Annotated in this window: 62 protein-coding genes (1 of these 62 running past the window's edge); 49 read left to right on the forward strand and 13 right to left on the reverse strand. The window is 37.0% G+C overall.

Annotation, left to right across the window (positions count from 1 at the left end):
* Both V6E76_RS07275 and V6E76_RS07280 read left to right on the forward strand, forming a co-directional pair.
* Positions 1 to 481: M23 family metallopeptidase (locus V6E76_RS07275; RefSeq protein WP_499797743.1), on the forward strand; the 481-nt coding region annotated here is incomplete at its 5' end.
* A 1-nt stretch (position 482) separates the two neighbouring features.
* Entirely contained in the window at positions 483 to 1,601 is a 1,119-nt protein-coding gene (locus V6E76_RS07280; RefSeq protein WP_247351712.1) for a CapA family protein, read from the forward strand.
* Here V6E76_RS07280 and V6E76_RS07285 read toward each other — a convergent pair.
* Positions 1,598 to 1,777, reverse strand: a complete 180-nt coding sequence (locus tag V6E76_RS07285; protein ID WP_026867158.1) for a hypothetical protein — start codon at positions 1,775 to 1,777, stop codon at positions 1,598 to 1,600. The genes V6E76_RS07280 and V6E76_RS07285 overlap by 4 nt on opposite strands.
* Positions 1,778 to 1,857: 80 nt before the next feature.
* Here V6E76_RS07285 and V6E76_RS07290 point away from each other — a divergent pair, with 80 nt between their 5' ends.
* From V6E76_RS07290 to V6E76_RS07310, 5 genes are all read left to right on the forward strand, one after another.
* The gene (locus tag V6E76_RS07290) at positions 1,858 to 2,163 is read left to right on the forward strand and encodes a thiamine-binding protein (RefSeq protein WP_026867157.1); all 306 of its coding nucleotides are present in this window, start codon (positions 1,858 to 1,860) and stop codon (positions 2,161 to 2,163) included.
* Between the two features lie 64 nt (positions 2,164 to 2,227).
* The gene (locus V6E76_RS07295) at positions 2,228 to 2,542 is read left to right on the forward strand and encodes a TIGR04104 family putative zinc finger protein (protein ID WP_084145796.1); all 315 of its coding nucleotides are present in this window, start codon (positions 2,228 to 2,230) and stop codon (positions 2,540 to 2,542) included.
* A 17-nt stretch (positions 2,543 to 2,559) separates the two neighbouring features.
* Entirely contained in the window at positions 2,560 to 3,666 is a 1,107-nt protein-coding gene (locus tag V6E76_RS07300) for an iron-containing alcohol dehydrogenase (protein ID WP_247351714.1), read from the forward strand.
* A gap of 10 nt (positions 3,667 to 3,676) precedes the next feature.
* Positions 3,677 to 4,093 carry a (deoxy)nucleoside triphosphate pyrophosphohydrolase gene (locus V6E76_RS07305; protein WP_247351716.1) on the forward strand — a complete coding sequence of 139 codons (417 nt, stop codon included), beginning with the start codon at positions 3,677 to 3,679 and terminating at the stop codon, positions 4,091 to 4,093.
* Positions 4,094 to 4,113: 20 nt separating this feature from the next.
* Positions 4,114 to 4,284 carry a hypothetical protein gene (locus V6E76_RS07310; RefSeq protein WP_166627065.1) on the forward strand — a complete coding sequence of 57 codons (171 nt, stop codon included), beginning with the start codon at positions 4,114 to 4,116 and terminating at the stop codon, positions 4,282 to 4,284.
* 30 nt (positions 4,285 to 4,314) lie between these two features.
* Here V6E76_RS07310 and V6E76_RS07315 read toward each other — a convergent pair whose 3' ends face one another.
* Positions 4,315 to 5,250 (reverse strand): metal ABC transporter solute-binding protein, Zn/Mn family, encoded by a 936-nt coding sequence (locus tag V6E76_RS07315; RefSeq protein WP_247351718.1) that lies wholly within the window; start codon positions 5,248 to 5,250, stop codon positions 4,315 to 4,317.
* A gap of 239 nt (positions 5,251 to 5,489) precedes the next feature.
* Here V6E76_RS07315 and rpmG point away from each other — a divergent pair, with 239 nt between their 5' ends.
* Positions 5,490 to 5,639 carry a 50S ribosomal protein L33 gene (rpmG, locus tag V6E76_RS07320; RefSeq protein ID WP_035811226.1) on the forward strand — a complete coding sequence of 50 codons (150 nt, stop codon included), beginning with the start codon at positions 5,490 to 5,492 and terminating at the stop codon, positions 5,637 to 5,639.
* Positions 5,640 to 5,751: 112 nt separating this feature from the next.
* Positions 5,752 to 6,633, forward strand: coding sequence for a bifunctional 5,10-methylenetetrahydrofolate dehydrogenase/5,10-methenyltetrahydrofolate cyclohydrolase (locus V6E76_RS07325; RefSeq protein WP_026867153.1), 882 nt, complete (start codon positions 5,752 to 5,754; stop codon positions 6,631 to 6,633).
* On the opposite strand, the gene V6E76_RS07330 is transcribed toward V6E76_RS07325, so the two are convergent.
* On the reverse strand, positions 6,630 to 7,016 hold the full coding sequence (locus V6E76_RS07330) for a YolD-like family protein (RefSeq protein WP_499797746.1): 387 nt from the start codon (positions 7,014 to 7,016) through the stop codon (positions 6,630 to 6,632). The two genes, V6E76_RS07325 and V6E76_RS07330, sit on opposite strands and share 4 nt — an antisense overlap.
* Before the next feature lie 115 nt (positions 7,017 to 7,131).
* On the opposite strand from V6E76_RS07330, the gene V6E76_RS07335 reads away from it, so the two are divergent.
* The gene (locus tag V6E76_RS07335; RefSeq protein ID WP_247351721.1) at positions 7,132 to 7,416 is read left to right on the forward strand and encodes an alpha-amylase; all 285 of its coding nucleotides are present in this window, start codon (positions 7,132 to 7,134) and stop codon (positions 7,414 to 7,416) included.
* A gap of 213 nt (positions 7,417 to 7,629) precedes the next feature.
* Here V6E76_RS07335 and V6E76_RS07340 read toward each other — a convergent pair whose 3' ends face one another.
* The gene (locus V6E76_RS07340) at positions 7,630 to 8,553 is read right to left on the reverse strand and encodes a manganese-dependent inorganic pyrophosphatase (RefSeq protein WP_247351723.1); all 924 of its coding nucleotides are present in this window, start codon (positions 8,551 to 8,553) and stop codon (positions 7,630 to 7,632) included.
* A gap of 174 nt (positions 8,554 to 8,727) precedes the next feature.
* Here V6E76_RS07340 and V6E76_RS07345 point away from each other — a divergent pair, with 174 nt between their 5' ends.
* The 13 genes from V6E76_RS07345 to gatB all read left to right on the forward strand — a co-directional run bounded on the left by V6E76_RS07345 (position 8,728) and on the right by gatB (position 23,268).
* A complete protein-coding gene (locus V6E76_RS07345) occupies positions 8,728 to 10,179 on the forward strand; it encodes a nicotinate phosphoribosyltransferase (protein ID WP_247351725.1) in 1,452 nt (483 codons plus the stop codon).
* A gap of 5 nt (positions 10,180 to 10,184) precedes the next feature.
* Positions 10,185 to 11,003: an NAD(+) synthase gene (nadE, locus tag V6E76_RS07350; RefSeq protein ID WP_247351727.1), complete on the forward strand. Its 819-nt coding sequence runs from the start codon at positions 10,185 to 10,187 to the stop codon at positions 11,001 to 11,003.
* 27 nt (positions 11,004 to 11,030) lie between these two features.
* Positions 11,031 to 11,684 carry a DUF2179 domain-containing protein gene (locus tag V6E76_RS07355; protein ID WP_247351729.1) on the forward strand — a complete coding sequence of 218 codons (654 nt, stop codon included), beginning with the start codon at positions 11,031 to 11,033 and terminating at the stop codon, positions 11,682 to 11,684.
* Positions 11,650 to 11,844 carry an NETI motif-containing protein gene (locus V6E76_RS07360; protein ID WP_247351730.1) on the forward strand — a complete coding sequence of 65 codons (195 nt, stop codon included), beginning with the start codon at positions 11,650 to 11,652 and terminating at the stop codon, positions 11,842 to 11,844. Before V6E76_RS07355 ends, V6E76_RS07360 begins: the two co-directional genes overlap by 35 nt.
* 16 nt (positions 11,845 to 11,860) lie before the next feature.
* Positions 11,861 to 13,156: an adenylosuccinate lyase gene (purB, locus tag V6E76_RS07365; protein WP_247351732.1), complete on the forward strand. Its 1,296-nt coding sequence runs from the start codon at positions 11,861 to 11,863 to the stop codon at positions 13,154 to 13,156.
* A complete protein-coding gene (locus V6E76_RS07370; RefSeq protein WP_247351733.1) occupies positions 13,157 to 13,834 on the forward strand; it encodes a M15 family metallopeptidase in 678 nt (225 codons plus the stop codon).
* Positions 13,835 to 13,932: 98 nt separating this feature from the next.
* Entirely contained in the window at positions 13,933 to 14,604 is a 672-nt protein-coding gene (locus V6E76_RS07375) for a geranylgeranylglyceryl/heptaprenylglyceryl phosphate synthase (protein WP_247351735.1), read from the forward strand.
* 18 nt (positions 14,605 to 14,622) lie between these two features.
* Positions 14,623 to 16,794, forward strand: a complete 2,172-nt coding sequence (pcrA, locus tag V6E76_RS07380; RefSeq protein ID WP_247351853.1) for a DNA helicase PcrA — start codon at positions 14,623 to 14,625, stop codon at positions 16,792 to 16,794.
* Between the two features lie 6 nt (positions 16,795 to 16,800).
* The gene (gene ligA / locus V6E76_RS07385; protein ID WP_247351736.1) at positions 16,801 to 18,771 is read left to right on the forward strand and encodes an NAD-dependent DNA ligase LigA; all 1,971 of its coding nucleotides are present in this window, start codon (positions 16,801 to 16,803) and stop codon (positions 18,769 to 18,771) included.
* Between the two features lie 2 nt (positions 18,772 to 18,773).
* Complete coding sequence (locus V6E76_RS07390) at positions 18,774 to 19,979, forward strand: CamS family sex pheromone protein (RefSeq protein WP_247351738.1); 1,206 nt, start codon at positions 18,774 to 18,776, stop codon at positions 19,977 to 19,979.
* 71 nt (positions 19,980 to 20,050) lie between these two features.
* Positions 20,051 to 20,341, forward strand: a complete 291-nt coding sequence (gene gatC / locus V6E76_RS07395; protein ID WP_247351740.1) for an Asp-tRNA(Asn)/Glu-tRNA(Gln) amidotransferase subunit GatC — start codon at positions 20,051 to 20,053, stop codon at positions 20,339 to 20,341.
* A 16-nt stretch (positions 20,342 to 20,357) separates the two neighbouring features.
* Positions 20,358 to 21,836: an Asp-tRNA(Asn)/Glu-tRNA(Gln) amidotransferase subunit GatA gene (gene gatA, locus V6E76_RS07400; protein ID WP_247351743.1), complete on the forward strand. Its 1,479-nt coding sequence runs from the start codon at positions 20,358 to 20,360 to the stop codon at positions 21,834 to 21,836.
* A gap of 1 nt (position 21,837) precedes the next feature.
* The gene (gene gatB / locus V6E76_RS07405) at positions 21,838 to 23,268 is read left to right on the forward strand and encodes an Asp-tRNA(Asn)/Glu-tRNA(Gln) amidotransferase subunit GatB (protein WP_247351745.1); all 1,431 of its coding nucleotides are present in this window, start codon (positions 21,838 to 21,840) and stop codon (positions 23,266 to 23,268) included.
* Positions 23,269 to 23,316: 48 nt separating this feature from the next.
* On the opposite strand, the gene V6E76_RS07410 is transcribed toward gatB, so the two are convergent.
* Positions 23,317 to 24,075: a hypothetical protein gene (locus V6E76_RS07410; RefSeq protein ID WP_247351747.1), complete on the reverse strand. Its 759-nt coding sequence runs from the start codon at positions 24,073 to 24,075 to the stop codon at positions 23,317 to 23,319.
* Positions 24,076 to 24,194: 119 nt separating this feature from the next.
* Between V6E76_RS07410 and V6E76_RS07415 the strand changes: the two genes are divergently transcribed.
* The 8 genes from V6E76_RS07415 (at position 24,195) to V6E76_RS07450 (ending at position 32,824) form a co-directional block, all read left to right on the forward strand.
* Positions 24,195 to 24,698 carry a GrpB family protein gene (locus V6E76_RS07415; RefSeq protein WP_247351749.1) on the forward strand — a complete coding sequence of 168 codons (504 nt, stop codon included), beginning with the start codon at positions 24,195 to 24,197 and terminating at the stop codon, positions 24,696 to 24,698.
* A gap of 24 nt (positions 24,699 to 24,722) precedes the next feature.
* Positions 24,723 to 25,673: a diacylglycerol kinase gene (locus V6E76_RS07420; RefSeq protein ID WP_247351750.1), complete on the forward strand. Its 951-nt coding sequence runs from the start codon at positions 24,723 to 24,725 to the stop codon at positions 25,671 to 25,673.
* A gap of 25 nt (positions 25,674 to 25,698) precedes the next feature.
* On the forward strand, positions 25,699 to 27,462 hold the full coding sequence (locus V6E76_RS07425) for a 5'-nucleotidase C-terminal domain-containing protein (RefSeq protein ID WP_247351752.1): 1,764 nt from the start codon (positions 25,699 to 25,701) through the stop codon (positions 27,460 to 27,462).
* Positions 27,463 to 27,486: 24 nt separating this feature from the next.
* A complete protein-coding gene (rlmD, locus tag V6E76_RS07430; protein WP_247351754.1) occupies positions 27,487 to 28,839 on the forward strand; it encodes a 23S rRNA (uracil(1939)-C(5))-methyltransferase RlmD in 1,353 nt (450 codons plus the stop codon).
* Positions 28,840 to 28,990: 151 nt separating this feature from the next.
* On the forward strand, positions 28,991 to 29,446 hold the full coding sequence (locus V6E76_RS07435) for a hypothetical protein (RefSeq protein ID WP_247351756.1): 456 nt from the start codon (positions 28,991 to 28,993) through the stop codon (positions 29,444 to 29,446).
* Between the two features lie 115 nt (positions 29,447 to 29,561).
* Positions 29,562 to 30,641, forward strand: a complete 1,080-nt coding sequence (locus V6E76_RS07440; protein ID WP_247351759.1) for a nitronate monooxygenase — start codon at positions 29,562 to 29,564, stop codon at positions 30,639 to 30,641.
* 83 nt (positions 30,642 to 30,724) lie between these two features.
* The gene (locus V6E76_RS07445) at positions 30,725 to 31,552 is read left to right on the forward strand and encodes an exodeoxyribonuclease III (RefSeq protein WP_247351761.1); all 828 of its coding nucleotides are present in this window, start codon (positions 30,725 to 30,727) and stop codon (positions 31,550 to 31,552) included.
* 54 nt (positions 31,553 to 31,606) lie between these two features.
* A complete protein-coding gene (locus V6E76_RS07450; protein WP_247351763.1) occupies positions 31,607 to 32,824 on the forward strand; it encodes a DUF819 family protein in 1,218 nt (405 codons plus the stop codon).
* Positions 32,825 to 32,872: 48 nt separating this feature from the next.
* On the opposite strand, the gene V6E76_RS07455 is transcribed toward V6E76_RS07450, so the two are convergent.
* Positions 32,873 to 33,835 (reverse strand): threonine ammonia-lyase, encoded by a 963-nt coding sequence (locus V6E76_RS07455; RefSeq protein WP_499797749.1) that lies wholly within the window; start codon positions 33,833 to 33,835, stop codon positions 32,873 to 32,875.
* 129 nt (positions 33,836 to 33,964) lie between these two features.
* On the opposite strand from V6E76_RS07455, the gene V6E76_RS07460 reads away from it, so the two are divergent.
* Both V6E76_RS07460 and V6E76_RS07465 read left to right on the forward strand, forming a co-directional pair.
* Positions 33,965 to 34,666, forward strand: coding sequence for a GTP pyrophosphokinase (locus V6E76_RS07460; protein ID WP_247351767.1), 702 nt, complete (start codon positions 33,965 to 33,967; stop codon positions 34,664 to 34,666).
* A gap of 24 nt (positions 34,667 to 34,690) precedes the next feature.
* The gene (locus tag V6E76_RS07465; protein WP_247351769.1) at positions 34,691 to 35,716 is read left to right on the forward strand and encodes a DUF4097 family beta strand repeat-containing protein; all 1,026 of its coding nucleotides are present in this window, start codon (positions 34,691 to 34,693) and stop codon (positions 35,714 to 35,716) included.
* 292 nt (positions 35,717 to 36,008) lie between these two features.
* Here V6E76_RS07465 and V6E76_RS07470 read toward each other — a convergent pair whose 3' ends face one another.
* Genes V6E76_RS07470 through V6E76_RS07485 form a run of 4 tightly spaced genes read right to left on the reverse strand, consistent with a single transcriptional unit; the run spans position 36,009 to position 38,519 of the window.
* The gene (locus V6E76_RS07470) at positions 36,009 to 36,731 is read right to left on the reverse strand and encodes an ABC transporter permease subunit (RefSeq protein ID WP_247351772.1); all 723 of its coding nucleotides are present in this window, start codon (positions 36,729 to 36,731) and stop codon (positions 36,009 to 36,011) included.
* 2 nt (positions 36,732 to 36,733) lie between these two features.
* On the reverse strand, positions 36,734 to 37,597 hold the full coding sequence (locus V6E76_RS07475; RefSeq protein ID WP_247351774.1) for an ABC transporter ATP-binding protein: 864 nt from the start codon (positions 37,595 to 37,597) through the stop codon (positions 36,734 to 36,736).
* An 18-nt stretch (positions 37,598 to 37,615) separates the two neighbouring features.
* Complete coding sequence (locus tag V6E76_RS07480; RefSeq protein ID WP_247351776.1) at positions 37,616 to 38,209, reverse strand: DUF2812 domain-containing protein; 594 nt, start codon at positions 38,207 to 38,209, stop codon at positions 37,616 to 37,618.
* Entirely contained in the window at positions 38,196 to 38,519 is a 324-nt protein-coding gene (locus V6E76_RS07485; protein WP_247351778.1) for a PadR family transcriptional regulator, read from the reverse strand. The genes V6E76_RS07480 and V6E76_RS07485 overlap by 14 nt, the downstream gene beginning before the upstream one ends.
* A 187-nt stretch (positions 38,520 to 38,706) precedes the next feature.
* Between V6E76_RS07485 and V6E76_RS07490 the strand changes: the two genes are divergently transcribed.
* The 6 genes from V6E76_RS07490 to V6E76_RS07515 all read left to right on the forward strand — a co-directional run bounded on the left by V6E76_RS07490 (position 38,707) and on the right by V6E76_RS07515 (position 44,845).
* Positions 38,707 to 39,927 carry an iron-containing alcohol dehydrogenase gene (locus V6E76_RS07490; protein ID WP_247351780.1) on the forward strand — a complete coding sequence of 407 codons (1,221 nt, stop codon included), beginning with the start codon at positions 38,707 to 38,709 and terminating at the stop codon, positions 39,925 to 39,927.
* A gap of 128 nt (positions 39,928 to 40,055) precedes the next feature.
* Positions 40,056 to 41,015 carry an ABC transporter substrate-binding protein gene (locus V6E76_RS07495; RefSeq protein WP_247351783.1) on the forward strand — a complete coding sequence of 320 codons (960 nt, stop codon included), beginning with the start codon at positions 40,056 to 40,058 and terminating at the stop codon, positions 41,013 to 41,015.
* 12 nt (positions 41,016 to 41,027) lie between these two features.
* On the forward strand, positions 41,028 to 42,062 hold the full coding sequence (locus tag V6E76_RS07500; RefSeq protein WP_198687480.1) for an NAD(P)/FAD-dependent oxidoreductase: 1,035 nt from the start codon (positions 41,028 to 41,030) through the stop codon (positions 42,060 to 42,062).
* A 99-nt stretch (positions 42,063 to 42,161) separates the two neighbouring features.
* Positions 42,162 to 43,571 (forward strand): 23S rRNA (uracil(1939)-C(5))-methyltransferase RlmD, encoded by a 1,410-nt coding sequence (gene rlmD / locus V6E76_RS07505; RefSeq protein ID WP_499797754.1) that lies wholly within the window; start codon positions 42,162 to 42,164, stop codon positions 43,569 to 43,571.
* A 99-nt stretch (positions 43,572 to 43,670) separates the two neighbouring features.
* Positions 43,671 to 44,435 carry an aminotransferase class V-fold PLP-dependent enzyme gene (locus V6E76_RS07510; protein ID WP_247351788.1) on the forward strand — a complete coding sequence of 255 codons (765 nt, stop codon included), beginning with the start codon at positions 43,671 to 43,673 and terminating at the stop codon, positions 44,433 to 44,435.
* A gap of 23 nt (positions 44,436 to 44,458) precedes the next feature.
* Complete coding sequence (locus V6E76_RS07515) at positions 44,459 to 44,845, forward strand: OsmC family protein (protein WP_247351790.1); 387 nt, start codon at positions 44,459 to 44,461, stop codon at positions 44,843 to 44,845.
* Positions 44,846 to 44,926: 81 nt separating this feature from the next.
* Here the strand turns inward: V6E76_RS07515 and V6E76_RS07520 are convergent, their stop codons facing one another.
* Complete coding sequence (locus tag V6E76_RS07520; RefSeq protein WP_247351855.1) at positions 44,927 to 46,018, reverse strand: glycerol dehydrogenase; 1,092 nt, start codon at positions 46,016 to 46,018, stop codon at positions 44,927 to 44,929.
* Between the two features lie 443 nt (positions 46,019 to 46,461).
* Between V6E76_RS07520 and V6E76_RS07525 the strand changes: the two genes are divergently transcribed.
* Positions 46,462 to 48,036, forward strand: coding sequence for a Vga family ABC-F type ribosomal protection protein (locus V6E76_RS07525; RefSeq protein ID WP_247351792.1), 1,575 nt, complete (start codon positions 46,462 to 46,464; stop codon positions 48,034 to 48,036).
* A 92-nt stretch (positions 48,037 to 48,128) separates the two neighbouring features.
* Here V6E76_RS07525 and V6E76_RS07530 read toward each other — a convergent pair whose 3' ends face one another.
* Positions 48,129 to 49,316, reverse strand: coding sequence for an NADH-dependent flavin oxidoreductase (locus tag V6E76_RS07530; protein WP_247351794.1), 1,188 nt, complete (start codon positions 49,314 to 49,316; stop codon positions 48,129 to 48,131).
* A gap of 176 nt (positions 49,317 to 49,492) precedes the next feature.
* On the opposite strand from V6E76_RS07530, the gene V6E76_RS07535 reads away from it, so the two are divergent.
* The 6 genes from V6E76_RS07535 (at position 49,493) to V6E76_RS07560 (ending at position 54,211) form a co-directional block, all read left to right on the forward strand.
* Positions 49,493 to 50,500 (forward strand): LLM class flavin-dependent oxidoreductase, encoded by a 1,008-nt coding sequence (locus V6E76_RS07535; RefSeq protein ID WP_247351796.1) that lies wholly within the window; start codon positions 49,493 to 49,495, stop codon positions 50,498 to 50,500.
* Positions 50,501 to 50,518: 18 nt separating this feature from the next.
* The gene (locus V6E76_RS07540; protein ID WP_026867227.1) at positions 50,519 to 50,851 is read left to right on the forward strand and encodes a glycine cleavage system H family protein; all 333 of its coding nucleotides are present in this window, start codon (positions 50,519 to 50,521) and stop codon (positions 50,849 to 50,851) included.
* A gap of 71 nt (positions 50,852 to 50,922) precedes the next feature.
* Positions 50,923 to 51,690 carry a protein-ADP-ribose hydrolase gene (locus V6E76_RS07545; protein ID WP_247351798.1) on the forward strand — a complete coding sequence of 256 codons (768 nt, stop codon included), beginning with the start codon at positions 50,923 to 50,925 and terminating at the stop codon, positions 51,688 to 51,690.
* Between the two features lie 14 nt (positions 51,691 to 51,704).
* Positions 51,705 to 52,568: an SIR2 family NAD-dependent protein deacylase gene (locus tag V6E76_RS07550; RefSeq protein ID WP_247351800.1), complete on the forward strand. Its 864-nt coding sequence runs from the start codon at positions 51,705 to 51,707 to the stop codon at positions 52,566 to 52,568.
* Between the two features lie 14 nt (positions 52,569 to 52,582).
* Entirely contained in the window at positions 52,583 to 53,605 is a 1,023-nt protein-coding gene (gene lplA, locus V6E76_RS07555; protein WP_247351802.1) for a lipoate--protein ligase, read from the forward strand.
* 96 nt (positions 53,606 to 53,701) lie between these two features.
* A complete protein-coding gene (locus tag V6E76_RS07560; RefSeq protein ID WP_247351804.1) occupies positions 53,702 to 54,211 on the forward strand; it encodes a hypothetical protein in 510 nt (169 codons plus the stop codon).
* Positions 54,212 to 54,584: 373 nt separating this feature from the next.
* On the opposite strand, the gene V6E76_RS07565 is transcribed toward V6E76_RS07560, so the two are convergent.
* Positions 54,585 to 55,625 carry an FAD-dependent oxidoreductase gene (locus tag V6E76_RS07565; protein WP_247351806.1) on the reverse strand — a complete coding sequence of 347 codons (1,041 nt, stop codon included), beginning with the start codon at positions 55,623 to 55,625 and terminating at the stop codon, positions 54,585 to 54,587.
* A gap of 73 nt (positions 55,626 to 55,698) precedes the next feature.
* Between V6E76_RS07565 and V6E76_RS07570 the strand changes: the two genes are divergently transcribed.
* The 3 genes in view from V6E76_RS07570 to map are tightly spaced (at most 49 nt apart) and all read left to right on the forward strand, a layout consistent with a single transcriptional unit that may run on beyond the window.
* Positions 55,699 to 56,262, forward strand: coding sequence for a DUF3267 domain-containing protein (locus V6E76_RS07570; RefSeq protein WP_247351808.1), 564 nt, complete (start codon positions 55,699 to 55,701; stop codon positions 56,260 to 56,262).
* 49 nt (positions 56,263 to 56,311) lie between these two features.
* Positions 56,312 to 57,385: a DNA polymerase IV gene (gene dinB / locus V6E76_RS07575; RefSeq protein WP_247351857.1), complete on the forward strand. Its 1,074-nt coding sequence runs from the start codon at positions 56,312 to 56,314 to the stop codon at positions 57,383 to 57,385.
* Between the two features lie 48 nt (positions 57,386 to 57,433).
* Positions 57,434 to 57,671, forward strand: the 5' portion of a protein-coding gene (gene map / locus V6E76_RS07580) for a type I methionyl aminopeptidase (protein ID WP_247351810.1). 518 nt of this gene lie beyond the right edge of the window; 238 of the gene's 756 nt are visible here — the first part of the coding sequence; the start codon lies at positions 57,434 to 57,436; its stop codon lies beyond the right edge, outside the window.

Here is a 57,671-nt window from a genome sequence, read left to right on the forward strand (position 1 = left end):
CTTTTTAAACTATCATTATTCCTATGAGAATCAGCGCTATGCTTATGATTTTATCGTTAAAGAAAATGGTCAGGCAGTCAGAGGGAATGCCTCAATTTTAGAAAGCTATCACAGTTATGGACGTCCAATTGTCGCACCAGCATCAGGTACTATCTTTAAAGTATATGATGGGGTGAGAGATAATTCACCGATGTCGATGAATATGGATGTTCCAGAAGGTAATGCGATCATTATTCAACACGGTGTGAATGAATATAGTATGCTTGCGCATTTAAAAGCAGGTTCTATCTTAGTCAGTGAGGGGACCTACGTAAATCGTGGTCAAGTATTGGCAGCATGTGGTAACAGCGGGGCGAGTGATACGCCTCATCTACACTTTCATGTGATGGATGGGCCGAATCCAGACACTGCACGGTCATTAAAAATTAAGTTTGAACATGGTATTGAGCCTGAGCAAGGACAAACATTAAGGGGAGAATGAAATGAAGATATTGTTGTCAGTACTAATGTTTTTCAGTTTCTTTTCTAATAGTGAAACAGAGCCACTTCAAGGGGATACTAAAAACTTTGAAACAATCGATCAGGATGCTTTCTTACAAAATTTGAGTCAGTACTTAGATTCTTCGTTTACCTTTGCGGCAACAGGTGACATCTTAGTACATGACTATCTTTATGAAGACGTTCAAACAGAGGATGGTTATGACTTTGTATCTCGCGTAGAGACAGTTGCACCTTATTTACAACAACAAGATCTGGTCTTCTTAAATCAAGAAACACCGATAGGTGGAGAGGAATTAGGTCTTAGTGGTTATCCTACCTTTAATGCACCAGAAGAAGTCGCAGATTTACTAAGTTACTTTAATGCAGACATTGTTAATTTAGCCAATAACCACACACTTGATCGTAGTGCGGAAGGTATAGCTGCAACGACTGAAAACTTAAAAGAGAGAGATATTGATTACGTCGGTGCAAACGTAAGTGAGGAAGATAAAGACCGTGATCGTATTTTCAATGTCAATGGGATTGATGTTGGATTCTTAGCCTATACATACGGAACCAATGGTATTCCTGTACCAGAAGGACAAGAGTACTTAGTGAATTTAATTGATATGCCAAGTATTGTAGAAGATATTGAGCAGTTAAGGAGTCAAGTGGACGTATTAATTGTCAGCTACCATCAGGGTGTTGAATATGATGAGTTTCCAAGAGATGAGCACATACCTGAGTATCACACTATGGCGGAGGCCGGTGCAGATATTATTGTCGGTTCTCATCCGCACACCTTACAGCCGATTGAGCATTATGAAAGAGAAGACGGAAGTGAAGCGGTAATTGCATACTCTATGTCTAACTTTTTAAGTGCGCAACAAACATTAAATACTCGGCTCGGTGGTATTTTAGAAGTCACTGTGAAACAAGAAGGGGAGAATATTGATGTCGGCGATGTTAGATTCATGCCAACCTATGTTGATAGTAATGAATATGAAGACTTTTACCTCCAGCCACTCGATGCAATGGATATGACTGATGTCTATAGTGATGTGAGTGAGCACATGACAAGTTATAGTGACAAAGTCGAGGTTGTCCCTTACCTCGACTAGTCTTCAGGCTCTTCTTTTCTAATAATCGACATGATCGAGACGATACCTAATAAGATTAAAGTTAATATTAATGGTATGTTAAGTGAGGATGGTAGGAAATCCTGACAGAAATAATAAATCATGCCTAGCGCAATTAAAATGAGAATAATATTTAAACCCTTGCTAACTTTAAACATTTGAAACCACCTTTAAATGTTTGTTTTCTAACAATAATAGTATCATAATAGTGGTAGAAATGAATTGAGGAGAGAGAATTATGAATTATATTATGAGCATTCAAGTGTTGCCTTATCACCCTGGTGACAAAAAACTCTACTCGCACACTAAAGGGGCGATTGAGTTAATAGAAAACAGTGGTTTTACTCACTTTGTTGGCCCAAGTGAGACGACAGTTGAGGGGAATTTGGATGAGCTATTCAACCTCGCTAAAAAGATTAACCTCTACCTTGCAGAAGAAGGTTGCGAACATGTGACAACAAATATTAAGCTTGTTCAGTCTAAAGAAGAAAATCAGATTAAAGACATTCTAAAAGATTACTATGAATTTGAAGATGATGAATAAGAAGAGCCAATGTGCTCTTCTTTTTTGATATAATCGTGAGTAATACTAATAAAAAGGTGATTGTATGGGAGAATGTCCGCACTGTAAGCATGAGTGGACTTACAAAGAAAAACTATTAGGTTATGCATTAAAACCTCGGACACGTATTAGGTGCCCGAAGTGTAGAGAATACATAGAACCATCGACCTTATCGATAATCTATGATTACATTGCGATATTTCTTGTTGCCTTGTTTATATTTATACTAATACCAATTATGCAATGGCCGATGTGGCCATCGTTGCTCATTAGTTTTATCCTGTTTTTATTATATGTATTTTTATTCCAACCTTTAACGATACGTTTTAAACATTATGAATACAATATCAAAAAGAAATAAGACTTAAGGGGGATTATATGTTTTCTTTTCACAATACAACGGATATTCACTTTGGCGTTGGTGTGATTACTACGATTGAAGAAGTGTTGCAGGATGCCGGTTACGAATCTATTATTCTCGTTGCTTCAAACTCACAAGTGAAAAATGGGGTTAGCGACTTATTAAAATCATTATTATCGGGCAAAATTAAAGATACTGTTTCAAATATTGAACCCAATCCTACAGTAGACAATGTGGATAGTATCATTGAAGCATGTCTTAGTTTTAAGGCTGATGCTATCATTGCTGTAGGCGGTGGATCGACGATGGATGCTGCAAAAGCGGCAGCTGCAGCTGTTGTTCGTGATGTAGATGCTCGGACAATTATCGATGATAAGCGAGTCAACGGGGCACTTGATGTGATTGCATTACCGACGACGAGTGGTTCTGCATCTGAAGTTACACCTTTTAGTGTCATCAGTGATAAGGAACGTGGCTTAAAAGTATCCTTAAATAGCCCAGATTTATATCCAAAACATGCTTTTGTAGACCCAGAACTCACATATACTTGTCCACCATCAGTCACAGCGATTTCTGGTATTGATGTTATTTGTCATGCATTAGATTCGATTGGTTCGAAGAATCACAATCCAATTTCTGATGCGATTCATTTAAGAGCTTTAAAACTTGCCTTTGGAAATTTAGAAACAGCATTTAATGAACCGGATAATGTGACTGCCAGAAAAAACATGGCCTTAGCGAGTACTATGGCGGGTATTGGTTTTAGTCAGACTATGACGAGTGGATCACATGCGACGAGCTATTATCTAACTTCTGAATTTGACATACCTCATGCAGAAGCTTGTGCCTTTACGCTTGATCAGTGGGTCTTATATAATGCGGAAATAGATAATCGAATGGATAATATTAGTGCGGAGCTCGGTTTTAAAAACACACGTGAGATGTCAGATGCAATCAACGACCTAAAAGAAACATTAGGACTTCGCATGACATTTGAAGATTTAGATATTGAACGCGAGCATATCCCAGAAATTGCACGTCAAGCGATGGCAGCGGGAAATTTCAGAAATAATCTTGCGGAGCTAACTGAGGACGAAATGAATGAAATGTTGGAGAGAAAGTAGGGAATTTAGAGTGACAAAAAAGAAAATTCAAGTTGTTGGTGCAGTAATAGAAAATGATTTAGGTGAAATCCTATGTGCTCAAAGACCAGAAGGTAAAAACTTAGCTTTAAAATGGGAGTTTCCAGGTGGTAAAATTGAGGCAGATGAAACGCCTGAAGATGCCCTAAAAAGAGAATTAATTGAAGAAATGGCACTAGATATTACAATTGAAGATAAGATCACAACGACCACTCATGAATATGATTTTGGCATCGTTGAGCTGACGACTTACTTTTCTAAAATCAAGAGTGGCACAGTGGAATTACTTGAACATGTACAGATGAAATGGTTGCCTGCAGCTGATATCGATACTTTGGACTGGGCACCGGCAGATATTCCTGCAATTAAGATTATAAAAGAGAAAAAAGGGAATAGAATAGAGAATTAATACACAGGAGGGGTCACTCAATGGACTTAATTAAAGGTTTACTCGGTTTTATATTTAAAACTTTTGTTATTTTATTTGCATTAACGGCAGTGGCTGTCGTGGTTCTAGCATTTTTCCTTAAAAAGGACGTAGATGAAATCCGAGAGTTTACTGAAAGCATTAAAAACGACTTATATCGCGGAAGAGCATAAAATCTTGTCCGGAATATTCCGGACAAGATTTTATTTGTCATTGAGAGCTTGATCTAAGGTCTCGATGTTTTTAGCCATCATCGATTGATAAGTTGCATCTTCAGGATCGTTATCAGTCAGTGTTTCTAAATTATTGAAGTAGAGTGGCTCGGTGTTGGTTTCATCTCTGATGACATCGGTGACGGTCGATGTGACATTCGGTTCATATAATATATAAGGAATATTTTGTGCTTGTATCTGATCGATAATTTCAGTCAGTTCCTTTTGTGAAGGCTCTTGGTTGCTTAATCCATTAATACCAACCTGATGAAAACCGTATTGTTCGGCTAAGTAACCGAGAGATTCGTGAGAAATGTAGACATCTGTATAGACAGGATCTTCAGTAATTTCTGTGAGCTGTTTATCGATATCTTCTAAGTCTGCTTGTAAATTATTAAAGTTTTCTTCGTACATATCACTATGTTCCGGTTGAGCATCAATGAGCGCATCTTTGACAGACTCTGCCATAATTATAGCGAGATTTGGATTTAACCAAATGTGGGGATCCCCGCTACCGTGATCATGATTGTGGTCGTCATCATGCTCGTGATCATGGTCATCATGACTCGTTGAAATTAAATCGTCCTCATTGATGTGAGCTGTGGTTTCAATGACGTTCGTGTCTTCATTAATTGTATCTGTGATATTTTTGGCGATAGGGTCTAAATCATTTGAGGTCATCATGAAAATATCACCATCAGCATACTCCATCATATCTTTTTGAGTCGGTTCATAAGAATGCATGTCCGCACCAGCAGGGTAAATGGATTCGACCTCAACAGTATCACCACCGATTTCCTCTACAAAGCTCGTTAAGGGAAAGACAGTTGTATAAATATTTAGTTTACCATTGTCTTCTTCGCTTGAGTTGCTACATGCTGTTAAGAAGAGCAGGACGGTTATAAGATAGGGAAGAAATTTGATCATGTTTATAGTACTCCTAATTCCGTAATGATTACGATTTAAAATTATAGCGGACTGCTTGATATTATGCAAGTGATATTTAACTAAGAAAGTCTTGAAATTTTAGGAGAATCCTAGTAAAATAAATAAGGTGATTTAAAAAGCATATACTAATCATCTGTGAAATGGATGATCAACTGGCCAGTTGATTCGAGTATATTATCATTAATTATCGATTTCACTTAACAAAGGAGGCGACAGAAATGAGAGTAATCGTTACATTAGCTTGCACTGAGTGCGGAGACCGCAACTACAGCACTAAGAAAAACAAAAGAAACAATCCAGAGCGTATCGAAATGATGAAATTCTGCCCTAGATTGAACAAGTACACGTTACACCGTGAAACTAAATAATTACTTATAGCTATCATCAATTGATGATAGCTTTTTTTAATTTAACCCTTTGATTATGTTATAATGAGTCTGGGTCATTGACTAGTAAAATATTAATAGGGGAGTGCAATATATGACAGTAGTTATGGACGGCAAAAAGGTTGCCGCACACTTGTCCGATGAGATTCGTGAAGCACTAGAGGTTTCAGAATCACATGGTATTCAGCCTAAAGTGGCGTTTGTTAGAATTGGAGATTTATCCGATTCGATTTCTTATGAAAATGCCGCGGTTAAACGTTTTGAAAAATTGGGAATCCAGACTTCTCAGTTCCATTTTCCAGAAGATGTATCGACGAAAGTATTTCTAACAAAGTTTAGAGAAATTAATGAAGATTATTCAATACACGGTATCCTACTCTTACAACCTTTACCAAAACACATTCCAATGAAACGTGTAGCAGAAGTTATGAATTCATTTAAAGATATCGATGGAATGAAAGCATCAAATCTAGGTAAGGTACTCACGAACGACCCTGATCGTTTGGAACCATGTACACCAGCCGCTGTAATGAATATGCTTGATTACTATGACATCGACTTAAAGGGTAAAAATGTCACAGTAGTTGGTGCGAGTGCAGTAGTTGGTAAGCCGTTATCACTGTTAATGATGAACAGAGAAGCGACAGTTACTACATGTAACTTATACACTGACGATCTTGTTGAAAAATGTAAGAATGCGGACGTCATCGTTTCTGCAGCAGGAGCAATTAACTTGATTGATGAACCACACGTCAAAGAAGGTGCGGTTGTTGTCGATGTGGGTATTAACTTTAATGATGAAGGTAAGATGGTCGGCGACGTGAACTATGAAGCAGTTAAAGATAAAGCTTCATTCATTACACCAGTTCCGGGTGGAATCGGTGCAATTACAACGACAGTGCTTGCTTATCATTTAGTTAAGGCAACAGAACACCAGAAAGAACCTGTCTTGTTCTTAGAAAAACAAGAGAACTAATATTTATCGATTAAGATAATATCTAAAATATCTATAAAAGGGACGAAGATTAAATCTTCCTGTCCACACTTTTGACCAATGAGCATCAAGCTCCATTGGTCTATTTTTATGACTTCTAAATCTACGGAGAAGCGGGAACCATCATAGAAGTAGAAAATACGAACTGCACGTTGTTCATTGAGTGCTTTTTGGAAAGTAAATTCCATTTCGCTTAAACGATCATCAGACAGTTCCGGGCGTTCAATTTTAGTCTGATCATCCATGAGTTGCTGTACATTTTCAAACTGCTCAGGCATAGTAGCAAAAGGCGCCCACTTAATCATGCCGCGTCCATTGGGAATATTTGAATTTAGTTGATCCACGGGAAGTTGACGATAATCCATAACTTCAACCTTCTTTCTTAACTGCTTGTTCCCATTATACGAACATATGTTCGATTGTTCAAGTGGTGGATATATGGTAAATTAATAGTAATAATAAGCTGAGTGAGGACGAAAAATGCGTAAAAAATTAGTTTGGGGAATCATTACTGTCATTGTCTTGTCAGTATTGCTACTTCCTTTAGTGGATAAAACAGCAAGTACGACGCGGGTCATCATTGATAACACAACCAAAGAAATTGTCCATCCGTCTTGCTATGATCAAGCGGACTTAACGAATTGGATAGACGAAGTCTCATTTGGTAGAGCAATAGATGAATTAGAGTACGATGTTCGAGATGAATGTTCAAAAGAACACTTAGAAGAAGGTAAAACAAGCGTGTTGATGAGAGTACTGGAGTAGATGGATTGATGGGCGGGTCACTGTGAAGTCGACAACGGACCGCTAGGCGAATATCGGGTCACTGTGAAGTCGACAACGGACCGCTAGGAAAATATCGGGCCATTGTAACTCCCACAAAGTCGCACAACCATCAACAACCAATACTCAAACAACAAAAGAGAGCACCCAACTGAATTAAGCTGGATGCTCTCTCTTTTTCATAACAAACAAAAATTATTCTGATAAGGCTTTTGTAATGTTTGGAACGACTTGTTTTTTACGAGATACAACACCTTCTAGAATTGCTGTATTCTGATCAAGTGCAACATCAAAAGCACGTTCTACTGATGCAAACTCATTTCCTAATGCGAGTACCTTAGAGTTTGAGTTAAGAATATCAGTAACAATCAACGTAAATAGATCGTAGTTTTCTTTGTCGATTTCTGCATTGATTGCTGCTTCAATTTCCTCACGACGGTTGAATACTTCGTCTACATCGACAACGTTGACTTGGGCGATACGTACGCTTTTCTCACCGATATCAAACGTTTTTGCATCTCCAGTAATTAACTGAACTGCTGATTTGTCTTTAGTAGATGCACCGGCTTTAAGCATTTCAAGTCCGTATGCTTCAAGATCAACACCTGCTACAGCTTTTAATTCTGAAGCTGCATCGATATCTTCTTCAGTTGTTGTTGGTGATTTGAAAAGTAAAGTATCTGAAATGATTGCAGATAACATAAGTCCTGCCATTTCTTTAGACAATTCCAAGTTTTTCTCTTTGTAAATTTTGTTTAGGATTGTCGCAGTACAACCGACAGGTTCAGCACGGTAGTAGAGTGGACCTTCTGTTTCAAAGTTTGCAATTCTGTGGTGATCGAATACTTTTGTAACGACTGCATTTTCGATACCTTTTGCAGATTGTTGTTTCTCATTGTGATCGACTAAAATAACTTCGTCTCCACTCGCCACTTCTGTTAGTAAATCCGGTACTTCTACTCCGAATTCATCTAGGGCGTATTGTGTTTCACTATTAATATCTCCAAGGCGATATGCCTTTACATCTGAACCAAGTTGTTTCTCAATATCTTGTACAACAAGTGCAGAAGTTATCGTATCAGTATCTGGGTTTTGGTGACCGAATATTTTAATTGCCATTTACAGTCAATCTCCTTTTTCATGTGTGTAATGTTTTCTTCACTTAATATTTTAACATTTCTTAAGGGTGTCTTCTATATCTTCATATAAAGAGCGATATAACTGTGCTTTACCAGGTTATTTTATGTGATAAAATTAGATTATCTATAATTGTTACTCATGGGAGAGAAACGAATGTATAAATATCAAGATGACAGTTTTATGCTTCACACAGATCTATATCAAATCAACATGTCGAAAACTTATTTTGAACAAGGTATTCACGAAAAGAAAACGATTTTTGATCTGTATTTTAGACAGATGCCTTTTGGTAATGGCTATGCAGTTTATGCTGGCTTAGCACGCATCATTGATTATTTAAGAAATTTACATTTCTCAGATAGTGACATTGAATATTTAAAATCAATCGGTTATGAGGATGACTTTCTTGATTATTTAAAAACAGTGCGTTTTACAGGGACCTTACGTTCGGTAGTAGAGGGGGAAACGGTCTTTAACAATGAGCCACTTGTACAAGTAGAGGCGAGTTTGGTAGAAGCACAGTTAATTGAGACGGCACTTTTAAATATTGTCAATTTCCAAACGCTCATTGCGACAAAAGCAAGTCGTATTCGTGAGTTAGTTCCTGGGGATAATCTCATGGAATTTGGTACGCGTCGTGCACATGAGTTTGACGCGGCGATGTGGGGTGCGAGAGCATCGATTATTGGTGGATTTGATGGAACAAGTAATGTCAGAGCTGCTAAATTATTTGACTTAAAGGCAAGTGGAACACACGCACATGCGATGGTTCAAGCCTATGGTAATGACTACGATGCTTTTACAGCTTACGCTAAAACCCATAAGGATTGCGTCTTTTTAGTCGATACGTTTGATACATTAAAATCAGGAATTCCAACAGCAATCAAGGTGGCCAATGAATTTGGTAATAAAATTAACTTTGTCGGTATTAGAATAGATTCTGGTGACATTGCTTATTTAACGAAAAAGGCAAGAATCATGTTAGATGAAGCGGGTTACCAAGACGCTCAGATTATCGTGTCTAATGATTTAGATGAAGTGACAATTCTCTCTTTAATTTCCCAAGGGGCAAAAGTAGATGGTTGGGGTATCGGCACAAAATTGATTACTGCCTTTGACCACCCGGCACTTGGTGCAGTGTATAAGCTAGCAGCCATTGAAGGTGAAAATGGGGAGTGGTTAAACCGCATTAAAATCTCAGGTAATATTGAGAAGGTAACCACACCAGGGAAGAAAAAACTATATCGAATTATCAATAAGGATACAGGCATGTCTGAGGGAGATTACATTACAGTGTACGATGAGGAATTTGATTACTCTAAGCCACTATTGATGTTCCATCCCATTCATACGATGAAGCGTAAGCTCATTAAGTCATATGAAGCAGTCGATTTACTCCAAGACATCATCGTCGATGGAGAAGTTGTCTATGAGTCGCCGTCTGTTGATGAAATGAGAGAAAAATGTAGTGAAAGTCTCAGTCAAATCTGGGAAGAAACGAAGCGTTTCTTAAACCCACAAGAATACCCTGTCGACTTATCTAAAAAGCTTTGGAACGTTAAAAACGATTTAATTGAAGAATTGTCAAATAAGACCTTGGAGTGATTTTGATGTCGGATATCCAAAAGGAAATTATCGAGCGTCTTCATGTTAAACCAGAAATTAATTCACAAGAGGAACTCTCAGAAATCATTAACTTTTTAAAGGATTATGTCACTGCTCAACCTTTTATAAAAAGCCTCGTTTTAGGTATTTCTGGGGGACAGGATTCTACGCTTTTAGGCAAGATTGCACAGTTGACTGTAGCTGCTTTAAGAGAAGAAGGTAAGGAAGTTAAATTCTACGCAGTCAGGTTGCCTTATGGCGTGCAAGCAGATGAAAGTGATGCAAGAGATGCGGTCGACTTCATTGAACCAGATGAACGTGTCACAGTCAATATTAAAGATAGTGTGGATGCCTGTGTTGGCGCTTTACATGATAGTGGCTTTACCTTAAGCGATTTTGTTATCGGTAATGAGAAGGCACGAGAGAGAATGAAAGTTCAATATGCAATCGCAGCACATACAGGCGGTATTGTGCTCGGGACAGATCATGCAGCAGAAGCACTCACCGGTTTTTATACTAAGTTTGGTGATGGTGCATGTGATGTCGCCCCACTAACGGGCTTAAACAAACGTCAAGGGCGTCAGCTACTTGAATTTTTAAAGGCACCACCACACCTCTATGAAAAAATTCCGACAGCAGACTTAGAAAGTAACAAACCGCTCTTAAGTGATGAAGCAGCATTGGGTGTTAGCTATAGAGAAATCGATGATTTCCTAGAAGGTAAACCAGTATCTCAGCACGCTTTTGATACAATCATTAACCATTATAAACGGTCAGCTCATAAAAGAGACTTACCATATAACCGTTACAATTTACCTAAATAGATATATAAAGAAAGAGGGCTAACAACCATGTTACAAATGATTAACGAAAACCCGATGTTGATGATTTTAGTCATTTTTATCATCAACATTATTTACGTCACGTTCTTAACGATGCGTACTATTATGACCTTAAAAGGCTATCGCTTTGTTGCAGCTGCCTTTAGTATTTTAGAAACTTTTGTTTACGTCATTGGTCTAGGACTTGTACTCGATAATCTAGATCGACCACAAAATATCGTTGCTTACGCACTTGGATTTGGTGTCGGTATACTCGTCGGTACTAAGATTGAAGAGCAACTTGCTCTCGGTTATACGGTTGTTAACGTGACGACAGGTAAAAAAGATATAGATTTACCAAATGACTTAAGGAATTTAGGTTATGGAGTTACACACGGCCATCAATATGGACGTGATGGACAGCGGACAGTCATGCAAATACTGTCACCTAGAAAATATGAAAGAAAATTAATGGAAACGATTCGTGAGTTAGATGATAAGGCCTTTATTATCTCTTATGAACCGAAAAATATACATGGTGGTTTCTGGACTAAAGGACTTAGCCGTCGTCGCATGAAGAACTATGAACCAGAAAATGTAGAAGAAGTTTTAGAAGAAATATATGAGCTACAAGAACAGGATGAGGCTAATGGCACAACAGAAGCAACGAAAGAAAAAATTTAAGGTTGGCCCTGATGATACACTTTCAGAAGTCTTAGAGAGAATGAAGGAAGAAGGCTATCAAGTCACTAGACGCATGGAAGTTCCGGTGTTTAAAGAAGAAGGCGGCGAGGTCGTCGTCTCACATCAAGAGATTGTTTTTGAAGGTAAATTAATCAAATAATGAGGATGAGTAATTAATGATCAGTAGGTATACAAGACAAGAAATGGCAGACATATGGACCGAAGATAATAAGTACCGTGCCTGGTTGGAAGTAGAAATACTCGCAGCAGAAGCATGGGCTGAGCTTGGTATCATTCCAAAAGAAGAAGTGAAGAATATCAGACCGAATGCTCGTGTTGACGCTGATAGAATCCAAGAAATTGAAAAGGAAACAAGACACGATGTTGTCGCCTTTACAAGACAAGTTTCTGAAACTCTGGGTGATGAAAAGAAATGGGTTCATTATGGTTTAACATCTACGGATGTCGTCGATACTGCACAGAGCTATGTACTTAAGCAGGCAAATGAAATTATAGAAAAAGATATAGAGAATTTTATTGATATCTTGGCGGATAAGGCCAGAAAACACAAGCACACTATCATGATGGGACGCACACATGGTGTACACGCTGAACCGACTTCTTTTGGTATCAAAATGGCGCTTTGGCACCAAGAAATGGTTCGTAATTTGAAACGTTTTAGAGCGGTTAGAGAAGAAATAGAAGTTGGTAAAATGAGTGGTGCTGTCGGTACATTTGCAAATATTCCACCAGAAGTTGAAGAATATGTATGCCATCATCTCGGTATAGGGATTGCGGAAGTTTCAACGCAAACGCTACAAAGAGATCGTCATGCACACTATGTAGCGGTACTTGGATTAATTGCGACCTCAATTGAAAAGTTTGCTGTAGAAATTAGACACCTTCAAAAAACAGAAACAAGAGAAGTAGAAGAAGCATTTGCTAAGGGTCAAAAAGGCTCAAGTGCTATGCCACATAAGAGAAATCCAATCGGTAGTGAAAATGTGTCTGGTCTTGCGAGAGTGATTAGAGGTTACATCACAACAGCATATGAAAATGTGCCACTCTGGCATGAAAGAGACATCTCTCATTCCTCAGCAGAGCGCATTATGCTCCCAGATGTGACAATCGCTTTAAACTACATGCTGAACCGCTTTAGTAATATCATTAAAAACTTAACAGTCTTTGAAGAAAACATGAAAGCCAATATCGATAAGACATTCGGACTTGTATATTCTCAACAGATTCTTTTAGCTCTAATCGATAAAGGCATGTCTAGAGAAGAAGCATATGACTTAGTGCAACCAAAGGCGATGGAATCATGGGAAAGTAAGGTACCTTTACAAGAACTAGCAAGTCAAGATGAAAAAATCACAGCAGCGCTAACGAGTGATGAATTACAAGCATGCTTTGATGAGTCACATCATTTACGCCGTGTAGATACAATATTTAAGCGAGCAGGCTTAGAGTAAATGAGAACAATTAAATTTACTTTTGTCCTTGCTTTATTATTAGCTCTCAGTGCTTGTAGCGGCGAAGCATCAACTGAGGCAGAGGCAATTGACTTCAGTAAAAATTATGAAGCGCTCACGTTCTCAAACCTAGACATTCCAGTCAATGTCGAAGTGATCGATGGGGTGACTTATGCTGACGGTGTGTTAATCGTTAACAAAGAGATTCCGCTACCTGAAGATTACAACCCGGGTATGCAGCCAGAAGCGGAGAACGCTTATATGACAATGTTTGAAGATGCTAAAGAGGAAGGGCTCAACTTTGAATTGGTGAGTGACTTTAGAAGTTATGATTACCAGGCTGAGTTATATAATAATTATGTAGCGAGAGATGGTAAGGAAGCGGCTGACCGCTATAGTGCTGAACCAGGTCATTCAGAACATCAAACAGGTCTTGCAATTGATGTAGGATCATACGATAGTGCGGTACTCCTACAAACTTCATTTGAGTCCACGCCAGAATTTGAATGGTTAGAAGAAAATGCCCATCATTATGGATTTATTATTCGTTACATGAAGGGTAAGGAAGATATTACCGGCTACATGTACGAACCTTGGCATTTGAGATATGTTGGAGATAAGGCGACAGAGATTCATGAAAGTGGCTTAACTTTAGAAGAGTATTTCGACCTTATTTAAGGGCTCGTGTGGTGCGTAAAGCACCCACGGGCTTTTATGTTTTTTAACAGGCAAAAATGCTATAATTATCGTATGATTTTTATAAAGGACTTGTGACTATGTTAAGACAAGCAAAACATGTATTTAAGTTAGATCCACAGAAAAATATTACAGATGCATCACTTGAAGCGACCCTAACATCTCAGACAGATTTAATCATGATAAGTGGTACAGATGGTGTTACCAGACAAAACATTTCGGATTTACTTGAGCGTATCAAAAGCTTCAATTTAGACAAGTCTATAGCGCTTGAAATATCTCATCCTGATGCCGTTGTACCAGGTTTTGATTATTATTACGTGCCGAGTGTAATCAACACTAAAAATATTAAGTATGCACATGGTCTCTTAATTGAGGCGTTAATGGAATATCATGAGTTTATTGAATATGAAAATATCAGACTCTTACCCTATATCGTGATGAACGAACATTGTAAAGCATTTGATAGAGCAGAGTGTACTTTGATGAACGACGAAGAATTTCTAGCTGCTATACACATGTTAGATAAGTTATATAAAATGGATTTTATATATGTAGAATATAGTGGTACATACGGAGATTATGCACTTGTTAAAGAAGCATTTGATGCATGTGAAAACAGTCGTTTAATATATGGCGGTGGTATTCAGTCCCACTCAGAGGCAACACAGATGGCCAAAGCCAGCGATACGATCGTTGTAGGAAATATTGTCTACGATGATATAGAACTAGCATTGACAACAATCATTTAATAAATGGAGTTTTTTAAAATGGATTTAAGTGGAATGAATAAAGAACAACTACAAGCGATTAAAACTACAGAAGGGCCACTCTTGATCATGGCTGGAGCAGGGAGTGGTAAGACAAGAGTTCTGACACACCGCGTGGCTTATCTTCTAGATGAAAAACAAGTCCCATCTTATAATATTTTAGCGATCACTTTTACAAACAAGGCAGCAAAGGAAATGCGTGAACGTGTAGATAAGTTGATTACAGAAGATGCGAACAGAATGTGGATTTCAACATTCCACTCCATGTGTGTCAGAATTCTAAGAAGAGACATTAGCTATCTCGGGTACGATACGAGCTTTTCTATTTTAGATCCGCTAGACCAACAATCCGTCATTAAAGACATTTTAAAAAATAGAAACCTAGATGTAAAACAGCATAACCCAAGAAGTATCTTATCGGTGATTTCAGCCTATAAAAACCAATTGATAAAACCAGATCAAGCGATTCAAGAAGCAGGTGGCTTCCTAGATGAACTCTACAGTCAAATATATAAGGACTATCAAGAGGTGCTCTACCGTAATAGTTCTTTAGACTTTGATGACTTAATCATGCTAACAATAGAATTATTTGAAAAAGAAGCCAGTGTCTTAAACTACTATCAGTCGCGTTTTCAGTATATTCACGTTGATGAGTATCAAGATACGAACCATGCCCAGTATCGCCTGGTACAAATGCTTGCCGATAAGTATCGAAACATTTGTGTCGTTGGGGATTCTGACCAGTCAATTTATAAGTTCCGTGGTGCAGACATTCAAAACATTTTAAACTTTGAAAGAGACTACCCTGAAGCCACAGTTATAAAACTAGAAGAAAACTACCGTTCGACTAAGATGATCCTAGATGCTGCCAATGCAGTCATTGATAACAACACAGAAAGAAAACCGAAGAACTTACGTTCAAACAAAGGTGACGGGGCGAAGGTGGAAGTGAATGTCTCCTTTAGTGAACGTGAAGAAGGGCAAGCCGTTGTCCGAAAAGTTCAAGAGTTGAGTGATGAATACTCGTACGGTGATATGGCAGTGTTGTATAGAGCGAATGCTCAATCTCGTGCGGTAGAGGATGCCTTTGTTAAGTCAAGTATTCCCTATAAAATGGTTGGCGGTATGAAGTTCTACAGCCGCATGGAAATCAAGGATCTAATGAGCTACTTAAAAGTCATTCAAAATCCTTTTGATGATATAAGCTTCAGCCGCATTATTAATGTGCCTAAAAGAGGCATTGGGGCAAAGACCATTGAAAAGCTTCAAGCCCATGCAGATCAGTTGAACTCCAGTATTTACGATGCGATTCGTGACGCAGACTTTTTAGGCATACCACAAAAGACTGTTGTGAAATTAGTGTCTTTACTAGAAGTATTGGATAACTTAAAAGAGAAATCTAAATACTTAACGATGACAGAGCTCGTAGACGAAGTTTTAAAAGATACCGGCTATCACGACATGTTAGCACAGGATAAAACACTTGAGGCAAGAAGTCGTTTAGAAAACTTAGAAGAGTTTAAGACGGTCACGAAAGAATTTGATAATGAGCACCCTGTCCAAGATGATAATCTATTCGAGTTTCTGAGTGACATGGCTTTAGTTTCTGACCAAGATGGTGTGGACGATACGGTAGGTGTGACGATGATGACCATGCACGCTTCAAAGGGATTAGAGTATAAAGTCGTCTTCATTGTTGGTTTAGAGGAAGGTGTCTTTCCATCTAAACGCGTTCAATTTGACGACAAAGAACTTGAAGAAGAGCGTCGACTCATGTACGTTGGTGTCACACGTGCCATGGACCGACTCATCTTATCAAGAGCAGAGTCAAGAATGTTATATGGTCGAACTGAATCCAATATGATGAGCCGGTTTTTATCGGAAATTCCTGAAGAATTAGTAGAGAATCAAGGTGGAACAAAAATATTCGGTAACACGAATCAGTCGACACCATCATACGCGAAAGGTCCGAAAAAACGGTCACAGGTTATTCAGAAAAAGCCCAATGCCACATATAGTATCGGCGACAAGGTATCTCATAAAGTATTTGGTGATGGTATTGTTTCTCAAATTAAGGGTGAAGGTGACGATACGGAGTTAGACATTGTCTTTCATACCGCAGGGCCAAAACGACTTTTGGCGAATTTCGCACCACTCGAGAAGAAGGATTGAGACTAGATGAAAGAAAAAATTAGAGCCTTACAAAAACAATTAAATCAATATAATTACGAATACCATGTCCTTGATCAACCGTCGATCGAAGACACCGATTACGATAAGTTACTCAGGGAATTAATTGAATTAGAAGAACAATACCCTGAGTATAAAAGTGCGGATTCACCGACCGTTAGGGTCGGTGGCGCTGTCTTAAGTCACTTTGAGAAAGTGCGTCATAATACACCGATGTTAAGTTTGGGTAATGCCTTTAATGAAACGGACTTAAGAGCATTTGATAAGCGGGTCAAACAAGTTGTGAACAGTCCAACATATATGTGTGAATTAAAAATTGATGGTCTCGCCGTGTCGCTTACATATGACAATGGGCAATTTACCATTGGTGCGACACGAGGCGATGGTACAGTTGGAGAGAATATAACAGAAAACTTAAAAACCATTCATGCCATTCCACTCTCAGTGCCGACAGACTTATCCTTTGAAGTCCGTGGTGAGGCATACATGCCAAAATCTTCTTTTCAAAAATTAAATGAAGGACGTCTTGAAAGTGGCGAACAAGAATTCCAGAACCCAAGAAATGCAGCAGCAGGGTCACTAAGACAGCTAGATCCTAAGCTTGCAGCTAAGAGAAATTTATCAGTATTTTTATATAGTGTGACTTCACCAGAAGCATTAGAGGCTACGACTCAAAACGGTGCTTTAGATGCATTGGATCAGCTCGGCTTTAAAACCAATCATGAACGTCAGCTATTAAATAGCATAGACGAAGTTTTAGAGTACATCGATTACTGGACGACACACCGTTTTGAACTTCCCTATGAAATTGATGGTATTGTCATTAAGGTCAATGATCTACAAGAGCAAGATGAGCTCGGATTTACAGTAAGATCTCCCCGCTGGGCGATTGCATATAAGTTCCCAGCTGAAGAAGTGATTACTGAGGTCTTAGACATTGAGCTGACAGTGGGACGTACTGGTGTCATTACGCCAACTGCGATTTTAGAACCAGTTAAAGTTGCAGGTACAACAGTTGGACGTGCCTCGCTTCATAACCACGACCTCATTGAAAAAAGAGATATTAGAATCGGTGATAAGGTCGTCATTAGAAAAGCCGGAGATATTATTCCTGAAGTGGTCAAATCACTTAAAGAGGAACGAACAGATCAAGCGGTCTATGAAGCACCGACAACTTGCCCGTCCTGCGGACATGATGCGGTACATTTAGAAGATGAGGTTGCGATACGTTGTATTAACCCAGCCTGTCCAGCCCAGCTTCAAGAAGGCATAATTCACTTTGTTTCTAGAGGGGCTATGAATATTGATGGTCTTGGAGAGAAAGTGGTTAGGCAGCTATTTGAAGCGGATTTGATTAAAGATGTCTCTGATTTATATAGCTTAAAATATGAGGATCTAATTGAACTTGAGCGTATGGGAGATAAGAAGGTTCATAATTTGCTCCATGCGATTGAGGCATCAAAAGAAAATCCTTTAAATAAAGTATTATTTGGTTTAGGCATTCGGTTCCTAGGCGCCAAAGCATCCAGACTTATAGCAGAAGAATACGGTACAATCGATAAAATCCTCGAAGCCAAAGCTGAATCATTAATTGAAATTCCTGAAATTGGCGAGAAAATTGCAGACTCTATAGTGACTTATACTTCGAATGAAGACTTTAGAAAGTTGATTAAGAAATTACAAGATCAAGGATTAAGCTTTACTGAAGAAGTTCAAGAAGTAGCGGGTAACCTGTTTTCTGATATGACAGTGGTCTTAACTGGTAAACTAGAAGAAATGACACGTCAAGAAGCGGGAGCATATATTGAATCCCAAGGTGGTAAAGTCACAAGTAGCGTATCTAAAAGTACGGATCTCGTCGTCGCTGGTAGTGATGCAGGGTCTAAATTAGAGAAAGCCAAGCAACTCGGAATCGAAGTTTGGAATGAAAGAGAATTTATTGAGAAATTGGGGCAATGACAATGAAGTTTAAAACTTTAATGCTCGGCGGTGTCGCAGCCTTCTTACTAAGTGCTTGTGGTGAGAATGAGGCAGAAATCACAGAGCAGACCGAAAATTCTGGCCTTGAAAATGAAGTGTCAAATGTTCAGGTTGAAGAACAAGAGGATAGAATAACTTCAAGTGGTGACGAATTTTATCGATCAGTGGTACCTTATGAATTGTCACCAGCTAGAGGCTTATCAAGTCAAAACATGGTGTCTTCATACAATGTTGAGGAGTTTGAAAAAGGTTTATTTGAAGTGAGTAAAGGAGAGTTTCCTACGGATCAATTTGTCTTTAGAGAAGGGCAGATTATCTCAGAGGAGATGACTAGAGGCTACTTAGGCCGTCAATATACGAGTGAAGAGTTAGAAAATATGGAAGAAGATGAGCTATTAAGTTCAGATGCCTTCAGTAACTTAGGTTTAAATCCATCGACAAATGGTGAGACAGATCCTGAAGTAATCGCTGAAGAAGCACCGCTTTACCTCTCACATATTTTAGAGCAGAACTACTTGTCTGAAGATGAAGAAGGCAACTTAAACTTTGATGGTATTACGATTGGACTTGCGATGAATAGTGTTCACTATTATCAAACTGAGGAGTATGGCCAAACTCAAGAACAAGAATTAGACCCAGAAGTCGTCAAAGAGGAAGGCGAAAAGATGGCAACTGAGATTTTATCACGTATTCGTGCGAACGATGAATATGTAGATAAGAAGATTGTTTTCGCAATATTCATCCAATCATCAGATACTGATATTGTACCCGGTAATTTCGTCTCACAAGCCACAGTTGAACCAGGTGAAAATTCAATCAGTGAATTCACTGATATCAACGTACAAAATGTACTCTTACCTTCTAATGAAGCGTCTGAAATCTCAAGTGAAGTAAACAGTGAATACGAAACCTTTAACAGAGAGTTATCGTCATATTTCGATAGTTTTACGACATCGGTTGGACGTGGAAAATTTGTCGATAATAATTTAGATACGTTGACTGTTGAAATCCCCCTTGAATATAATAGCCGCGGAGAAATGATAGGTATGTCGCAGTTCGTTAGAGACTTAGTAGATGAACACTTTACCAATACTGATGTTGAAGTAGAGATTAAAGATAAGTCACAGGTCTATAGTGTCATCACGAGAGAAGGCGAAGGACAAGCGAACTTATACATCTTTGAATAGTGAGTTCACATGGTAAAGTCAAGGTAGATTTGGTAAACTAATAATATTGTAAAAACATAGGAGGGTCATTCATGATAGAACTTAACCTTGATAGAATTCGCCATGTTGCGAACCTATCAAAAATTGAGATTAAAGATGATGAGGAACTAAAGAACCTATCAACAAAAATTCAAAGCATTGTTGCACATGCAGATCAACTTAACGAACTTGATCTAGATCAGGTTGAGCCGATGACCCATGCACTTCAGGTTGAATCTAAACTGAGAGAAGATAAAGCAGGTCAGCCGTTAACACAGGAAGAAGCTTTAAGAAATAGTGAACATACAGAAAACGGACAATTCAAAGTTCCTAAAATGATATAAAGGGAGGGTCAATGAAGTGAATATTAATGAATTAACAGTTGAAGAATTATACTCAAAAATTCACAGTAAAGAAATTAAACCCTCTGAAGTAATAGAGGCTTTATTCAATAGAATTGAAAAGTACGATGGAGATATTAAAGCGTTCATCACACTGACAAAAGAAGAAGCAACAGCTAAAGCAGAAGAACTTGATCGTATGCAGGCTGAAGATCAAATGGATCAGGCATTATTTGGTGTACCATTTGGTATTAAGGATAATATTGTGACCAAAGATGTCTTAACGACTTGTGCGAGTAAGATGCTACACAATTTTAAACCAGTCTATGACGCAACAGTAATGAACAAGCTGAATAGTGAAAATGGTATTATGCTTGGTAAGTTAAACATGGATGAGTTTGCGATGGGCTCAACTTCTGAGACATCTTACTACCAAACAACTAAAAACCCTTGGAACTTGAACTGCTCACCAGGTGGCTCTTCAGGTGGTTCAGCAGCAGCAGTTGCTGCAGGTTTCGTACCATTTGCTCTTGGAACAGATACGGGTGGATCAGTAAGACAACCTGCATCCTTCTGTGGCGTAGTTGGTATGAAACCGACTTATGGTCGAGTATCTCGCTTCGGTTTAATTGCCTTCGCATCCTCACTTGATCAAATTGGACCTATTACACGTAATGTACGTGATAATGCAAAAGTCCTAGAGCTAATCGCAGGAGAAGATACTGAACACGATATGACGAGTGTTCAAAATCAAGAAATAGACTTTTTATCCGACATCGATAAGGATGTAAGAGGATTGAAGATTGCTTTACCTAAGGAGTTTTTAGGTGATGATGTGGACGAAGAAGTGACACAAGCTGTATTAGATGCTAAAAAACGTTTTGAAGATTTAGGTGCAACCGTAGAAGAAGTGGAGATGCCTAATCTTAAATACGTAGTAAGTTCTTACTACTTGATTGCTTCAAGTGAAGCGAGTGCCAATCTCGCACGCTTTGATGGTATTCGTTTTGGTTACCGTTCAGAAAATGCAAATACACTTGAAGAACTATATAAAAAGTCTCGTGGTGAAGGATTTGGTGACGAGGTTAAACGTCGTATCCTTCTCGGTACTTATGTTCTAAGTGCAGGTCACTACGATGCATTTTACGTAAAAGCACAAAAATTACGTCGCTTAGTTGCAGACGATGTTCAAAGAATTTTAAAAGATCATGATTTAATCATTGGACCAACGTCTACGACTCCAGCACATAAATATGACGAAGTAAGTATCGAAGGGACAAAAGAATATAAGAATGATATCTTAACGATCCCAGCAAACTTAACAGGTATACCTTCATTAAGTATTCCATGTGGCATTACTGAAGATAATCGACCAATTGGTTTACAAATCATGGGTAACCATTTCGAAGAAAACAAAATATATAATGCTGCTTATCAGTTTGAAAAAGTTTATAACTTACACGAAGAACTCAATAATCTAACGATGGGGGCGGAGTAAGATGCATTTTGAAACAATAATCGGACTCGAAGTCCACGTTGAATTAAAAACGGATTCTAAAATATTTTCAAATGCCCCATTACACTATGGACACGATCCTAACACGAATCTGTCAGTAGTTGAACTTGGGTACCCAGGAACTTTACCGGTCTTAAACCATAGAGCTGTAGAATATGGTATGAAAGCTGCCATGGCTTTAAACATGGAAATCGCCACAGATACAAAATTTGATAGAAAAAACTATTACTATCCAGATAATCCAAAAGCCTATCAAATTTCACAGTTCGACAAACCGATTGGTGAGCATGGTTCACTTGAAATCGAAGTCGATGGACAAAAGAAAAAAATCGGCATTACTCGTCTACATCTAGAAGAGGATGCAGGTAAATCTACGCATAAGGACGACTATTCACTAGTCGATTTAAACCGTCAAGGTACAGCCTTAGTTGAGATTGTTTCTGAACCGGATCTTCGTTCACCTGAAGAGGCTTACAAGTATTTAGAAAAGATAAAATCAATCATTCAATATACTGGTGTCTCTGATGTGAAAATGGAGGAAGGTTCACTCAGATGTGATGCGAATATTTCTATTCGACCTGTCGGACAAAAAGAGTTCGGTACGAAAACTGAGCTGAAAAATTTAAACTCATTTAACTTTGTCAGAAAAGGACTTGAGCATGAGGTTGAACGTCAGGAGAAAGTACTCCTATCCGGCGGTGTTATTGAACAAGAAACAAGACGTTATGATGAGAAGACAGGCGAAACAGTACTCATGCGTGTCAAAGAAGGTGCGGATGACTACCGCTACTTCCCAGAACCTGATCTATTATATCTACACATTGATGATGAGTGGAAAGAAGAAGTTAGAGCTACGATTCCTACATTACCAGACGAATTACGTGGGAAGTATATAAATGAATACGACTTACCTGTCTATGACGCAGAAATTTTAACGATGAGAAAAGAACTCTCTGACTTCTTTAGTGAGATGGTAGAATCTCATCAAGCAGACCCTAAGCTTGCATCAAACTGGCTGATGGGTAATGTTAATGAGTACGTAAATAAAAACAATGTGGCGATTGAAGAAACTGGAATTACACCAGAAAACTTAACAGGCTTGATTGAAATTATTGAAGACGGCACAATTTCAAGTAAGCAAGCTAAGAAGGTATTCACTGAGTTAATTAGTAAGGGTGGAACAGCGAAACAAATCGCGAAGGACTTAGGCATGGAGCAAATCTCTGATCCAGAAACCTTAACACAGATGGTGACTGAAGTACTTGATGCTAATGAACAATCAGTTGAAGACTTTAAGAATGGTAAAGACCGTGCGATTGGTTTCTTAGTGGGTCAAATCATGAAGAAATCAAAAGGGCAAGCAAACCCTAAAATGGTAAATGAAATACTTCTAACAGAAATAAATAAACGATAAGTTGTATATAAAAAAGGCGGAAAATCAAATGATTTTCCGCCTTCTTACTTACTGAAGTAAATATGCTTGAATATTATTTATTATTTCATCTTCAACTGCTGGATTCATCAGGTTTTCATCTGGGTTATAAGGGTTCTCAACAGAGATTTCTTGGTTATCAATATAGAAGAAATCATTGTTAGGGAAATATTCAGCATCATTACTTAACGTGTCCGCTAAGTTTTCATGTTCATGTACATTTGCATTACCAAGTATAATAACTGTCTTATCTGCATTGTATAGGTCCATGTATGCATTTCTTAAGTTATTCAAGTTACGTTCCGGAAGCACTTCATCATTATAGTCTGCAATTTGCATTGCATCCATAATCACAATGTCGCTATTGTCGTTGACAGTTAATTCGTTCATATCAACAGTGTTACCTGGCATTTCAATTTGATTGAACTGTATAGTGTTCGTATCGAGCTGTTGGCTTAATCTATCAACAAAGTCACTGTTGTAGTATGCAGGTGTTAATACGTCGACAATTAATGCTTCATTGTTAGCAATTCGCTGATCATACTGTTCTTGGATGCTAGACTCATTAAAAGCGATAGAATCTGGTTGTTCAGACGTCTCAGTTTCATCAGTCGATGCTTCAGAATCTTCAGCTGCTTCATTGTTCTGATTGTCTTCATTGTTTTCTGTTTCCGCACTTTCTTGGTCTTCTGTTGTTGTGTCATTTGACGCTGAGCCGGTATGTACGAAGTTAAAATACAAGCCAGCACCAAAGACGATAAGTAATATGATTGCAATAGCTTTTTTCATAGTATCTCCTCAAATAATAATATTGCCAATCATGAATATGTTATAATATTGGCACATAATTCTTTTACTGATTATTATACATGAAATAGATGTGAACGACATTATTTTAGGATGATTGTATGAATATAAAAAATTTAAATAGTAGTGTTAAAGATATATATATAAATCAAGCATTTGAAATATTAAACTTTTTTAAATCAATGATTATAGAAGTACATCATATTGGTTCCTCTAAACTTAGAAAGTTTCCTTATGATTGTGATTTGGATATTTTGTTTATCGTAAAATCTTATGATGATGTTAAGAATTTAGCAGATATATTGATTGCTGAAGGATATGTGCAAATCGATGATTTCTCAGATTTCTTTAGGGATGATATGGTCATCAGGCGAACGGTTGATGGAACGAATATTAATATGATTTTTATGAGTAGTGGTAGTAGAAAAAAGGAAACGGTCATTAACTGTACTGAATTTCTTGTTTTCGATAAAAACTACAGTGATAATTTAAAAATGCTTAAAAAAGCTTTTCTTAAGAGTGAAATTACGGAAGATGAGTACGGGGAGCGTAAATATCGTCTCTTTTCGATGATGAATAGAAATGAATCATCCGAGGGCGTATAAATTCATAATATAGAGGAGATATTTATGAAGACTGCGAGAATTATATATAATCCTACTGCTGGTAAAGAAACATTTAAAGATCAATTATCGAATGTGTTGACTCGATTTGAAAATGCAGGTTATATCACAAGTACACATGCGACATCTGGGCCGGATGATGCGACTTATGCGGCCAGGTTTGCCTGTGAACAAAATTTTGATTTGGTTGTTGCCATCGGTGGTGATGGTACTGTCAATGAAGTGATTAATGGACTGGCAGACTTTAACGAAAGACCAGACCTTGGTATTATCCCAATGGGGACTGTAAATGATTTTACACATGCCCTAACAATTCCAAACAATTTAGAAGAAGCTATCGATACGATTCTAAGTGGTGAAACTGCGAAAGTTGACTTAGGGAGTATGAATGGTAAGCACTTTATGAATATTGCTGGTGGTGGAAAGATTACAGAAGTGTCTTATGAGGCGCCGAGCAAACTTAAAGCAATGATAGGTTCTCTAGCTTACTATATAAAGGGTATAGAGCTGGTTCCACAAATGAGGAGTATCAATCTACGTATTGAGTATGATGATGATGTCTTTCAAGGTGAAGTCATGCTCTTTTTGATTGGTCTCACAAATTCCATTGGTGGTTTTGAGAAGCTTGTGCCAGATGCCAAACTGAATGATGGCTATTTTTCTTTGTTAATTATTGAAGATGTTAATTTAGCGGAGTTTGCTCATCTACTTTCCATCGCCATGAAGGGCGAACATTTAAAACATCCAAAGGTACATTACTTTAAAGCAAGAGAGGTCAAAGTATCATCTTTTGAAGAGGTACAGTTAAATTTAGATGGTGAGTTTGGTGGCGTATTACCGGCACACTTTAAAAATAAGAAAGAGTTTTTAAAAGTAAGGGTGCCGTTGGAGTTTTATCAGGAATTAAATGGTGAGGATATGGAATATAGTTTACCGGATACGGAACAAGAAATGTAAAGACAATAATCTGAGGGTGACTGCTTTGAAATTGACAATATTTTCAACTACGGATGTGCATGGTGCAATTTATCCTTATAATTATTTTATGAATGAAATGAAGTCTAATGCACTATTAAAATTTAAATCATATATTGAACATTATAAAAATATGCATCAAGATGAGTGCGTGATTACTGTGGATAATGGTGATTTGTTACAGGGTGATGTGTGGAGTGAATATGACAGCATACACCCTAAACAGGCACTCTTACCCTCAATTATCAACAATATGTATGATGTGATTGGTCTTGGTAATCATGAGTTTAATTTCGGCCTATCATTTTTAGGTGATTTCTATGAACAAGTGAATGTACCTATTGTTAATTCAAATGTCGATTTTAAGGATAGTGCGCTATCTTCCATTATTAAAAAGTCTTACATTATGAAAACAGAAATAGATAAGAAACCAATTAATATTGGATTTTTAAGTGTAGTCCCTACGCAGATTATGAAATGGGATAAATTTCATCTTTCTGGGAATGTTGATGTTCACCCTATGTCAGAAGCGGTAAAACAAACGGCAGCGGCTTTAAAAGAAGATGGGGCAGATATCATTATACTTTTGAGTCATACAGGAATGAGTAAAGCGGCAGATGACCAACATACGCACGGTGAGAACCAGGCTATGTTAATGGCACTGTTAGGCTGCATTGATGGTATTGTGTTTGGTCATACACACGACTTATTCCCACATGAAGATATTAATGTGCAAGATGAGCGCTTAGATCTATTTAAGGGCACATTTAATGGAATCCCCATGGTTCAACCTGGTGTGTCGGCCAGTCATTTAGGCTTACTATCTTTTGACTTAGAATATGACCAAGGATGGACAGTTACTGAAGGTAAATCTAGCTTAATTCCATCGTCTGATATGATGATTGATTACAAAGCCCTCGAAGAATTTGATTCTTATCATGAGAAAGTGAAAGGGTACTTAAATCAAGTGGTTGGTCACACTGATGTGCCACTACATACTTACTTCTCTAGAGTTTTACCTTCAAGAGCAGTCCAGGTCGTATCTGAAGCGGTCGTCTGGTATGCGAAAGGATTAGTAGAAGTTCAGGAAGAAAAGCTACCCATACTCGGTTTTAATTCCGCAATTAAGAGTGGACGAGACGGGAAGAATGATTTCACAGATATCCAAGCAGGTGACTTAACAGTCACAGACACAGTGAATTTGTATAAGCATGCAAACACATTGGTCATCGTTAAAATTTCAGGCAAAGTGTTAAGAGAATGGCTTGAATGGTCAGCTTCTTCATTCAATCAAGTCGGTGCTGCATCTCTGGTTAAAGAAAATCATTCGAGAGACGGTTTTCCAGGTTATAACTTTGATACTTTCTTTGATCTCACTTATACATTTGATTTAAGTGAGCCAGCACGATATAGAAGTTCTGCCCATCAAATTAGTGATTCTACTAGAGTAGTAAAACTTGAGTATGAAGGGCAAGCGGTTCATGATGAAGATATGTTTTTAGTTGCAGCAAATAACTATAAAGTTGCTTATGCACCCTTCTTAAGAGATGCTGAGATTATTTATGAATCTGCCTTATCTGTTAGAGATATCTTAACTGAGTATTTGAAGAATGGTGAGACTTTTACTGATAAAAAGCCGATGACACTTTTACCGCAGGGAACCTACCAATTTACGAGTGGGAGTCTAGGAAAAAAATATACAGATGACTTAGCGGTTAGACATATTGAAGATCACGGTGATGGTTTTTCGACCTATGAAATTGATTTATAAAATGAGACAGTTAGAGGTTTAATAATGAGTGTATTAAGAAAAAACGAACAGTATGAAGGGGTCGTAGAAAGCTATACAAAAGAAGGCATGGGTATCGTTAAAGTTAATGATAAGCCGGTCTTTATTGCTGATGTTTTAAAAGATGAAGAAATTCGTTTCAAAGTCTTGCAAGTCAAATCAAGATTTGCATTTGGTAAAGCCTTAAAGATAAATAAAGCCTCTGCAAATAGACAAACTCCCCCATGTCAGTATTACTATCAATGTGGAGGATGTCAGATTCAGGTGATGAATGCACCTGAACAGGCTAAATTTAAAAAAGAAGTTGTCGAGCAAAATATCAATGGACTGGCTGGTTTAAATTTGGAAATTAAAGACACGGTGACGGGTAGTGGGAATTATTACCGAAATAAGTCTCAAATTCCAGTTCAAAAAGTTGATGGTAAGCTAGTGATGGGCTTTTACAAACCACGTTCACACGATATTGTTGATATCGAACATTGTTATATTCAAAAAGATATTCATAATGATATTATGAATTTCGTTAAGAAGAAACTGATCGAAGAAGATGTCTCGATTTACGATGAAGTGAAGCATGAAGGACTGTTACGACACTTGATCATACGTTCGAATCATGATGATAGTGAGATTCAAGTCGTCTTTATTACTAATGGTAAGCGTAATGAATTTTTATCAATAATTAAAGCTTTAAAAAACGAATTTCCGACGATCAAGAGTATTGTGCAAAATATAAATGATGAAAAGACGAATGTGATATTTGGCAAGCGTTCAATTGTGCTCCTCGGAAAAGAATATATCACGGATACCTTACTCGGTAGAGAATTTAAAATTCGGGACCGCTCCTTCTATCAAGTGAATCACGAGCAGACTGAAAAACTGTATCAAATTGGTTTAGATCTCGCCGATTTAAATGGTGACGAGACGATTATCGATACGTATTCAGGTATTGGAACAATAGGGCTTGCTGCATCGGATAGGGTTAAGAAAATCATTGGGATTGAAGTCGTTGACTCTGCAGTAGAAGATGCAAAAGAAAACGCAAGGTTGAATGGTATTAATAATGCAGATTACTACTTAGGTAAGGCAGAAGAAGTGATGCCAAAACTGGTTAAATCCGGTATTAGTGCCGATTTGGTCTTTGTAGATCCACCAAGAAAAGGTTGTCATCAAGCATTCTTAGATTCCTTATTAGAAGTAGAACCGAAAAAAATTGTATATATTTCGTGTAATCCAGGAACATTACAAAGAGATATGAAGTATTTAGTAGAACATGGTTATAAAGCTAAATCCGTTGTACCTGTGGATTTATTCCCGCAGACGAAACACGTCGAAGCGGTTACTGTGTTAGAGAGAAAATAGGTAACAGAGAGGCTGTTTATTTAGCCTCTTTTTTATGCTCTGACATATTTTGATAGCGCTTCCAATTAATGAGGAGGTGAGTTATAGTTAAATATATAAGAATTAATTGATGAATTACTAAAATCTATAGTTTAGTAGGAGGTTGATGAATTTGAGAATTATGACAATAGTACTAGGTGTAATGCTGTTTATAGTAACAGGTTGTAGTAATAATGAAACGGGATTAGAAGGTAAAGAATTAGGTATCTCAAGTAATGACCCTACAATTTCGAAAGAAGAAAAAGAGAACTCTGAAATTAATTTCTCTTCAAACATGTTAGTCTTTGATTTTATTTCTTCAGATGAGGTGACTCTTTTGAATCTAGGTAATGAATACACAGGTAGTTACAGCTTAGATGGTGAGAATCTAACAGTTAATCTAGAAGATGGAGAATCAAATTTAAGATTGGACTTCGTAGAATTTAAAGAAACACCAGATGAATATTATAGCTATAGTGGAGTAATTGATGATGGAGAATTAAGTGAAGGTGATGAAACCTCTCAATTATCAAATATCTATAATAATATTTCGATGGGAGAAACTTATATATTTCTAGAAGAAAAGTAATCTACAAATGTTAGCAACAAGTCTAGGCAAAGATCTTAACGGTCTTTGTCTTTTATCTTATATACTGCATATTGCGTATTGTATACTATATACAAATACAAGGGGGAATTGTTTGATGTGGAATAACAATCAGTTAAGTCAAAGTTTAGGCATTAAATATCCAATTATTCAAGCCGGTATGGCAGGTGGAATTACGACGCCTGATTTAGTTGCTGCAGTATCCAGTGGTGGAGGGTTAGGCAGTATCGGCGCAGGTTACATGAGTGCTGAAAAATTAAGAGAGACAATTCAAGAAGTTAAAATATTAACGGACCAACCTTTTTCAGTGAATCTGTTTACGCCTGAAGTTGTTCAAGTAGATCAAAATGAAATTGCTCAGGCAAATGAGTGGTTAAGTAGATTTAGAGATGAATTGAACATCAATGAAACACCTTCAGTTGCAAAAATTACTGATGAGAATTTTAAACAACAGGTCGAAGTTATTATTGAAGAGAACGTTCCAATTTGCAGTTTTACATTTGGTATACCTGATAGAGATATCATAAAAAAATTAAAAGAGAAAGGCATAATTATTATAGGTACCGCAACTACTGTAGATGAAGCAATTGCCAATGAATTAGCTGGTATGGATTTAATTGTTGTTCAAGGCAGTGAAGCGGGTGGACATAGAGGAAGTTTCTTAAATAATGAAACACTACCGATGATTGGCACCATGGCTTTGGTACCACAAGTTGTAGATCATGTTGGCATACCGGTTATTGCAGCTGGTGGCATTTCTGATGGACGTGGAATCATTGCGTCTCTTGGGCTCGGTGCAGAAGGTGTCCAATTAGGTACAGCTTTTTTAACGAGTGAGGAGAGCGGCTCACCACAAGTTGCAAAAGAAGCAATCTTAAATGCACAAGAAACTGATACTGTATTGACCACGACTTTTAGTGGCAAGCCAGCAAGAGGTTTACTGAATGATTTTATAAAAGAGATGAGTCAGTATGAAGGGAAAGTCCCTTCATATCCAGTACAAAATAGTTTAACACAGCCGATTAGAGCTAAAGCATCAAAATTAGATCGTCCTGAATACATGTCGTTATGGTGTGGACAAAATTTAAGAACCTCAAAAGAGATATCTGCCAAACAAATGGTTCTAGATATGGTTACTCAAGTTGAAGCTATCATTAACAAGTTATCCAAATCTTAAATAGAGCAATGGAAATGATGATTGATTTTGGATAAGATAAACAATAAGTAAATATAAATTCATTTTTTTCAGGAGGAAGCATTTTGAAGTTTATTTCATGGAACATAGATTCACTAAACGCAGCACTAACAAGTGATTCTGCTAGAGCATTATTATCAAGAGAGGTAATCAAATCCATTCAAGCACACGACGCTGATGTAATCGCGATTCAAGAAACTAAATTATCAGCGAAAGGCCCAACAAAAAAACATGTGGAAGTTTTAGAAACAGCCTTTCCTTCTTATAACATTGTGTGGCGTAGTTCAGAAGAACCTGCACGTAAAAGTTATGCTGGAACAATGTTCTTATACAAAAATCACCTAGAACCTGAAGTTCATTATCCATCAATCGGTGCGCCAACAACAATGGATGCAGAAGGACGAATGATTACTTTAGAGTTTGAAGACTTTTACTTAACTCAAGTGTATACACCAAATGCTGGGGATGGTCTTAGAAGATTAGCAGACCGTCAATTATGGGACATTCAATATGCAAATTACTTAGCTGATCTCGATGAGAAAAAACCAGTTTTAGCTACGGGTGACTATAACGTTGCACACAAAGAAATAGACCTTGCAAATCCAAAAAATAACCGTCGTTCTCCAGGCTTTACTGATGAAGAACGAGAAGGATTTACAAATCTGTTAAACAAAGGTTTCACTGACACATTCCGTCACATTAATGGGGATGTTGAAGGCATGTATACTTGGTGGGCACAAAGAGCGAAAACAAGTAAGATTAATAACTCAGGATGGAGAATTGACTATTGGTTAGTTTCAAATCGTTTAGCTGGACAGGTACGTAAGTCTGAGATGATTGACTCTGGTCCAAGACAGGATCATACTCCAATTTTAATGGAAATTGATATATAGGTGAGACTTTAAATCGAGTATAATGATGGTAAGTAAAAACTAGGGGGAATTACCATGGGAGAGACAACAAGTTTCATTAGCCCGGATAATTATTGGGTGCTCTGGGCTATATTAATTGGTTGGGCGGCTGTCGCTATTGTTCTCGAGCAAAAATACAGTTGGGCATCAAAGTTATCTGGAGCAATAATCGCTTTAGTGGGGGCCATGCTCTTAAGTAATACTGGCGTTATTCCGCTCGAATCACCAGTTTATGATGCAGTATGGACTTATGTGGTGCCACTTGCAATACCACTTTTACTATTCCAGTCGAACGTTATTAAGGTTTGGCAAGAGAGTAAACGCCTGTTAATTATCTTTTTAATTAGTACAGTTGGAACAGTAGCAGGTACGATTGTTGCATTCTTCTTACTAAGAGAGTTTGTACCACAAGCGAACTATATCGGTGCCATGTTAAGTGGTTCCTACTCTGGTGGTGGGGTTAACTTTGCGGCAATGGCGACTCGATTTGACGTGCCACAAGATCTAGTATCTTCTACAGTCGTTGCGGATAATCTATTAATGGCAGTTTATTTCTTTGTTCTTATATTGATACCGACAGTATCATTCTTTAAAAACAAATTCGGCACACCACACATGGATGAGAATGAGTCTAATGGAAAAAGCGATAATCATGCTGCCTCATATTGGAAATCTAAAGATATTTCATTACAAGATATCGCCTTAGCATTTGGAACGGCCTTTATCATTGTAGCAGTTTCATTCTCTATTGCAGAATTCTTTGCCAGTGTAATCCCGGAGGATAGCAATGTTTTCTTATCTGTCTTAAGAGGTATTATCGGTGATAACTACTTAATGCTCACAACGTTAACACTAGTACTTGTAGCAAGCTTCCCTAAATATTTTGAAAACATTGCGGGATCACAAGAATTTGGGACGTTTTTCATCTACATATTCTTTGTAGTCATTGGTGTACCTGCATCGGTTCCATTAATTATCCAAAATGCACCAATAATCTTAGTGTTTGCAGCTGTTATTGTGTTGATTAATATGATTATCTCATTTGGCTTCGGTCGATTATTTAAATTTAATTTGGAGGAAATCATACTTTCGAGTAATGCAAATATCGGTGGACCAACAACCGCTGCAGCAATGGCGATTTCAAGAGGTTGGACAAAATTAGTTGGACCAATACTTATCATCGGTACATTAGGTTACATTATCGGTAACTATATTGGAACATCACTTGGTGTATGGTTTACATCTATGATGTAGGTGAATATTTAAAGCGACGTGAAATTAGATTTTCACGTCGCTTTCTTTTTATTTATAATCTACATCTTTAATGTAGTCTAGTTGTTCAAAACCAAGGTTGCCACCAGTAATAACAAAGCATACTTTGTCTTTAGGGTTAACCTCTATTTCTTTATTAAGTACTGCACCGACACTCGCAGATGAGGAGATTTCAGCTAAGATTTTTCCTTCCATTAACAATAACTTTTGTCCCATTTTCATTGCTTCTTCAGTTGCTGTATGGAAGCTATCTACATATTTTTCAACGATTGGGAAGGTCTTTTCACCTGGCACTACAGTCACTAAGCCATCAGCGATTGTCCCTTTATTTTCAACTTGTGTAATTTTCCCGTTCTTAAGACTTTCATTATATTTCGGTAAATTAAATGGCTCAACACCATGAACTTTGGCACTGCTACCTGATTCTTTAATCGCAGTTGCGATACCGGATAAGATCCCACCACCTGAAGCGGGCACAAAAATTTGATCGACATCAGGTAATTGTTCTAAAATCTCTAATCCAATTGTGCCTTGTCCTGCCATAACTCTATAATCATTAAATGGGTGAATTAATTCGTAGCCATGTTCTTTAGAGAGGTCTTCAGTTAACTTAAAACGTTCTTCAACAGTCGTTGGAATAATTTCTGCCCCGTGTTCTAAAATCTTTTCCTTCTTGAATGCTGGAGCCGTATCTTGAACAGCGACGACTGCTTTAATACCTAACATTTTTGCCCCATAGGCAATGGCTTGACCATGGTTACCTGAAGATGAAGCAATAATGCCTTTACTTAACTGTTCGTCAGAAAGTTGAAGTAGAGTGTTCATCACACCACGAAGTTTAAAAGCCTTAGTCAATTGCATATTTTCTAATTTAACGTAAACTTCGCAACCTAAGTATTCTTCTAGGTTATGTAATCTTAAAAGTGGTGTCTCTACAGTATACGGTGCAATACGTTCACGAGCTTCTTTGATATCAGCTAATTTCAATGTCATAATACCATCCCCTTTTCTTATTAGTTTTATCATAACGCTTTTTCAGAATAATAGAAATATATGAATTTTGGTATATTATTAAAAATACATTTATAATAAGAGACAGAAGTATTTCTAGGAGTGTATGAAATGTACGTTGACCGTAAACCATCTATAGATATTTTAGATTTAAAAGAATCAATGGCGAATAGAATTAAGGAAAGAGAGCACTTCAATTCTCTTGAATATTTTGATCAACTTATAGACTTTGTAGAACTCAATCATATATATTCTTCAGCTTTAGAAGAAGTCACAACGAAATTAAAAATTTTAGACGATGAGTTTCAAGTCATTCACAAACATAATCCCATACATCACATGGAGAGAAGAGTGAAAGGCACTCAGAGTTTATTGAGTAAGCTAGAGCGAAAAGGTCTAGATATTAACGTTGAAAGTGCTAGGAAAAACATTTTAGACATCGCTGGTATGAGGGTAATCTGTAATTATATTGAAGATATCTATGTGCTAGAATCCCTATTTTTAAAACAAGAGGATGTTAAATTATTAAAAAGAAAAGACTATATAGAACATCCAAAAGAAAATGGTTATCGTAGTCTTCATATCGTTGTATCAATCCCTGTGTTTTTATCGGAAAGAATTGAACACACACCTGTGGAGATACAAATCAGAACGATTGGTATGGATATGTGGGCAAGTCTTGAGCATAAAATGCGCTATAAAAATACTAAGAAAGATACGAAAACGTATCAAGATGCTCTATTAGAATGTGCCAGACAAATTTCAGATGTGGAAGATAAAATGCAAAATATGCATAACGAGATCGAAAAATAAGTAGGGTAGAATCAGGAGAATTTTATGACGCTAGACAATTTTTTAAATGAGTTGAGAGATGAACTCGGTATTTTACCGGAAGAACAAAGAGATGCAATCATCGATCGTTTTAAAGTGCAAATCGAACGAGCCAAAGATTTAGGAGATAGTGAAGCGGACTTGTTAAAAGTCTTGGATGATCCAAAAAAAGTGGCTGAGAAATATATAAGAGATACCGTTGTTGAAGAAGAAGCTACGGAGGAAGAAAAGATTGTAGAGGTTCCGGAAGGAGAAATCCAACCAGTAACAGCGGATTTTGCATCTGTGGTTAATCAGTATGATATTCAAAAGCTGATGGTAAGCGGGACGTCGGTCGATGTCAAAGTTGAGGCTGGACATAAGCTTGGATTTAAATTTATATCGTATTCACATAAAGGAGATTTGAGCTATCAAATTAAGGATGGTCGGTTGAACATACTTCATACTGGACAAAAGAAAAATGTAAGAGTGCATACGATTTTTGACTATATGAAAAAAAGAAAACAGATGCGAAATGATGAGCTGACAATCATTTGGCCGAAGTCATTAGATGAGTTGAATGTGGATTTAAGACACGGCAAAATCAGTTTGGCACATATCAATGCTAAAAATCTAAGACTTCATAGTTCTGAAGGAATGGTCGAAGCAACAAATGTGAAAAGTGATAATGCAGAGATTAAATCAGCCATGGGGCGTCTTATTTCACGAACAAGTCAGTTTAATGAATTATCTATGAAAACAGAGATGGGTAAAATTATTTTAGAAGATGTTGGGTCTGATTACTATCATCTTATTTCGGAGCTCGGGAGTATTAATCTGACTGGACTAAAAGTAGAAAGTAACGTGAAAGCAATCAGTAAGATGGGCGCAGTTCATGTTAAATATAAAAAAGCACCCCAGTCCACTAAAGTCGTTGCGAAGGCGAATGTCGGTAAAGTACATAACGACTTGGCAAAGATTGAAATTGTAGATTCTCGTTATAAGGCAGAATATAAAAGTGAGATGGGTTCTGTGAGAGTTAGCTTGTTGTAGGGGTTTTATTGTTTTTGGGATGGTGATGAGTTCAGTTTGTCACCATCTGATGTGATTCGAAAAGTGATGAGAAAGTGTCATTCCCATCCAGAGTGATTAGAGTGGTGATGAGAAAGTGTCATCTCCATCCAGAATGATTAGAATAGTGATGAGAGACTGACATTTCCATCCAGGGTGTTTAGAATGGTGATGAGAAAGTGTCATCTCCATCCGGCAACACAACATAACCAAAATACTATAACAAAACCAAAAATTAGGGTGGAAATCATATCAAGATTTCCACCCTAAAATTTTAATAGTCTTTTCTTCTAATCAATAACATGCCCAATACTGTGAATAATAGAATGGCAACAATAGAGGAGATGTAAAATGAAGTTTGCCATTCAAGCGTATTAAGAAGATCTGGCAAATAGTAAAGTGGCAGGCTATCTTCTAAAAAGTTTACGACTGAGTCTGGTATCTTATCCCAGAATAATAAGCCGTTAAATAGACTCGGGAGTAGCACGATTGAAATCAAAGAGATAATAAATAGTGCTGCAAAGTTAGTAAAGTAAATACTAATTAATAGGAAAAGACCACCATAGAATAATGTGTAAATGACATAAGTGACTGGAATTTTCCAGTATAGTGCTGCATCAAAGTCTAGTCCAGCATAGGTTGAAAGTGCATAAGTGGAAGCTAGGCAGACGAGTCCAAATAGTAATCCAATACAACCGATGGATATTATTTTACTCAAGAAATATTTCATTCTATTTCCTGATTGATTCATCATTAAAATAATCGTATTCTGACTTAAGTCTTTAGTAAAAGCTAACATAGCATTAATCACGACGAGTAGGGATCCGAAGAATGCAAAGAATGCAATCAGTTGTGTCGTATCAAATGGTGCTTCAAAATTTGCGACTGAATATGCAATGGCACCTGCTGGTAAGATGCACAGGATTAGTGAGAAATAAGTGAACCAACTTCTTAAAGCTGTGAGTAAATCGTATGTTACTATTTTACTAATCTTCATTATTATTTCTCACCATCCTTCATTTGACTAAAGTAATAATCCTTAACAGATTGCTTATGCTTATTAATATCCACCGGATACACGCCGTCAACACTGAGTGCTTTTAAGATATCCTGCAGTTTATGAATCTGACGTGTTGAGATAATGGTATCATTCATTTTAGCTTGACTATCAATTTCCTTAATAATTTGTTTGGCAAGTTCAATATCTTTAATGTCAAACACCAAGGATAGGGTACTTTGAGTCGACAGTTCAGCAATGTTTTCCTTATTGCTTAAAACCCCTTTGTCGATAAAAACAATATCATCACTCACTGCTTCAATATCTTCCAGTTTATGACTCGATATTAGAACTTTCATATTTTGAGACTGAGCTAAATCTCGTATGATTCTTAGAACTTCTATGGATCCATCAGGGTCCATGCCATTCGTCGGTTCATCCAAAATTAAATAGTCAGGCTTTCTAGCTAAGGCAATCACCAGACCTAATTTTTGTTTCATACCCATAGAGTAGGTCTTCATTTTTTTATTTACATAGCCAGACATGCCTAGATCTTCTAGGAGACTATTAATATATTGCTTGTCATAAGCAGTGCCATTAATATTCGTGAAATACTTAATGTTATATAGACCAGAACGATTTTTATAATATTTTGGTTCCTCAATTAAATAACCAACTGTTGCTTGATTATCAACAGTCACATCTCCTGAATAATTAGGAATAATGTTGCACATAATCTTCATCATTGTTGTTTTACCGGCACCATTCTTACCAATCAGTCCAGTTACATTGGAGTCGAGCATAAAGTTGACTTGGTTTAATACTAAATTGGATTTGTATTTTTTTGTTACATTGCTTAGTTCCATCTGTTCGATCTCCTTTACTTAAAGATTTTTTTCAGCTTCTTTTTTTGCTTTCTCTAGGTTTGAATAGGACATAAAGAAAAATATACCCATTATTAAGAAGATAAATGGTGGTACTACTCTCATAAGCGCAAAAGGTAATTCAAATAAAAATGCACGCCAAAATTCAAAGCCTTCCATATCAAACAAGCCAGGTGTTAAAAAAATTGCGCCATCGTAGGTATTGAAAAATATAAAAGTATAAATCAAAAATATAAGAGCAAAAGTTCCTGTGTATGAAGCAGCGCGTTTATAAAAACCTACTTTTGACTCGACATCTGAAAATAGTTCATCGTTGCCATCTTTAACTTTCGTCCATGTGTGAGGTGTCATTCCAAAGCGGCCACCACGGACATGTTCCCATCCCAAATCTTCATGAATTGACACATATTCATGATACTTTTCTGTACTCATGCTATTGCGATAATCAAGTCGAGTGACATAATTTTTGTCACTTTTTTCAAATACAAAAATAAAATCCATTGGATTTTTGACAAGTTTATAACCTTGTTCATTCATTTCGTTCAACCATTTTTCTTGTTTATTTGGGTTTGTGAAATACTTATATACTCTCATCTTTTTCAACTCCTTTTTCGTAAAGCGTAATAATATGATGTAACCTTTCGTTTTCTTTCTTTAAAATTTCTTCACCGAGTGTAGTGGTCTGATATACTTTTTTTCGTTCGCCAGGTTCTGATAAGAGTTCTATATAACCGTGTTTTTTTAAGTTCTCTAAGGCACCATAAAGCGTCCCCGCTGCGATGTTAACTTCTCCCTGACTCATTTCACTAACTAACTGCATAATGCGATAACCATGTAAAGGTGTTCTGAGTGCGAGTAATATTAGATGCATGGTCTCTGATAAAGGAACTAATTTAGGTCTCATATAATGTTCTCCTTTATATAGTTGTTCTGTATAGTTTAACTATATAGTTAAACTGTATAAATGTCAACTGTATAAAATTGATGAAAATTTAATCTATTTATCATTTTTCTTTCACGATAATTTAGGAATAGGTATGTATCATGTGGCAATAAGCGGGTGATTAGACGCTTTGAAAGGAAAGATAATCATGTTTTTAAGATTTTATAGTAGAGCATATCAATTCTTATTAAAAAGTATGGCACCATTGTTTAATTGGCAGCCTGAGACGGTTCTTAATTGTGCCGGATGTATTGAAAAATTAGCGCCAAAATTGGCAGATGATAACATAGATAGAGTACTGATTGTCACAGACGAAAAAATATTAAATGCTGGACTTCTTAATTCACTTTTAACGTCTTTAAATAAAGCAAATATTATTTATTATATCTATAAAGGTGTAGAAGAAAATCCAACAGTGTCACATGCTAAAGCGGCAAGAGATTTATATTTAAGAGAGAATTGCCAAGCAATAATTGGTTTTGGCGGTGGTTCTGCCATAGATTGTGCCAAAGGTGCTGGGGTTTTATCCACAAATAATATGGAGCATTTAAGTGAATATAAAGGATTTATGAAAGTGAAGAATAAGCTACCTTACTTAGTAGCAGTACCAACGACAGCAGGAACTGGAAGTGAAGCATCAAACTGTGCAGTACTCAGTGATGAAACTGGTGAGAATAAATTCGTGATCACTGATGCTAAACTCATGCCGAAAACAGTTGTCTTAGACCCTGAACTACTGATAAGTTTGTCGAGAGAAATGACAGCTTATACAGGCATGGATGCTTTAGTGCATGCCGTTGAAGCTTATATTAGCCAAAATTCCAATAAGCAAACGAGAATGCTAAGTGAAGAAGCAGTGGAACTCATCTTCAAAAACTTGTATGAATCATACCAGGACGGTAGTAACATGACAGCAAGAACAAATATGCAAAGAGCATCTTATTTCTCTGGTAAGGCGTTTACAAGAGCTGGACTCGGGAATATTCATGCCTTGAGTCATTCAATTGAGTTAAAATATAAAATCCAACATGGTCATGCAGTGGCCTATTTAATGCCTTATGTATTAGAGAAGTACGGTAGTAAAATTAACAGTCAACTAGCGAAACTTGCACTGATTGCAGGCGTTTCAGAAGAATCGGATAGCATTGAAGAAAGCGCGCAAAAATTTATTCATGGAATCCGTTTGTTGAATGAAAAAATGAATATTGAAATGCCATTGAATGCATTAGCTAAAGAAGAGGTTGGTTTCTTAGCTAAGCTTGCATACAAGGAAGCGAACCCTTACTATCCAGTCCCTGTCATGTTTAATAAAGATGATTTTCAAGGATTGCTTGAACGCGTTTTTATCAGTGAAAGAAGAATAGCTTAAGCTATTCTTCTTTTTTTATTAATAATAAATCATGCCTTACTCTAAAGTTTTATTGACTTTATAGTGTAATAAGCATAAAATTTAATTGATAATGATTATCAATATTATAATAGGACAGAGGGAAAATAATGAAGAAATTACTTTCGATTATGTTAGGTGTATCTATCTTTTTAGCTGGATGTTCAAATACAAGTGACGATACTGCACAAAATGAATCTGAGGAAGGTGCATCAGAAGAGGGTGAGGAGCGCGTCCTTACAGATGATTCAGGTAATGAGGTAACGATTCCTAGTAATCCAGAAAGAATAATTGGTACATATTTAGAAGATGATTTACTAGCGCTAGAAGAAACACCAATTGCGCAGTGGACAGTTGGAGAAAATAGTGTCCAAGATTATTTACAAGATGAAGGTCTTGAAGGATTACCATTAATGCCTTTTGACTTACCATTTGAATCAGTAGCAGCTGAAGAGCCCGATCTACTACTTATCAGTTCTGCAGATACTGTAGAAGGTGACAAATACGAAAGCTATTCTAAGATTGCGCCAACATTTGTTGTAGACAGTGGCTCATATGATGATTGGAGAGACCGTTTGAAACGTGTTTCAGAAGTATTTGGTAAGGAAGATTTAGCCGAAGAAAAGATTAATGAATATAACGAACTTGTAGATCAAGCTTCTACTGAATTATCTGAAGAGGTAAATAATGAGTCTGCAATTGCTGTATGGTACACTGGCGGTTCCTTCTTTATTTCTAACAAAGACAAGTCAAGTGGTGAAGTGCTATATAATGATTTAGGTTTGACAGCACCAGACCTAGTTGAAGAGCTATCAGCGGATAACGAAACACCTTGGATTGAAGCTTCACTTGAAAGTTTTGCAGAATTAGATGTGGATCATATTTTCTTCATTGCTGATGCTGAAGGGGATAGTGAAAAAGCATTAGCAGATGATGTGTTCCAAAATATACCTGCTGTCGAAAACGGTAATGTGTATGAATTAGAGCAAGGAAACAGCTGGTTATATAGTGGATATATTGCGAATAGCTTAATCGTTGAAGATGTGGAAGAAGCATTGGGTACAAATTAAGGAGTGTAAGGAATGTCACACAATATATATGATGTTACAGTGATTGGCGGTGGGCCAGCCGGACTATTTAGTGCCTTCTACGCAGGGCTTCGTGAAATGAAGACGAAGATTATAGATGGCCAGGAAAGGTTAGGCGGAAAGGTACATCTTTATCCACAAAAAATGATTTGGGATATTGGAGGAACGGAGCCATTACCAGCAGGTAAACTGATTGAAAAGTCTATTGCACAAGGTTTGACTTTTGATCCGGATGTAGTGCTCAATACCATTGTTACAAATATTAAAAAGGATACTGATGATTACTTTACGATTGCCACTGAATCTGGAGAAGAACATTATTCTAAAAGTGTGATAATTACCATAGGCGGCGGTGGCATGATTCAGCCAGTTAAACTAGATGTTGAAAATGCTGACCGTTATGAAGGTAAAAGTTTACATTATGCAGTACCAGATATTATGAGCTTTAAAGGTAAAAAAGTGTTAATTACAGGAGGGTCATACTCAGCAGTAGACTGGGCTAATGATTTAACCCCAATCGCAGGAGAAATCAACTTGATCTACCGTGGTGATGATTTGACCGCTCATGAAGCAGAGGTCAGTCGTTTGAAGAAGAATGGTGTTAAGATTCGTACTCAATCAATTGTCACTGGGGTAAGCGGTGAAAATAACCTTGAAACTGTTGATATTAAAAACAAGGTTACTGGTGAAGAAACAACGGAAACTTTTGATGCGATTATTGTTAACCATGGCTATGATCAAAATAACCTCCTGTTTAGAGAAAATCATTTAGGACTAAATTTAGAAAATGATTTTTATATTAAGGCTGCACCCACTGGATTAACAAATGTGCCAGGAATATTCGCTGCAGGGGACTGCATACGTTACGAAGGTAAAGTCAATCTTATTGCTGGTGCTTATGCAGATGCGGTTAACGCTGTAAATAACGCTAAGACACATTTAGATCCTGAAGCAAACCAATACGCGATGGTGTCATCACACAATCAGCGATTTAAAGAAAAGAATAGAAAAATTATGTATGAAGATTAGGATGCCCTTGTGGGCATCTTTTTTTCGCTTGCAAGTCCTCTAGTCTATCAGTAAAATTGTATGAACGAATATAAGTGTGAGGCGATTGAAGTGGCAAAAATAAATAATGATCATATAGAAACATTTGAAGTAAAGATCAATGACTTTGATAGGAAGGGCTCAGGTAGAGGTGTAGCGTATCGAGATAACGGAGGTCATAAACCGCGTCAAATCAAATTGACGATTCCACAAACGATTCCCGGTGAGAAGGTACTTGTTGATGTACCGAATCCGACGAGAAAACGTGGCACAGTGATGCCGAAAGAAATTATTGAAGAAAGCCCAAATAGAATCACACCACCCTGTCCTCATTTTGAGCTTTGTGGCGGCTGTGTATGGCAGCACTGGACGTATAATTCACAATTAATTGAGAAGACGAATTACGTGAAGCGTGAGTTAGACAGAAATGGTTTTGATGAAAACATCGTTAAAGATGCAATTGGTATGGAAAAAAATCCATTTGAATACCGTAACAAGATGGAATTCACCTTCGGACAGAACGGTGAATTAGGAATGCATGAACTTGGTAATTTCAGAAAAGTCATCGACTTAGATACTTGTCTGATTGCAGATAAAGATATGGTGAATGCAATGTTGACTGTATCTGAGTGGGCACGTAAGTACGATTTACCCGGTTACCATAAAGAGAATCATACAGGATTACTGAGACACTTGATGGTCAGACGTTCTCAAGAAACAAAAGAGATGATGTTGGCTATTTTCGCGACAGAAACACCTGATGGCGAGTTAAAAGATAAAATCGACGAGTTAGTAGCTGATATAACCGCACAATTTTCAAACGTGAAAAGCATGATGTGGATGGTCAATACAGATATGGCTGACCGAACACAATCTGAGGATACCTATACTTTATTTGGTAGAGATTACATATATGATGTCATGTATGGTTATAAATATCGAATCTGGTTCGATACTTTCTTCCAAACAAATCCAACACAGGCTGAAAAGCTAGTTGACTTAGCAATCGAAATGGCAGAAGCAACAGAAGATCAGAGAATGATTGATCTGTTTTGTGGCGTAGGTACATTCTCACTACCATTCGCTAAGAGAGTGAAAGAACTTGCAGGTATTGAAATTGTAGAAACTTCTATAGAGTCAGCTAAAAGAAATGCTGAAGATAATGGCATCAATAACACGTACTTCCTTGCTAAAGATGCAAGAAAAGGCATGGACGAAGTATTAGAGACATGGGGTAAGCCAGACCTATTAATGCTGGACCCACCGCGTTCAGGTGCAGGCGGTAAGGTCATGAGAAGAATTGGTAGACTTGGCACAGAGCGTGTCGTTTATGTATCATGTAACCCGGAAACATTCTCTGATGATATCGTTTGGCTCCGTGAGTTTGGTTATGAGTTAAAACAAGTTCAACCTGTGGACTTATTTCCGCATACAGCCCATGTTGAGGTCGTGAGTTTACTAGAAAAGACTTCTGAACCAACGATGAATTAAGTATAAAAATTTTCATATAACAATATAGATTATTAGTATTTGTGATTCATTCAAATTTCCCTAACAATAAATGTAACAACTTAAAAGGGGTTTTTTACAATGAGTCATGTTGCAGAAGGGAAACTATTAGATTCAGAGTTACTGGGAGAAATTAGAGAGAAATTTGCTTACATCGATACTGATCCATTAACTAAAGAGCACAGAATATTTTTAGATAATGCAGGGCGTTCTTTTAGACTTAAGCGTGCGAATGAACGATTTGCTGAAGTAGATTTAATTCCTGACCATCCGATGAGGGGACATCAAACGGCTGTATATTTGTCGGATATTGAAAAACAAGGTATTGACGATATCAGAACAATATTCAATGCGAAAACTGGGGCGATTGTACCATACTATACGGCTTCACAGGCAATGTTTAATCTAACAGGTATAGTAGCAGAACATGTTGAAGGGACTAATAATGTAATGACAGCCTTGGAGCACCCTTCACTTTATGATGCTGCTCAATTTTATGCAGATAAGTTTGGAAAGGAACTCCGTGTTGCACCGACAAACAAAATCACTGGTGGTGTCGATGTCGAGGAGATTACAAAGTTAATTGATAAAGATACACTCTCTTTAAATTTCATCTATGCATCAAATATATCTGGCGCCATTTTAGATGTAGAAACAATCATTACAGCTAATCTTATCTTAAGTCAAAATGTTGAAAAGAGAGAAACTGTTGATAGTATAATATTAAGTGCTTCTGAACATGGTGGTAAAATCATATCTAATGGCAAGGCAGATGATTGGGGATATTCAGCTATATTTAAAGATTTAGATGATGTAACTTGGGAATTAATCGCTTGGAATGAATGAAAAAACAAAGAGGAGAATGCACAATGATTAAATTAGTTAAAAATAAAGATCAGGTACACGAAATTACAAATGACAAAAATGTAATGACTACAGGTGCTGCACAGGACAGTGTGACTGAAGGCTATAGTCCTATTGATTACATTACTAGTTCAGTTGCTATGTGTATGGCACTGACATTAGATACTGTACTAGATCGTGGGGATATCGAAGTTGATTCCTATGAGATTAAAACATCTGCTACAAAAGCAAATACAAGCCCATCAAGACTTGAAAAAATTGATGTAGAGATTGAATTTAAAGGTAATGTCGATGAAGCCACCAAAGAAAAACTAGTCCTAATTGCCAAACGTGGTTGTACGATTGGCAATACCATTGAACATGGTGCACCTGTGAATGTGACTTCAAATTAAATAATGCGCCCCCTAAGTGTATACTTAAGGGGGCGCATATCATATTTAAAAGATGTGGACTTTCTTATTTTACTATCTATTTTAAGCGGTAGTAATGGCGTTTACTGCTAAAATCGCGTCAGCAATTTGTTCAGGTGTTAGTTCAGGATTCATATTATGTGAAGTTTCACCTTCAGCAGTTGCAAGTTCTCCTATTTTAATTAAATCTTCATAAGGTGCGCCATCTAAGTGCAGATCTTTTAATGTTGTTGGTAGTTCAATTTCTTTGAAAAAGTCTGCATAGCGTAAGATTTCTTCTTCAGAATACCCTTCTAAAACAAGTTGAGTTAAGATTCCATAAGCAACTTTTTCACCATGCGTTAAGTGATGAATATCTCCACTTAAGGCTGTAAATCCATTGTGTACTGCATGAGCTGCTGCAATTCCACCATTCTCGAAACCTAAGCCGGAGAGGAGGGTATTCGCTTCAATAACCGCTTCAACTGGTGGCGTCACTAAGCCTTCTTTTGCAGCTTTATATGCTGCTGGACCTTGTTCAAATAAAATTTCTTCTGCTTTCTCAGCAATCGCTTCAGCAGCTAATGTCGCTCTACCACCAGCCATTGTTACAGAATTACGCTTTCTAGAAGCTCTTGATTCAACGAGTGTTGCCATTGCATCACCCATACCTGAAGCGAAAAGAAGTATTGGTGCACCGACAATAACCTTAGAATCTACAAGTACTAAATCAGGGTTTTTATCGTAAAATTTATAACCCTCAAATACACCATCATCTGAGTAGATTACAGATAGGGCACTCGTTGGTGCATCTGTTGATGCAGTCGTAGGGACGACAATAACTGGTAGGTTAATTGAATCACTCACAGCTTTAGCGGTATCAATAGTCTTCCCACCACCAACACCGATTACGACATCAACACTGTTGTCTTGACCAACATTCGCCAATCTTTCAATTTCATTATTTGATGATTCACCCGAGAAAGGCTCATAGTGGAAATCTAAACTAGCATCTTGAAGGCTCTTTTCAATATTTTCACCTGTTATATTCCATACATTTTCATCAGATAAAACCAATGGTTTAGAACCAATTTTCGCAACTTCTTCACCTATCGTGCTAAGAATTCCAGCACCTTGGATATACTTTTTTGGGGAAATAAATACTCTTTTTTGTATATTATCATTCTCCTTTATATATTGTGAAAAAATTAACAATATTGCTATAGGTTCATTATATCAAGATAGTTCAGTAAATTCAAATAATTAAATTAAAGTTTATCTAAGAATATAAAAGCAATCACTAATGAGGTTATTCACTTGGCCTTGTTGACAGTATTTTAGACGGATGTTAATCTGTAAGCAATCTAAGAAAGAGGTGAGCCAATCACATGAAGTTCTAATCCTATTTAACCAAAAACCACGCAAGTGAATAAGTATTTATATTGAATGCTTATTTGTTGTGTTTGTTTTTAGAATAGGATTGGATTCGATATTTGTGTTTGGGTGTATAGTTGGGTGAATTCTGTCTGCCTATCTATAATCATCTCAATGTGTGGATACCTCCTATTCTATTTAGAAATAGGAGGTATTTTTATGCCTCCATTTAAGGAGTAGATATTATGCAGTTACTTGAAATTATGAACTTAAAACATTATGTCAGAGACCGCTTACTGTTTGAAGCCAATCACTTACATGTAGATGATAATCAAATTATCGGCTTAGTTGGGGATAATGGCAGCGGTAAGACCAATTTACTAAGCATTATAGAAGGTACAATTACAGCAGAAGAAGGTACGATTGATCGAAAAACGACTGTTGAACTCGTACCTCAGATTAAGAAGATAGATGATGAAAAAAGTGGAGGTGAAATGACTCAAGCTTATATACAACAGGCAATTAATCATTCAGCCGGCTTATTATTATTAGACGAACCTACAACGCATCTAGATTTTAAACATATCGATTGGTTGAAAGAAAAATTGAACGGCTTGTCTGGAGCTATGATTATCGTCTCTCACGACCGTGATTTTTTATCAGCAATGTGTACTGATATTTGGGAAATAAATGATGAAAAAATTGAAGTTTACCATGGTGGCTATGAGACGTTTATAGAAGAGAAGGAAAAGGTAGAACGTCACCAAATGGCAGAGTACGAAAAGTATGAAAAGAAGAAGTCACAACTAGAAGAGGCAATTAAAAAGAAGGAAGAAAAAGCAGCACGGGCAACAAAAGCACCAAAAAGAGTGTCAAATTCAGAAGCGAGTCAAATGGGGGCAAAGCCATATTTTGCTAAAAAGCAAAAGAAATTAAGAAAAACAGCTTCAGCTCTAGAATCACGCTTAGACCAACTAGAAGAAGTGAAGAAACCAGAAGCTCAAGCACCTATAAAAATGCAAGTGTACAATGAAGAAGCTTTAAAAGACCGCATCATTATCAGAGGAGAGAAGGTAACAGGTAATATTGGTGAGCGAATATTATGGTCACCTTTTAGCTTCAATATTAAGAGTGGTGAAAAGGTCGCGGTAATTGGAGAGAACGGGTCAGGAAAAACGACTTTAATCAATAAAATTTTAAATGATTCAAATGAGATAACAGTATCTCCTGCAGTGAAAATAGCATATTTCTCTCAACATCTGACCATAGTAGATGAGGAAAAAACGATTCTAGAAAATATGAAAGACCTCTCATCACAAGATGAAACGACAATACGAACCGTCCTGGCGAGAATGCACTTTTGGCAAGATGATGTATTTAAGCGAGTTGGTGTCTTAAGTGGGGGAGAAAAGGTGAAAGTCGCCTTGGCTAAGCTATTTTTAAGTGACGTCAATGTGCTGGTATTGGATGAACCAACGAATTTTCTTGATATTAATTCATTAGAAGCATTGGAAGCATTAATGAAATCTTATAAAGGAACAATAATTTTTGTTAGTCACGACCGTATGCTTTTAAAGAACGTTGCCAGTCAAATACTCTCGATTGAAGATAGACAGGTCATAGAGTTCGATGGGACATTCGCTGAATTTGAAAATAGAAATACGGAAACAAAAAGGGATATTAAAAAGGAAAAATTGCTGCTGTTAGACAATAAAATAGCAGATGTTCTTTCACAGCTGAGTATCGAGCCATCAGAAGAATTAGATGCAGAGTTTCAAGCACTTCTTAAGGAGAAAAAGCAGTTAGAGTATGATGATTGATAAAATCGCGAACTCGAAAATAATACGAATACCCGCAATCAAAAAAGCTGGACCTCGAATTAAATTCGAGGTCCAGCAAATAACAATCAATATCATTTTTCTTCTGCTAACCGTCTCAACTCATCACGTGTTTCTTTTGGCAGACCTTCACCGTAGTCCATCATTTTTACAATATCCTTGAAGGCTGCTTTAGGTATTTTGAGGTCATCCAGTTCATCGATAGTAAACTGTAAATCAATCTGATCTTCGTCACCGCTTTGTAGTTTTGCTACAAAATCTGGCTCAGTGATAAAGGGACTAGAGGCACCGACCATATCTGCATACACGAGTGCTTCTAGGGCTTTATCTGGAGAGTTGATACCACCAGTTGCCATCATTGGTACTCGGCCTTTAACGTGTTCATAAACGACTTTATTGACAGGCTGACCCTGATATTGGCCTTCTGCACGCACTTCATTTTGGTAGATGTTGCGTCCCCAAGAGGCGATGGCAAGGTAGTCTAGTCTTCTAATCTTTTCAATCTCATCTACGAAATTCAAGAAGTCTTCTAAACTGTAGCCCACTTCGTTGCCGCGTGTTTCTTCAGGTGTACCTCTAAATCCGAAGATAAAATTCTCATCAGCTTCTTGATCAATTACATCAGAGACAGCTCGAATTACTTCTAGACCAAATCTTGAACGGTTTTCTAATGAATCACTTCCATATTCATCCGTTCTTTCATTGGAAAATTTAGAAAAGAATGTTTGAATTAGTAGACGCTGAGCAGCGGATACTTCAACACCATCAAAACCAGCTGCAATTGCCCGTCTGGTTGCATCAGCATAATTTCTAATTACAAGTTCAATTTTTCTTTTCGTCATCGGTAAAACCTGATGTTTTATAGGTGTGTTTAAGGACATAAAGCTTGGACCATAAACGACACCCAAATCCATAATCGCAGTATTGGCGAACCGGCCTGCATGAGTCAATTGAAGAATGGCTTTACTGCCATTTACTTTCATTGCACTTGCTAGTTTTGTCAGTCCTGGAATTGTTCGGTCATCTGCTACTGAAAACCCATACTCAAATAGCTGACCATAGGGTTCGATGTAAGCAGCGCCAGTGACTTGTATAGGCGCGGATGTTGATCTTCTTAAATGATATTGTTCATCTTCCTCGGTAACCAAACCATCCCGTGTAGAAGAGTTTGTAATCATTGGGGATAGAACAAAACGGTTTTGAAGCTCACTACCGTTTGGTAACTTCAGAGGTTCAAACAAGGGTGAATACTTTTTGTTCATAGTATAACTCCTTCGTACATTTTCTTTTCGTTAATTTAATATTAATGTGCTATAGCATAAAAATCAAAGTAATGATTCTAAAGTTACTCGTAAAACAACTCAATTGACGATAAAATTTACCCTAGCTATAATTAATATGATTAACATATATTGTATTTGAAGGATAAGTGGAAATAGTGAAAATAAACTTGCTAGATTATGCAGTGATTGATGAAGGTCAAGATGCGACTACTGCTCTAAAGGAGACTGTCAGACTTGCCCAAAAAGCAGAAGATTTAGGTTTTTACAGGTTTTGGATGGCTGAACACCATGACGTAAATGCTTTTGCGAGTTCGAGCCCTGAGATGATGATGATGCATATTTTAGGCCAAACGAAACGAATTAAAGTTGGCTCAGGTGGTGTGATGCTTCCGCATTATAGTCCTTTAAAAGTGGCTGAAAATTTCAGAGTCATGGAAAACCTTTATGAGGGGCGTGTAGATTTAGGCTTTGGAAATACACTCGGGACGCCAGAAGTAAATAAAGCAATGAATGAATATAGACCTAGAAAACAGAGATATGAAGAAAATATTTCAGATATTAAGAAGTTTCTCTGTAATGAAGATGATGAAGCGCACCGTTTTAATCATGTTCGGGCGAATCCACTCGGTGAAAGTAATCCAGAAATGTGGGTATTATCTACAAGCGTTAAATCAGCTGAACTTGCTGCACGGCAAGGTATTGGCTATACTTTTGGCTTATTTCCACATGCTTCGAGAGATAAGACCAATGTTGGTAAACTCGCAGTTGAGAAGTATAGAGAAAATTTCATACCATCAAAAGTGATGGCAAAACCGACCGTGATGATCTCACCATTTGTCGTTGTTGCAGATACAGATGAAGCGGCTGAACATATGGCTAAGGCTTTAGATTTATGGTTACTTGGTAAAATGAATTTCAGTGAATTTGAAAAGTTTCCATCGGTTGAAACTGCAGAAGAATACACTTATACTGTAGATGAAGTGAAACGTCTGGAATCGAATCGTTCGAGAATGGTAGTAGGCAGTGCCAAAAGCGTTAAAGACCAACTCGATCAACTTGTAGAGAAAATCGATGCAGATGAACTGCTATTAATTCCCTTAATGCCCGGGGCTAACAATCGACATAGAGCATTGGAATTGATAGCTTCAATATATAAATTATAAATAAAAGGATGGTCTACAATGAGAAAAGTTGCGAACTATTTATGGGTTGAAAAAAATGGTGAAGAATATACATTAATCATGACACCAGAACTACAAGATGATATCGGAACAGTTGGTTTCGTAGAATTTACAAAAGCAGAAGAAATTGAGAAAAATGACTCACTATTAGAATTAGAAGCTTCAAAAACAGTCTTAGATCTAGCGTCACCACTAGCAGGTAAAGTAGTAGCAGTGAATGACAAAGCTACAGATGAGCCAACACTTTTAAATTCAGCTAAACCAGAAGAAAGCTGGGTTGTTAAACTTACAGGTGTGGATGAAGCAGAATTTAACGCATTGGCCGATGCATAAGTAAAATAATATTAGGGCCTGCATTCATAGATACACTTTGAATGTAGGCTCTTTTTTTAGGTGATAATATGATGAACCAAACAGAACGATTACACTTCTTGATTTCATATATGCTACAAGAAAAAGGAGAGGAACAGGTAATTCCGAAGTCATTTGAAGAAAGATTTAAAATGTACCGAGGACTTGCCAATGAAAGACCAGCCAAGAAAATTAGTCGTGAATATTTAGACGTTCAAGATATGTTTCTTAGAGATTATAACAAAGAAAATATTGTAGATTTTAAAGACTTGGAACCGATCGATGATGCGATTTATTTATGGCAAGGTGATATTACTACATTGAAAATAGATGCAATTGTCAATGCTGCGAATGTAGATTTGATTGGTTGTTTGATTCCCAATCATAACTGTATCGATAATATTATTCATACTAAAGCGGGTCTTCAACTTAGACTGGATTGTGCAAAAATAATAGCTAAACAAGGCCGTAAAGAAGCGGTCGGGCGAGCGAAGATTACTGATGGTTACAATCTCCCTGCTTCATATGTTTTGCATACTGTTGGGCCAGTGGTCACCGGCAATAAGGTATCTCCACTAAAACGAGACCTATTGAAGAAATGTTACACGAGTTGTTTACAAGTCGCAGAAGAAAAAGGCATAGAAAGTATAGCCTTCTGCAGTATTTCAACAGGGGTATTTGGTTATCCTAAAAAAGAAGCAGCAGAAGCGGCAATTGAAGCCGTAAAAGAATATAAAACAAATGAGGGTTCTAATATAAAAGTAGTCTTTAACGTCTTTGATGATGAAGCCTATAATATATATGAAAACCTCTTGAAATAAAGGAGCACAAGAAGATGGCGATTTGGCGTACGCTCGAAACGACAGAAGAGGAAAGTCGTATTTTAAAAGGATTGATTGAAGAAGCAGATACGGTTGTAGTCGGAATCGGCGCTGGCATGTCTGCAGCAGATGGATTCACATATACCGGTGAACGGTTTACACGTAACTTCCCTGATTTTATAGAAAAATATAAGTGGTTAGATATGTTACAGGCTAGTCTTGAAAAATTTCCTTCTTGGGAAGAGTACTGGGCATTTCAAAGCCGCTTTATCTTGTTGAATTACTTAGACCAAGGTGTTGGAGAAGGGTATCTTGCCTTAAAAAAATTATTAGATCATAAAGCCCATAGAGTGATAACGACAAATGCTGACAATGCTTTTTATAAAGCTGGTTTTGATATGAATAAAGTCATCTATTACCAAGGTGAATATGTGCGTATGCAGTGCTCGGAGTTCTGTCATGATAAGACTTACCATGATGATGAATTGATTAGAAAAATGGTAAGAGAACAAAGAGATCTTAAAATTCCTTCAGAGCTTGTCCCACGTTGCCCGGAGTGTCATGCTCCCTTAGAAAAAAACAAGCGTACGGCTGAAAAAGGAATGGTTGAAGATCAATACTTTAATGAACGTCGCGATGATTATAATGACTTTTTAAAGTCACATAATACAGAGAAAACATTGTTCTTAGAAATCGGCGTCGGTCATACCACACCTCAATTTATTAAGCACCCATTCTGGCGAGAGACGAGAACTAATGATCAAGCTCTATATGCTGTAATGAATCAAAAGCAATATCGTATTCCTGAAAATATAAGATCTCAAGCAGTATTCTTAACAGATGATATTCAAAAGACAATATTAAATGCTAATAAGTAAAAGGAGATAGAGTCATGTATTTAATTGAGCCTTATAGAAATGGTGAGTATATAAAAGACGGTGCCTATGCACTTGCAATGCAAGTTTATGTTCAGAACAATATCTTTTTAGATGAAGGTATCATCTTCCCTTATTACTGTAATCCAAAAATTGAAATTGGTCGTTTCCAAAATACAGTATCTGAAGTAAACCAAGACTATCTCGATGAGAATAATATTATTTTAGTTAGAAGAGATACGGGTGGTGGCGCGATTTTAGTTGACGACGGTGCTGTCAATGTTTGCTTCTTAGTATCTGAAGATACAGGCGTCTATGGAGATTATAAAAAGATGTATGAACCTGTCATTAAATTTTTAAACGATTTAGGTATAGATAAAGTAGAACAAAGCGGCAGAAATGACTTAGTCATCGATGGTAAAAAGGTATCAGGCGGTGCCATGACGATGTCAAATGGTCGTGTATATGGTGGATTCTCATTACTATTAGATATCAATGTTGAAGCGATGATGAAATCACTCAATCCAAACAAGAAAAAGATTGAGTCAAAAGTCATAAAATCTGTAGAGGCTAGAGTGACCACTCTAAGAGATCACTTAGCAGATGAATATAAAGATATTACGACTGAAGAATTTAAAGATTTAGTCATAAAAGGCTTGTTAAATATCGATGATGTGAAAGATGCTAAACGTTATGTTCTAACAGATGAAGATTGGGCTGGAATAGATAAGCTTGTAGAAGAAAAGTACAAAAATTGGGATTGGAACTACGGAAAGTCCCCTCGTTATTCATATAATAGGGATGCAAGAACACAAGCCGGCACTTTAGACATATCTTTAGAAATTGAAGGTGGCAAGATTGATAAGTGTTCAATTTATGGTGACTTCTTTGGCCAAGGTGACATAACTGTAGTTGAAAATGCCTTGATTGGGACACGTGTGATTAAAGAGGAATTACTAGAAGCATTAAGTGATGTGGATTTAAATTACTATATTGGTAAAATTACAAAAGAAGAAATCGTGGATTTAATATTAAGCTAAGATTTTAGAGTATCTTCAAAATATGGGGATACTCTTTTTCATTATACTTATGGTAAACTGATATTAACTGAACTAGAGTGGACAGGAGGGTGTTTTGTGCAGCAGTTGTATGCAAAAGTTATCGATCAAGAACAGCACCAAGGTGTGACGATTTTGAATGAAAAAAATGAACTTATCGGGGATATATTTGCCACGACAATTTCTGGGTGCGACGATAAAAATACTTATGGATTTAAACATAAAAGTGGAACTGAAATTCTACTTGGACTGCAGAATAGACGATTCAAAGATTTGAATGTTGCAAAATATACCGTTGAATATCAGGGTGTTCATTACACTTTAAAAGAACGTAAACTTCGTAATTTCATGAACTTTCATGTCGAAGGGGTAGTGGACAATACAACTTATATATTTAAAGATGACAAGGAAGTCACTTTAACGATGTATAGAGACGATGACCTCCTTGGAACAATGAATGATCACAAGATTTATACAGGCGAAACATCTGATGTAGAAACGTGTTTAATTATACTAATGTACTTTATGTATAAACTATATAAAAGAGAAGATTACCATCTTGCCAAATTGTTACACCGAAATTGGTAAAATTTAAGAAAAAAGAATGAAAGGAGTGAGGCAGTATATGTTGAGAGTGTTGTGTATATTGATTCCCTTGATTGTACTATTGCTGCCTCTATTCTTAGACGGCGGCCAAGTACTTATTTTAAACGTGCTATTTATTATACTTGGTTTTATTTTTTCATATGTAAACTATAGATATCGTAAAGAAAGATTTTGGCTCATTGTTTTTGTTATTAACACTGTCATTTTCCTTTACTATATTTATGCAGTTGTGATGTTTTTTGTTAATTAGAAAACATTATTTTAGGCTAAAAGTCATGATTAGGTGACTTTTAGCCTTTTTTAGGATTGAATATATTCTAATGAAAAATGATTTCGCAAAAAGACGTCAAAAATCTTAAGTTTCACTTTCTATATAAGAATAGTCGGATAAATTTAAATCCGTTGGCTTCCCGTGAAGGAAATTTGCAACTTCACGTCCGACAAAGGGACTTGCAGTTAATCCGGTTGATCCCATACCATTAACAACAAAGGTATTGTCATCAACGTAGCCTATAAATGGTAAATAGTCCCTAGTATACGGCTTCAGACCGACACCCATCTGAGTAATTTCGACGTCGTCTTTTTTAAAGTATTTGTATAATTCGTTTTCCAAATAGTCATAGCTCTCTTTTGTGGGCTGACAATCAAATGAATCAGTATCGATATGTGTTGTCCCTATAACGTATTCATTATCTTCTAAATGCACGATATAGGTCGGGCCAAGTGCCATGACGACGGGGGACTGTTCAACAGTTTGATTTTTTAATCTAAAGTACATTATCTCCGCACGCTGATGAGAAATTTCTGGCTTGTAGCTTTGTTCTTTTCCCCATGCGCCTGTAGCATAAATTTTAAAACTATCATCATCTTCTTTGTACGATTCATTTTTCCATACGCCGCCATGTTCTATAAAGCCGGCTTTTAAGGCAGCTAATAATTTTTTACCCCTTACTTGCCCACCGCCTTCAACAATTAAAGCAGGGTATTGATCAGTCAAGGCAGGATGTAAATGATTTAATTCATCGGTCGACAATATTCTTACTTCGCCGACATCTGGATTATCGATTGCTTTATCGCTAATTCTTTTGACAGCTTTGTCAAAGATATTTTCCTTAAATAGACATATCGCACCAGAGTTTTTATAGCCGGTAGAAAGTTGACTGTCTGTTTCTAATTCTTTTATAAAACTTGGATAGTAGGAAGCACTTTTTGTGACAAGTCGATACCATTTTTTATTTCTACGTTGACTGATCCATGGGCATACGATGCCTGCTGAAGCAAAGGTAGCCTGACCTTCATCATTCCTATCATAGATTGTCACCTGACTGCCTAGTTTAACAAGGTGATAGCCGATCGACACACCGGCAAGTCCACCACCTATTATTGTATAATGCATGTTAACCACTCCTGTGTAACTAAAGGTAAATTTGTGTTATGTTTCATATATATTTTATAGAAAGAGGATTTCAATGGATAAGTTAGAATTAAATATATTCCAAGATAAAAAAGCGCTCAAACACATTTCTTGGATTCAAATTATCAGCGCAATACTTGCCTTTATTATTTGTTATCTCATTGAGGGATTGATTATCCATCCTACTGGTAGTGCACTGATTGGTAATGAAAGATTTGGTTTAGCTGTTGCAGTACTTATTATTATCGCACTTTTTATAGGAATTATCATTGTTCACGAAAGTATACATGGACTATTTTTTAAATTATTTAAACCGTCTGCTAAGGTAAATTTTGGCTTTAAAGCTGGTATGGCCTACGCCACTACACCTGGGACAGTTTATACAAGAATTCAATTTTTAATTATTATCCTAATGCCATTTCTTATTATCACAACGATTATGGTAGTGATGATGTTTACGCTCCCTAATCCTGCTTATAAATATTACATTGCGATTCACACAGGTGCCTGTGCTGGTGATTTTTACTATGCCTATCTCATACTCAAACATAAGCATTTGAAATATGCGACAGATACAGAAGTGGGAATGAGTCTATATGAATCACAACCTGCTGAGTAATCTGTATAGAACATCTGTTCTGTATTTGCTATAATATATTTGGGTGAGGATGATGGAGAGAAGAATCATTCATATTGATATGGATGCCTTTTTTGCACAAGTAGAACAGAATGATAATCCAAATTTAAGAGGAAAACCTGTCATCGTCGGTGGCCGGTCTTACAATAGAGGTGTTGTAGCCACAGCTTCGTATGAAGCAAGAAAGTTTGGTGTACACTCAGCTATGCCTACAAAGACCGCCCATAAACTGTGCCCTGACGGTGTATTTGTTCATCCTCGATTTGAGAGATATAAGGAAATATCCGAGCAAATTCGGGAGATTTTTTTATCCTATACAGATGATATTGAACCTTTAAGTTTGGATGAAGCCTATTTGGATATTACTGAACTTGTAAATAAGACCCAGTCTGCGAGAACGATCGCTTTGAAGATACAAAGTGAGATCTTTGAAAAGACAGGTTTAACATCCAGTAGTGGGATTTCATATAATAAGTACCTCGCAAAAATCGCTTCGGGAATGAATAAGCCAAAGGGAACGACTGTCATTGATTATAGTAATGTTCTTGAGATCTTATTTTCTATGCCAATTGGCAAGTTTCCAGGAGTGGGCAAAGTGACTGAAGAAAAGATGCATGAACTTGGAATCAAAACGGGCAAAGATTTATATGATAAGACTAAGAATGAATTAATTTTAATCTTTGGCAAAAGAGGAGAAAGTCTCTATAATAAGGCACGTGGCATCGGTACGAATAGACTGACCATCCAAAGAGAAAGAAAGTCAATTGGTAAAGAAACCACTTTTAATTATGACAGAAATGATGACACTGAAATATTAAGTGTACTAGAAAATTTATCAGAAAAAGTAAGTACACGGTTACAGGAAAAAGGTGTTGTGGCTAAGGTTATCACTGTGAAGATTAAAACTGCTAATTTTGAAACACATACAAGGCAGATGATGACGGTTGATCCAGTTTCTTCTGGCGATGATATATATCATTATGCTTATAATCTCTATCACGAAGTGAAAGAAGCAGATGTACCGATACGATTAATTGGAGTGACAGCATCCAATCTCAGTGAAAGACTCTATAGAAACATGACCATATATGATTTTATCTTGTAACAACTTTGATATAATAATAAATAAGACTAAAAGTAAGAAGGTATAAACATGATTGTACAAACAAAAGAAGAACTTGAAAAATTAGAAGAGATTGGCCAGATTTGTGGCCGTGTTTTAAAAGATACGGTGGCACACGCAAAAGTTGGCATGTCGACTAAGGAACTTGATGACTTTGCAGGCAAAGAATTAGAAAAATACGGTGCGAAAAGCGCACCAATAAGTGAATATGATTTTCCTGGCTATACTTGCATAAGTATCAATGAAGAGGTTGCACACGGTATACCGG

The organism is Jeotgalicoccus huakuii (genome assembly GCF_036665975.1).
In the GTDB taxonomy this organism is placed as follows: domain Bacteria; phylum Bacillota; class Bacilli; order Staphylococcales; family Salinicoccaceae; genus Jeotgalicoccus; species Jeotgalicoccus marinus.

Bases quoted from the DNA above. Each gene is read 5' to 3' on its own strand.
- V6E76_RS07485 (WP_247351778.1), bottom strand. From the start codon at position 38,519: ATGAGACCTAAATTAGTTCCTTTATCAGAGACCATGCATCTAATATTA.
- pcrA (WP_247351853.1), top strand. From the start codon at position 14,623: ATGGATTTAAGTGGAATGAATAAAGAACAACTACAAGCGATTAAAACT.
- V6E76_RS07465 (WP_247351769.1), top strand. From the start codon at position 34,691: ATGACGCTAGACAATTTTTTAAATGAGTTGAGAGATGAACTCGGTATT.
- V6E76_RS07470 (WP_247351772.1), bottom strand. From the start codon at position 36,731: ATGAAGATTAGTAAAATAGTAACATACGATTTACTCACAGCTTTAAGA.
- V6E76_RS07490 (WP_247351780.1), top strand. From the start codon at position 38,707: ATGTTTTTAAGATTTTATAGTAGAGCATATCAATTCTTATTAAAAAGT.
- lplA (WP_247351802.1), top strand. From the start codon at position 52,583: ATGTATTTAATTGAGCCTTATAGAAATGGTGAGTATATAAAAGACGGT.
- ligA (WP_247351736.1), top strand. From the start codon at position 16,801: ATGAAAGAAAAAATTAGAGCCTTACAAAAACAATTAAATCAATATAAT.
- V6E76_RS07515 (WP_247351790.1), top strand. From the start codon at position 44,459: ATGATTAAATTAGTTAAAAATAAAGATCAGGTACACGAAATTACAAAT.
- V6E76_RS07565 (WP_247351806.1), bottom strand. From the start codon at position 55,625: ATGCATTATACAATAATAGGTGGTGGACTTGCCGGTGTGTCGATCGGC.
- V6E76_RS07285 (WP_026867158.1), bottom strand. From the start codon at position 1,777: ATGTTTAAAGTTAGCAAGGGTTTAAATATTATTCTCATTTTAATTGCG.
- V6E76_RS07415 (WP_247351749.1), top strand. From the start codon at position 24,195: ATGAATATAAAAAATTTAAATAGTAGTGTTAAAGATATATATATAAAT.
- purB (WP_247351732.1), top strand. From the start codon at position 11,861: ATGATCAGTAGGTATACAAGACAAGAAATGGCAGACATATGGACCGAA.
- V6E76_RS07570 (WP_247351808.1), top strand. From the start codon at position 55,699: ATGGATAAGTTAGAATTAAATATATTCCAAGATAAAAAAGCGCTCAAA.
- V6E76_RS07495 (WP_247351783.1), top strand. From the start codon at position 40,056: ATGAAGAAATTACTTTCGATTATGTTAGGTGTATCTATCTTTTTAGCT.
- V6E76_RS07420 (WP_247351750.1), top strand. From the start codon at position 24,723: ATGAAGACTGCGAGAATTATATATAATCCTACTGCTGGTAAAGAAACA.
- V6E76_RS07335 (WP_247351721.1), top strand. From the start codon at position 7,132: ATGCGTAAAAAATTAGTTTGGGGAATCATTACTGTCATTGTCTTGTCA.
- V6E76_RS07340 (WP_247351723.1), bottom strand. From the start codon at position 8,553: ATGGCAATTAAAATATTCGGTCACCAAAACCCAGATACTGATACGATA.
- V6E76_RS07460 (WP_247351767.1), top strand. From the start codon at position 33,965: ATGTACGTTGACCGTAAACCATCTATAGATATTTTAGATTTAAAAGAA.
- nadE (WP_247351727.1), top strand. From the start codon at position 10,185: ATGTCGGATATCCAAAAGGAAATTATCGAGCGTCTTCATGTTAAACCA.
- V6E76_RS07300 (WP_247351714.1), top strand. From the start codon at position 2,560: ATGTTTTCTTTTCACAATACAACGGATATTCACTTTGGCGTTGGTGTG.
- V6E76_RS07440 (WP_247351759.1), top strand. From the start codon at position 29,562: ATGTGGAATAACAATCAGTTAAGTCAAAGTTTAGGCATTAAATATCCA.
- V6E76_RS07345 (WP_247351725.1), top strand. From the start codon at position 8,728: ATGTATAAATATCAAGATGACAGTTTTATGCTTCACACAGATCTATAT.
- V6E76_RS07475 (WP_247351774.1), bottom strand. From the start codon at position 37,597: ATGGAACTAAGCAATGTAACAAAAAAATACAAATCCAATTTAGTATTA.
- V6E76_RS07390 (WP_247351738.1), top strand. From the start codon at position 18,774: ATGAAGTTTAAAACTTTAATGCTCGGCGGTGTCGCAGCCTTCTTACTA.
- rpmG (WP_035811226.1), top strand. From the start codon at position 5,490: ATGAGAGTAATCGTTACATTAGCTTGCACTGAGTGCGGAGACCGCAAC.
- V6E76_RS07290 (WP_026867157.1), top strand. From the start codon at position 1,858: ATGAATTATATTATGAGCATTCAAGTGTTGCCTTATCACCCTGGTGAC.
- V6E76_RS07500 (WP_198687480.1), top strand. From the start codon at position 41,028: ATGTCACACAATATATATGATGTTACAGTGATTGGCGGTGGGCCAGCC.
- gatB (WP_247351745.1), top strand. From the start codon at position 21,838: ATGCATTTTGAAACAATAATCGGACTCGAAGTCCACGTTGAATTAAAA.
- V6E76_RS07360 (WP_247351730.1), top strand. From the start codon at position 11,650: ATGGCACAACAGAAGCAACGAAAGAAAAAATTTAAGGTTGGCCCTGAT.
- V6E76_RS07530 (WP_247351794.1), bottom strand. From the start codon at position 49,316: ATGAACAAAAAGTATTCACCCTTGTTTGAACCTCTGAAGTTACCAAAC.
- gatC (WP_247351740.1), top strand. From the start codon at position 20,051: ATGATAGAACTTAACCTTGATAGAATTCGCCATGTTGCGAACCTATCA.
- V6E76_RS07315 (WP_247351718.1), bottom strand. From the start codon at position 5,250: ATGATCAAATTTCTTCCCTATCTTATAACCGTCCTGCTCTTCTTAACA.
- V6E76_RS07280 (WP_247351712.1), top strand. From the start codon at position 483: ATGAAGATATTGTTGTCAGTACTAATGTTTTTCAGTTTCTTTTCTAAT.
- V6E76_RS07480 (WP_247351776.1), bottom strand. From the start codon at position 38,209: ATGAGAGTATATAAGTATTTCACAAACCCAAATAAACAAGAAAAATGG.
- V6E76_RS07330 (WP_499797746.1), bottom strand. From the start codon at position 7,016: ATGGATTATCGTCAACTTCCCGTGGATCAACTAAATTCAAATATTCCC.
- V6E76_RS07355 (WP_247351729.1), top strand. From the start codon at position 11,031: ATGTTACAAATGATTAACGAAAACCCGATGTTGATGATTTTAGTCATT.
- V6E76_RS07310 (WP_166627065.1), top strand. From the start codon at position 4,114: ATGGACTTAATTAAAGGTTTACTCGGTTTTATATTTAAAACTTTTGTT.
- V6E76_RS07525 (WP_247351792.1), top strand. From the start codon at position 46,462: ATGCAGTTACTTGAAATTATGAACTTAAAACATTATGTCAGAGACCGC.
- V6E76_RS07410 (WP_247351747.1), bottom strand. From the start codon at position 24,075: ATGAAAAAAGCTATTGCAATCATATTACTTATCGTCTTTGGTGCTGGC.
- V6E76_RS07370 (WP_247351733.1), top strand. From the start codon at position 13,157: ATGAGAACAATTAAATTTACTTTTGTCCTTGCTTTATTATTAGCTCTC.
- V6E76_RS07295 (WP_084145796.1), top strand. From the start codon at position 2,228: ATGGGAGAATGTCCGCACTGTAAGCATGAGTGGACTTACAAAGAAAAA.
- V6E76_RS07455 (WP_499797749.1), bottom strand. From the start codon at position 33,835: ATGACATTGAAATTAGCTGATATCAAAGAAGCTCGTGAACGTATTGCA.
- V6E76_RS07540 (WP_026867227.1), top strand. From the start codon at position 50,519: ATGAGAAAAGTTGCGAACTATTTATGGGTTGAAAAAAATGGTGAAGAA.
- rlmD (WP_247351754.1), top strand. From the start codon at position 27,487: ATGAGTGTATTAAGAAAAAACGAACAGTATGAAGGGGTCGTAGAAAGC.
- V6E76_RS07325 (WP_026867153.1), top strand. From the start codon at position 5,752: ATGACAGTAGTTATGGACGGCAAAAAGGTTGCCGCACACTTGTCCGAT.
- dinB (WP_247351857.1), top strand. From the start codon at position 56,312: ATGATGGAGAGAAGAATCATTCATATTGATATGGATGCCTTTTTTGCA.
- V6E76_RS07545 (WP_247351798.1), top strand. From the start codon at position 50,923: ATGAACCAAACAGAACGATTACACTTCTTGATTTCATATATGCTACAA.
- V6E76_RS07550 (WP_247351800.1), top strand. From the start codon at position 51,705: ATGGCGATTTGGCGTACGCTCGAAACGACAGAAGAGGAAAGTCGTATT.
- V6E76_RS07450 (WP_247351763.1), top strand. From the start codon at position 31,607: ATGGGAGAGACAACAAGTTTCATTAGCCCGGATAATTATTGGGTGCTC.
- V6E76_RS07510 (WP_247351788.1), top strand. From the start codon at position 43,671: ATGAGTCATGTTGCAGAAGGGAAACTATTAGATTCAGAGTTACTGGGA.
- V6E76_RS07375 (WP_247351735.1), top strand. From the start codon at position 13,933: ATGTTAAGACAAGCAAAACATGTATTTAAGTTAGATCCACAGAAAAAT.